Source organism: Neisseria mucosa, assembly GCA_003028315.1.
GTDB classification, from domain to species: Bacteria; Pseudomonadota; Gammaproteobacteria; order Burkholderiales; family Neisseriaceae; genus Neisseria; species Neisseria mucosa.
This window is the reverse complement of record CP028150.1, coordinates 2,126,244-2,182,791: the sequence shown is the minus strand read 5'-3', so window position 1 is coordinate 2,182,791 and position 56,548 is coordinate 2,126,244. Positions and strand designations below refer to the sequence as shown.

General features: G+C 52.8%; 60 protein-coding genes and 3 pseudogenes (2 of these 63 only partly in view). 46 read left to right on the top strand and 17 right to left on the bottom strand.

What is annotated here, in order from left to right; translation table 11 throughout:
* The 23 genes from NM96_11025 to NM96_10915 all read left to right on the top strand — a co-directional run.
* Nucleotides 1-353 carry the 3' portion of an NADH-quinone oxidoreductase subunit C gene (locus tag NM96_11025; protein ID AVR79785.1) on the top strand. It extends 241 nt beyond the left edge of the window, so only the last 353 of its 594 coding nucleotides appear in the window; its start codon lies beyond the left edge, outside the window; it ends in the stop codon at nt 351-353.
* Nucleotides 343-1,599: an NADH dehydrogenase (quinone) subunit D gene (locus tag NM96_11020; GenBank protein AVR79784.1), complete on the top strand. Its 1,257-nt coding sequence runs from the start codon at nt 343-345 to the stop codon at nt 1,597-1,599. Before NM96_11025 ends, NM96_11020 begins: the two co-directional genes overlap by 11 nt.
* Nucleotides 1,599-2,072: an NADH-quinone oxidoreductase subunit NuoE gene (locus NM96_11015; GenBank protein AVR79783.1), complete on the top strand. Its 474-nt coding sequence runs from the start codon at nt 1,599-1,601 to the stop codon at nt 2,070-2,072. The genes NM96_11020 and NM96_11015 overlap by 1 nt, the downstream gene beginning before the upstream one ends.
* Before the next feature lie 314 nt (nt 2,073-2,386).
* On the top strand, nt 2,387-3,682 hold the full coding sequence (locus NM96_11010) for an NADH oxidoreductase (quinone) subunit F (protein AVR79782.1): 1,296 nt from the start codon (nt 2,387-2,389) through the stop codon (nt 3,680-3,682).
* Nucleotides 3,683-3,740: 58 nt separating this feature from the next.
* A complete protein-coding gene (locus NM96_11005) occupies nt 3,741-6,002 on the top strand; it encodes an NADH-quinone oxidoreductase subunit G (GenBank protein AVR79781.1) in 2,262 nt (753 codons plus the stop codon).
* A gap of 2 nt (nt 6,003-6,004) precedes the next feature.
* The gene (locus NM96_11000) at nt 6,005-7,081 is read left to right on the top strand and encodes an NADH-quinone oxidoreductase subunit NuoH (protein ID AVR79780.1); all 1,077 of its coding nucleotides are present in this window, start codon (nt 6,005-6,007) and stop codon (nt 7,079-7,081) included.
* Nucleotides 7,082-7,160: 79 nt separating this feature from the next.
* Entirely contained in the window at nt 7,161-7,640 is a 480-nt protein-coding gene (locus NM96_10995) for an NADH-quinone oxidoreductase subunit I (protein AVR79779.1), read from the top strand.
* Between the two features lie 11 nt (nt 7,641-7,651).
* Nucleotides 7,652-8,323, top strand: a complete 672-nt coding sequence (locus NM96_10990; protein ID AVR79778.1) for an NADH-quinone oxidoreductase subunit J — start codon at nt 7,652-7,654, stop codon at nt 8,321-8,323.
* Nucleotides 8,320-8,625, top strand: a complete 306-nt coding sequence (locus tag NM96_10985) for an NADH-quinone oxidoreductase subunit NuoK (GenBank protein AVR79777.1) — start codon at nt 8,320-8,322, stop codon at nt 8,623-8,625. The genes NM96_10990 and NM96_10985 overlap by 4 nt, the downstream gene beginning before the upstream one ends.
* 2 nt (nt 8,626-8,627) lie before the next feature.
* A complete protein-coding gene (locus NM96_10980) occupies nt 8,628-10,652 on the top strand; it encodes an NADH-quinone oxidoreductase subunit L (GenBank protein AVR79776.1) in 2,025 nt (674 codons plus the stop codon).
* Between the two features lie 68 nt (nt 10,653-10,720).
* Nucleotides 10,721-11,041 (top strand): cupin, encoded by a 321-nt coding sequence (locus tag NM96_10975; GenBank protein ID AVR79775.1) that lies wholly within the window; start codon nt 10,721-10,723, stop codon nt 11,039-11,041.
* 58 nt (nt 11,042-11,099) lie between these two features.
* Complete coding sequence (locus NM96_10970) at nt 11,100-12,263, top strand: hypothetical protein (GenBank protein ID AVR79774.1); 1,164 nt, start codon at nt 11,100-11,102, stop codon at nt 12,261-12,263.
* Between the two features lie 117 nt (nt 12,264-12,380).
* Nucleotides 12,381-13,877: an NADH-quinone oxidoreductase subunit M gene (locus tag NM96_10965; GenBank protein AVR79773.1), complete on the top strand. Its 1,497-nt coding sequence runs from the start codon at nt 12,381-12,383 to the stop codon at nt 13,875-13,877.
* 9 nt (nt 13,878-13,886) lie between these two features.
* The gene (locus NM96_10960) at nt 13,887-15,362 is read left to right on the top strand and encodes an NADH-quinone oxidoreductase subunit NuoN (protein AVR79772.1); all 1,476 of its coding nucleotides are present in this window, start codon (nt 13,887-13,889) and stop codon (nt 15,360-15,362) included.
* Nucleotides 15,363-15,489: 127 nt separating this feature from the next.
* Nucleotides 15,490-15,789: a DUF2818 domain-containing protein gene (locus NM96_10955; GenBank protein ID AVR80328.1), complete on the top strand. Its 300-nt coding sequence runs from the start codon at nt 15,490-15,492 to the stop codon at nt 15,787-15,789.
* Nucleotides 15,790-15,843: 54 nt separating this feature from the next.
* Nucleotides 15,844-16,968 (top strand): glutamate 5-kinase, encoded by a 1,125-nt coding sequence (locus NM96_10950; protein AVR79771.1) that lies wholly within the window; start codon nt 15,844-15,846, stop codon nt 16,966-16,968.
* Nucleotides 16,969-17,504: 536 nt separating this feature from the next.
* The gene (locus NM96_10945) at nt 17,505-18,788 is read left to right on the top strand and encodes a deoxyribodipyrimidine photo-lyase (protein ID AVR80327.1); all 1,284 of its coding nucleotides are present in this window, start codon (nt 17,505-17,507) and stop codon (nt 18,786-18,788) included.
* Nucleotides 18,789-18,911: 123 nt separating this feature from the next.
* Nucleotides 18,912-20,057 (top strand): FUSC family protein, encoded by a 1,146-nt coding sequence (locus NM96_10940; GenBank protein AVR79770.1) that lies wholly within the window; start codon nt 18,912-18,914, stop codon nt 20,055-20,057.
* Between the two features lie 54 nt (nt 20,058-20,111).
* Nucleotides 20,112-20,561, top strand: a complete 450-nt coding sequence (locus tag NM96_10935; protein ID AVR79769.1) for a hypothetical protein — start codon at nt 20,112-20,114, stop codon at nt 20,559-20,561.
* Between the two features lie 80 nt (nt 20,562-20,641).
* Nucleotides 20,642-21,610, top strand: coding sequence for a TerC family protein (locus NM96_10930; protein ID AVR79768.1), 969 nt, complete (start codon nt 20,642-20,644; stop codon nt 21,608-21,610).
* Between the two features lie 255 nt (nt 21,611-21,865).
* Complete coding sequence (locus NM96_10925) at nt 21,866-22,423, top strand: ribosome recycling factor (GenBank protein AVR79767.1); 558 nt, start codon at nt 21,866-21,868, stop codon at nt 22,421-22,423.
* A 57-nt stretch (nt 22,424-22,480) separates the two neighbouring features.
* Entirely contained in the window at nt 22,481-23,227 is a 747-nt protein-coding gene (locus tag NM96_10920; protein ID AVR79766.1) for an isoprenyl transferase, read from the top strand.
* 2 nt (nt 23,228-23,229) lie between these two features.
* Nucleotides 23,230-24,024: a phosphatidate cytidylyltransferase gene (locus tag NM96_10915; GenBank protein ID AVR79765.1), complete on the top strand. Its 795-nt coding sequence runs from the start codon at nt 23,230-23,232 to the stop codon at nt 24,022-24,024.
* A gap of 26 nt (nt 24,025-24,050) precedes the next feature.
* On the opposite strand, the gene NM96_10910 is transcribed toward NM96_10915, so the two are convergent.
* Nucleotides 24,051-24,257 carry a hypothetical protein gene (locus tag NM96_10910; GenBank protein AVR79764.1) on the bottom strand — a complete coding sequence of 69 codons (207 nt, stop codon included), beginning with the start codon at nt 24,255-24,257 and terminating at the stop codon, nt 24,051-24,053.
* Between NM96_10910 and NM96_10905 the strand changes: the two genes are divergently transcribed.
* From NM96_10905 to NM96_10870, 8 genes are all read left to right on the top strand, one after another.
* Nucleotides 24,251-25,435, top strand: a complete 1,185-nt coding sequence (locus NM96_10905) for a 1-deoxy-D-xylulose-5-phosphate reductoisomerase (GenBank protein AVR79763.1) — start codon at nt 24,251-24,253, stop codon at nt 25,433-25,435. The genes NM96_10910 and NM96_10905 overlap by 7 nt on opposite strands.
* Before the next feature lie 211 nt (nt 25,436-25,646).
* On the top strand, nt 25,647-26,987 hold the full coding sequence (rseP, locus tag NM96_10900; GenBank protein AVR79762.1) for an RIP metalloprotease RseP: 1,341 nt from the start codon (nt 25,647-25,649) through the stop codon (nt 26,985-26,987).
* A gap of 4 nt (nt 26,988-26,991) precedes the next feature.
* Nucleotides 26,992-29,391, top strand: a complete 2,400-nt coding sequence (gene bamA, locus NM96_10895) for an outer membrane protein assembly factor BamA (GenBank protein ID AVR79761.1) — start codon at nt 26,992-26,994, stop codon at nt 29,389-29,391.
* Between the two features lie 153 nt (nt 29,392-29,544).
* Nucleotides 29,545-30,057, top strand: a complete 513-nt coding sequence (locus NM96_10890; protein ID AVR79760.1) for an OmpH family outer membrane protein — start codon at nt 29,545-29,547, stop codon at nt 30,055-30,057.
* Nucleotides 30,058-30,253: 196 nt separating this feature from the next.
* Entirely contained in the window at nt 30,254-31,297 is a 1,044-nt protein-coding gene (gene lpxD, locus NM96_10885; protein ID AVR79759.1) for a UDP-3-O-(3-hydroxymyristoyl)glucosamine N-acyltransferase, read from the top strand.
* A gap of 124 nt (nt 31,298-31,421) precedes the next feature.
* On the top strand, nt 31,422-31,871 hold the full coding sequence (fabZ, locus tag NM96_10880; protein AVR79758.1) for a 3-hydroxyacyl-[acyl-carrier-protein] dehydratase FabZ: 450 nt from the start codon (nt 31,422-31,424) through the stop codon (nt 31,869-31,871).
* Nucleotides 31,872-32,077: 206 nt separating this feature from the next.
* Complete coding sequence (locus NM96_10875; GenBank protein AVR79757.1) at nt 32,078-32,758, top strand: abi-like family protein; 681 nt, start codon at nt 32,078-32,080, stop codon at nt 32,756-32,758.
* A gap of 42 nt (nt 32,759-32,800) precedes the next feature.
* Nucleotides 32,801-33,577, top strand: coding sequence for an acyl-[acyl-carrier-protein]--UDP-N-acetylglucosamine O-acyltransferase (locus tag NM96_10870; GenBank protein ID AVR79756.1), 777 nt, complete (start codon nt 32,801-32,803; stop codon nt 33,575-33,577).
* Nucleotides 33,578-33,959: 382 nt separating this feature from the next.
* Here the strand turns inward: NM96_10870 and NM96_10865 are convergent, their stop codons facing one another.
* A complete protein-coding gene (locus tag NM96_10865) occupies nt 33,960-34,154 on the bottom strand; it encodes a hypothetical protein (protein ID AVR79755.1) in 195 nt (64 codons plus the stop codon).
* Nucleotides 34,155-34,322: 168 nt separating this feature from the next.
* Between NM96_10865 and NM96_10860 the strand changes: the two are divergent.
* Both NM96_10860 and pdxA read left to right on the top strand, forming a co-directional pair.
* A pseudogene (locus NM96_10860) lies at nt 34,323-34,430 on the top strand (IS5/IS1182 family transposase).
* 199 nt (nt 34,431-34,629) lie between these two features.
* Nucleotides 34,630-35,640: a 4-hydroxythreonine-4-phosphate dehydrogenase PdxA gene (gene pdxA / locus NM96_10855; GenBank protein AVR79754.1), complete on the top strand. Its 1,011-nt coding sequence runs from the start codon at nt 34,630-34,632 to the stop codon at nt 35,638-35,640.
* A gap of 74 nt (nt 35,641-35,714) precedes the next feature.
* On the opposite strand, the gene NM96_10850 is transcribed toward pdxA, so the two are convergent.
* Nucleotides 35,715-36,026, bottom strand: coding sequence for a hypothetical protein (locus tag NM96_10850; protein AVR79753.1), 312 nt, complete (start codon nt 36,024-36,026; stop codon nt 35,715-35,717).
* A 211-nt stretch (nt 36,027-36,237) separates the two neighbouring features.
* Between NM96_10850 and NM96_10845 the strand changes: the two genes are divergently transcribed.
* On the top strand, nt 36,238-37,008 hold the full coding sequence (locus tag NM96_10845; protein ID AVR79752.1) for a chromosome partitioning protein: 771 nt from the start codon (nt 36,238-36,240) through the stop codon (nt 37,006-37,008).
* Between the two features lie 21 nt (nt 37,009-37,029).
* On the opposite strand, the pseudogene NM96_10840 reads toward NM96_10845, so the two are convergent.
* The 8 genes and pseudogenes from NM96_10840 to NM96_10805 form a co-directional block, all read right to left on the bottom strand.
* A pseudogene (locus NM96_10840) lies at nt 37,030-37,191 on the bottom strand (transposase).
* 10 nt (nt 37,192-37,201) lie between these two features.
* Complete coding sequence (locus tag NM96_10835; GenBank protein ID AVR79751.1) at nt 37,202-37,846, bottom strand: hypothetical protein; 645 nt, start codon at nt 37,844-37,846, stop codon at nt 37,202-37,204.
* Between the two features lie 111 nt (nt 37,847-37,957).
* Nucleotides 37,958-38,371 (bottom strand): annotated as a pseudogene (locus NM96_10830) (transposase).
* Between the two features lie 53 nt (nt 38,372-38,424).
* On the bottom strand, nt 38,425-39,204 hold the full coding sequence (locus tag NM96_10825; protein AVR79750.1) for a type I methionyl aminopeptidase: 780 nt from the start codon (nt 39,202-39,204) through the stop codon (nt 38,425-38,427).
* A gap of 109 nt (nt 39,205-39,313) precedes the next feature.
* On the bottom strand, nt 39,314-39,955 hold the full coding sequence (locus NM96_10820) for a hypothetical protein (protein AVR79749.1): 642 nt from the start codon (nt 39,953-39,955) through the stop codon (nt 39,314-39,316).
* A gap of 69 nt (nt 39,956-40,024) precedes the next feature.
* The gene (locus tag NM96_10815) at nt 40,025-40,636 is read right to left on the bottom strand and encodes a BON domain-containing protein (protein ID AVR79748.1); all 612 of its coding nucleotides are present in this window, start codon (nt 40,634-40,636) and stop codon (nt 40,025-40,027) included.
* Between the two features lie 73 nt (nt 40,637-40,709).
* Nucleotides 40,710-41,303: a phosphoheptose isomerase gene (locus NM96_10810; GenBank protein AVR79747.1), complete on the bottom strand. Its 594-nt coding sequence runs from the start codon at nt 41,301-41,303 to the stop codon at nt 40,710-40,712.
* A 4-nt stretch (nt 41,304-41,307) separates the two neighbouring features.
* Nucleotides 41,308-41,655 (bottom strand): YraN family protein, encoded by a 348-nt coding sequence (locus NM96_10805; protein ID AVR79746.1) that lies wholly within the window; start codon nt 41,653-41,655, stop codon nt 41,308-41,310.
* Nucleotides 41,656-41,710: 55 nt separating this feature from the next.
* Here NM96_10805 and rsmI point away from each other — a divergent pair, with 55 nt between their 5' ends.
* The 9 genes from rsmI to NM96_10760 all read left to right on the top strand — a co-directional run bounded on the left by rsmI (nt 41,711) and on the right by NM96_10760 (nt 50,092).
* A complete protein-coding gene (rsmI, locus tag NM96_10800; GenBank protein ID AVR79745.1) occupies nt 41,711-42,598 on the top strand; it encodes a 16S rRNA (cytidine(1402)-2'-O)-methyltransferase in 888 nt (295 codons plus the stop codon).
* A gap of 68 nt (nt 42,599-42,666) precedes the next feature.
* On the top strand, nt 42,667-43,038 hold the full coding sequence (locus NM96_10795) for a DUF488 domain-containing protein (GenBank protein AVR79744.1): 372 nt from the start codon (nt 42,667-42,669) through the stop codon (nt 43,036-43,038).
* A 96-nt stretch (nt 43,039-43,134) separates the two neighbouring features.
* Nucleotides 43,135-43,914, top strand: a complete 780-nt coding sequence (gene xth / locus NM96_10790; GenBank protein AVR79743.1) for an exodeoxyribonuclease III — start codon at nt 43,135-43,137, stop codon at nt 43,912-43,914.
* Nucleotides 43,901-44,245 carry a hypothetical protein gene (locus NM96_10785; protein ID AVR79742.1) on the top strand — a complete coding sequence of 115 codons (345 nt, stop codon included), beginning with the start codon at nt 43,901-43,903 and terminating at the stop codon, nt 44,243-44,245. Before xth ends, NM96_10785 begins: the two co-directional genes overlap by 14 nt.
* 10 nt (nt 44,246-44,255) lie before the next feature.
* Nucleotides 44,256-44,786 (top strand): serine hydrolase, encoded by a 531-nt coding sequence (locus NM96_10780; GenBank protein ID AVR79741.1) that lies wholly within the window; start codon nt 44,256-44,258, stop codon nt 44,784-44,786.
* Nucleotides 44,787-45,045: 259 nt separating this feature from the next.
* Entirely contained in the window at nt 45,046-45,855 is an 810-nt protein-coding gene (locus tag NM96_10775) for a zinc transporter ZupT (GenBank protein ID AVR79740.1), read from the top strand.
* Nucleotides 45,856-45,931: 76 nt separating this feature from the next.
* Nucleotides 45,932-46,423 (top strand): hypothetical protein, encoded by a 492-nt coding sequence (locus tag NM96_10770; protein AVR79739.1) that lies wholly within the window; start codon nt 45,932-45,934, stop codon nt 46,421-46,423.
* Between the two features lie 402 nt (nt 46,424-46,825).
* On the top strand, nt 46,826-47,119 hold the full coding sequence (locus NM96_10765; GenBank protein ID AVR79738.1) for a transcriptional regulator: 294 nt from the start codon (nt 46,826-46,828) through the stop codon (nt 47,117-47,119).
* Between the two features lie 135 nt (nt 47,120-47,254).
* The gene (locus tag NM96_10760; protein ID AVR79737.1) at nt 47,255-50,092 is read left to right on the top strand and encodes a valine--tRNA ligase; all 2,838 of its coding nucleotides are present in this window, start codon (nt 47,255-47,257) and stop codon (nt 50,090-50,092) included.
* Nucleotides 50,093-50,250: 158 nt separating this feature from the next.
* On the opposite strand, the gene NM96_10755 is transcribed toward NM96_10760, so the two are convergent.
* The 5 genes from NM96_10755 to NM96_10735 form a co-directional block, all read right to left on the bottom strand.
* Entirely contained in the window at nt 50,251-50,592 is a 342-nt protein-coding gene (locus tag NM96_10755) for a hypothetical protein (GenBank protein AVR79736.1), read from the bottom strand.
* Nucleotides 50,593-50,707: 115 nt separating this feature from the next.
* Nucleotides 50,708-51,628 (bottom strand): hydrogen peroxide-inducible genes activator, encoded by a 921-nt coding sequence (locus tag NM96_10750; protein ID AVR79735.1) that lies wholly within the window; start codon nt 51,626-51,628, stop codon nt 50,708-50,710.
* A gap of 3 nt (nt 51,629-51,631) precedes the next feature.
* Complete coding sequence (locus tag NM96_10745; GenBank protein ID AVR79734.1) at nt 51,632-51,907, bottom strand: cell division topological specificity factor MinE; 276 nt, start codon at nt 51,905-51,907, stop codon at nt 51,632-51,634.
* A gap of 3 nt (nt 51,908-51,910) precedes the next feature.
* On the bottom strand, nt 51,911-52,726 hold the full coding sequence (gene minD, locus NM96_10740) for a septum site-determining protein MinD (GenBank protein AVR79733.1): 816 nt from the start codon (nt 52,724-52,726) through the stop codon (nt 51,911-51,913).
* A 27-nt stretch (nt 52,727-52,753) separates the two neighbouring features.
* On the bottom strand, nt 52,754-53,458 hold the full coding sequence (locus tag NM96_10735) for a septum site-determining protein MinC (protein ID AVR79732.1): 705 nt from the start codon (nt 53,456-53,458) through the stop codon (nt 52,754-52,756).
* A gap of 145 nt (nt 53,459-53,603) precedes the next feature.
* On the opposite strand from NM96_10735, the gene NM96_10730 reads away from it, so the two are divergent.
* The 3 genes from NM96_10730 (at nt 53,604) to NM96_10720 (ending at nt 55,675) form a co-directional block, all read left to right on the top strand.
* A complete protein-coding gene (locus NM96_10730; GenBank protein ID AVR79731.1) occupies nt 53,604-54,056 on the top strand; it encodes a transposase in 453 nt (150 codons plus the stop codon).
* A gap of 170 nt (nt 54,057-54,226) precedes the next feature.
* Nucleotides 54,227-54,799 (top strand): hypothetical protein, encoded by a 573-nt coding sequence (locus tag NM96_10725; protein ID AVR79730.1) that lies wholly within the window; start codon nt 54,227-54,229, stop codon nt 54,797-54,799.
* Nucleotides 54,800-54,827: 28 nt separating this feature from the next.
* A protein-coding gene (locus NM96_10720; GenBank protein ID AVR79729.1) for an IS630 family transposase occupies nt 54,828-55,675 on the top strand; the annotation gives its coding sequence in 2 pieces (ribosomal slippage) (nt 54,828-55,143 and nt 55,143-55,675; 849 coding nt in all).
* Between the two features lie 160 nt (nt 55,676-55,835).
* On the opposite strand, the gene lysS is transcribed toward NM96_10720, so the two are convergent.
* Nucleotides 55,836-56,548: the end of a lysine--tRNA ligase gene (gene lysS / locus NM96_10715; GenBank protein ID AVR79728.1), read on the bottom strand. The gene runs 799 nt beyond the window's last position; only the last 713 of its 1,512 coding nucleotides appear in the window; the start codon falls outside the window, past its right edge; it ends in the stop codon at nt 55,836-55,838.

Genomic DNA, 56,548 nt, shown 5'->3' with positions numbered 1-56,548 from the left:
GCCAGCTTCTTTCCGTTAAAAACAATCAGCGCATCCGTGTGCGCGTCTGGGTTTCAGACGACGATTTCCCCGTGATCGAATCCGTGGTTCCCGTTTACAACAGCGCGGATTGGTACGAGCGCGAAGCCTTCGATTTGTACGGCATTATGTTCAACAACCATCCCGACCTGCGCCGCATCCTGACCGATTACGGCTTCGTCGGACATCCGTTCCGCAAAGACTTCCCGATTTCCGGCTATGTGGAAATGCGTTACGACGAAGAACAAAAACGCGTGATTTACCAACCTGTTACCATCGAGCCGCGCGAAATCACGCCGCGTATCGTCCGTGAGGAGAACTACGGTGGCCAATAAATTAAGAAACTACACCATCAACTTCGGCCCGCAACACCCTGCGGCGCACGGCGTATTGCGTATGATTTTGGAGTTGGACGGCGAACAAATCGTCCGTGCCGACCCGCATATCGGCCTCCTGCACCGAGGCACCGAAAAACTGGCGGAAACCAAAACCTACCTGCAAGCCCTGCCTTATATGGACAGGCTGGATTACGTTTCCATGATGGTCAATGAGCAGGCATACTGCTTGGCAGTAGAAAAACTCGCCGGAATTGATGTGCCTATTCGCGCCCAATACATCCGAGTGATGTTCGCCGAAGTAACGCGTATCCTCAATCACCTGATGGGCATCGGTTCGCACGCATTCGACATCGGCGCGATGACCGCCATCCTTTACGCCTTCCGCGACCGCGAAGAGCTGATGGACTTGTACGAAGCCGTTTCCGGCGCGCGTATGCACGCAGCCTACTTCCGTCCCGGCGGCGTTTACCGCGACCTGCCCGACTTTATGCCCAAATACGAGAGCAGCAAATTCCGCAACGCCAAAGTATTGAAGCAGCTCAACGAATCCCGCGAAGGCACCATGCTCGACTTCATCGACGCCTTCTGCGAACGCTTCCCGAAAAACATCGACACACTCGAAACTCTCCTGACCGACAACCGCATCTGGAAACAACGTACCGTCGGCATCGGCGTTGTCTCCCCCGAACGCGCCATGCAGAAAGGCTTTACCGGCGTCATGTTGCGCGGTTCGGGCGTGGAGTGGGACGTGCGTAAGAAACAGCCGTATGAAGTGTACGACCAAATGGATTTCGACATCCCCGTCGGCGTCAACGGCGACTGCTACGACCGCTACCTCTGCCGTATGGAAGAAATGCGCCAATCCGTACGTATTATCAAACAATGTGCCGACTGGCTGCGCGTCAATCCCGGCCCGGTCATCACCACAAACCACAAATTCGCCCCGCCCAAACGCACCGAAATGAAAACAGGCATGGAAGACCTGATTCACCATTTCAAACTCTTCACCGAGGGTATGCACGTTCCCGAGGGCGAGACCTACACCGCTGTCGAACACCCGAAAGGCGAGTTCGGCGTTTACATCATTTCAGACGGCGCAAACAAACCCTACCGCCTGAAAATCCGCGCACCCGGCTTCGCCCACCTGCAAGGCATGGACGAAATGGCAAAAGGCCACATGCTCGCCGACGTTGTTGCCATCATTGGTACGCAGGACATCGTATTCGGGGAGGTTGACCGATAATGTTATCCGCAGAATCCTTAAAACAAATCGACATCGAGTTGGCGAAATATCCCGCCGACCAACGCCGTTCCGCCATCATGGGCGCGTTGCGCATTGCCCAAACCGAAAAAGGCTGGCTCGCTCCCGAAACCATCGCCTTTGTTGCCGACTATATCGGCATCACGCCGGCGCAGGCATACGAAGTCGCCACTTTCTACAATATGTACGACCTCGAGCCTGTCGGCAAATACAAACTGACCGTCTGCACCAACCTGCCCTGCGCCCTCCGTGGCGGCATGGATACCGGCGAATACCTGAAGAAAAAACTCGGTATCGGCTACGGCGAAACCACGCCCGACGGCAAATTCACCCTCGTCGAAGGCGAATGCATGGGCGCATGCGGCGATGCCCCCGTTATGCTGGTAAACAACCACAGCATGTGCAGCTTTATGACTGAAGAGGCGATTGAGAAGAAACTGGCGGAGTTGGAATAGGTCGTCTGAAACGACGATTTAAACGTAGGTCGGATACTTGTATCCGACAGAGTGGGTAAAAAGGCAAAATGTCGGATTCAAGAATCCGACCTACTAAAATACCGAAATGCCGTCATTCCCACCTGCGCGGGAATGACGGCAGACAAGTAAAGTGGTCGAGATCCAACCAAAACGAATAGAAGGTCGTCTGAAAATATCGATTTGATAAACTAGATTTTATTTCAGACGACGTTACAAGCCGATACACAAAGACATCTTAAGGTCGTCTGAAACAGCGGCCGCAACCGATACGAAAACGAACAGGCACACCAAAAATGGCTATTTACCAATCAGGCGTGATTTTTGACCAAGTGGATACCGCCAATCCCGACTGCTGGACATTGGACGAATACGTCAAACGCGGCGGTTACAGCGCGCTGCGTAGAATCCTGTCCGAAAACATCTCGCAAACCGACGTGATTGACGAAGTCAAAACCTCCGGTCTGCGCGGGCGCGGCGGTGCGGGCTTTCCGACCGGCTTGAAATGGAGCTTTATGCCCCGTTCCTTCCCCGGCGAAAAATACGTCGTCTGCAACACAGACGAAGGCGAACCGGGTACGTTCAAAGACCGCGACATCATCATGTTCAACCCCCATGCCCTGATTGAAGGCATGATTATCGCCGGTTACGCGATGGGTGCGAAAGCGGGCTACAACTACATTCACGGCGAAATTTTCGAAGGTTATCAACGCTTTGAAACCGCACTCGCTCAAGCGCGCGCCGCAGGTTTTTTGGGTAAAAATATTTTAGGTTCGGACTTCGAATTCGAACTCTTCGCCCACCACGGCTACGGCGCATACATTTGCGGCGAAGAAACCGCATTGCTCGAATCGCTGGAAGGCAAAAAAGGCCAGCCGCGCTTCAAACCGCCGTTCCCCGCCTCGTTCGGCCTGTACGGCAAGCCGACCACCATCAACAATACCGAAACCTTCGCTTCCGTACCGTTTATCGTCCGCGACGGCGGTCAGGCGTTTGCCGACAAAGGCATTCCGAATGCAGGCGGTACTAAATTGTTCTGTATTTCCGGTCATGTCGAGCGTCCGGGCAACTATGAAGTGCCGCTAGGCACGCCGTTTGCCGAAATCCTGAAAATGGCGGGCGGTATGCGCGGCGGTAAAAAACTCAAGGCCGTCATTCCCGGCGGTTCGTCCGCGCCAGTTTTGCCTGCCGATATCATGATGCAGACCAATATGGACTATGACTCGATTTCCAAAGCCGGCTCGATGCTCGGTTCCGGCGCGATTATCGTGATGGATGAAGACGTGTGCATGGTCAAAGCCCTTGAACGGTTAAGCTACTTCTACTACGACGAATCCTGCGGCCAATGCACCCCCTGCCGCGAAGGCACCGGCTGGCTCTACCGCATCGTCCACCGCATCGTAGAAGGCAAAGGCCGCATGGAAGACTTGGATTTGCTGGATTCCGTCGGCAACCAAATGGCAGGCCGCACCATCTGCGCCCTCGCCGATGCCGCCGTCTTCCCCGTCCGCAGCTTTACCAAGCATTTCCGTGATGAATTTGTGCATTACATTGAACACGGCGGACCGATGAAGCCGAATAAGTGGTGCTAAGTTTTCAGACGGCCTCTAAAAGAATTATTTATCAAATACCCGTAACTAGGAACGAACCATGTTACAAATCGAAATCGACGGCAAACAGGTATCTGTGGAGCAGGGCGCGACGGTGATTGAGGCCGCGCACAAGCTCGGTACTTATATTCCGCATTTCTGTTACCACAAAAAGCTCTCCATCGCCGCCAACTGCCGTATGTGTCTGGTGGATGTGGAAAAGGCCCCCAAACCGCTGCCCGCCTGTGCCACGCCGGTAACGGACGGCATGATTGTGCGCACGCATTCGGCGAAGGCCCGCGAGGCGCAGGAAGGTGTGATGGAGTTCCTGCTCATCAACCATCCGCTCGACTGTCCGACCTGCGACCAAGGCGGCGAATGCCAGTTGCAGGATTTGGCGGTGGGCTACGGTAAAACCACCAGCCGCTACACCGAAGAAAAACGTTCCGTCGTCGGCAAAGACATGGGGCCTTTGGTTTCCGCCGAGGAAATGAGCCGCTGCATCCACTGCACTCGCTGCGTACGTTTCACCGAAGAAATCGCCGGCTTGCAAGAAATTGCGATGGCGAATCGCGGCGAACACTCCGAAATCATGCCCTTTATCGGCAAAGCGGTGGAAACCGAGCTGTCGGGCAACGTCATCGATTTGTGCCCCGTCGGCGCGCTGACCAGCAAACCGTTCCGTTTCAACGCGCGTACTTGGGAGCTGAACCGCCGCAAATCCGTTTCCGCCCATGACGCTTTGGGCAGCAACCTGATTGTACAAACCAAAGACCATACCGTCCGCCGTGTGCTGCCGCTGGAAAACGAAGCGATTAACGAATGCTGGCTGTCCGACCGCGACCGTTTCGCCTACGAAGGCCTGTATCACGAAAGCCGTCTGAAAAACCCGAAAATCAAACAGGGCGGCGAATGGATGGACGTGGATTGGAAAACTGCGTTGGAATATGTCCGCAGCGCAATTGAATGTATCGCCAAAGACGGCAACCAAAACCAAGTCGGCATTTGGGCGAACCCGATGAATACGGTTGAAGAACTGTATCTGGCCAAAAAACTCGCCGACGGTTTGGGCGTTAAAAATTTCGCCACCCGTCTGCGCCAACAGGACAAACGTCTTTCAGACGACCTCAATGGTGCGCAATGGCTGGGACAAAGTATCGAATCGCTGGCGGACAACGAAGCCGTACTGGTGGTCGGTGCGAACCTGCGCAAAGAACAGCCGCTTCTGACCGCCCGCCTACGTCGCGCTGCTAAAGAGCGCATGGCCTTGAGCGTGTTGGCAAGCAGCAAGGAAGAGTTGTTTATGCCGCTTCTGGCTCAGGAAGCGGTGCATCCCGACGAGTGGGCAGGTCGTCTGAAAAACCTGTCTGCCGATGCGGAAAACGCGATTACCGTGAGCCTGAAAAACGCTGAAAAAGCAGCGGTGATTTTGGGCGCGGAAGTGCAAAACCATCCCGATTACGCTGCGATTTACGCCGCCGCACAAGAGCTGGCGGACGCAACCGGCGCGGTGCTGGGTATTTTGCCGCAGGCTGCCAACAGCGTCGGTGCGGACGTATTGGGCGTGAACTCAGGCGAGAGCGTTGCCGAAATGGCAAACGCGCCGAAACAGGCAGTCTTGCTGCTCAACGTCGAACCGGAAATCGATACGGCGGACGGCACAAAAGCCGTAGCCGCGTTGAAACAGGCGAAAAGCGTGATGGCGTTTACGCCGTTTGTCAGCGAAACACTGCTGGACGTGTGCGACGTATTGTTGCCGATTGCGCCGTTTACCGAAACATCGGGCAGCTTCATCAATATGGAAGGCCGTCTGCAATCCTTCCACGGTGTCGTTCAGGGCTTCGGCGACTCGCGTCCGCTGTGGAAAGTGTTGCGCGTATTGGGCAACCTGTTTGACCTGCAAGGCTTTGAATACCACGATACCGCCGCGATTCTGAAAGACGCGTTGGACGCGGAAAGCCTGCCGTCCAAACTGAGCAACCGTGCCGCATCGACTCAAAAAGATTTTCAGACGACCTCAAGCCGCCTCGTGCGCGTGGGCGGAGTCGGTATTTATCACACCGATGCCATCGTGCGCCGTTCCGCGCCGTTGCAAGCGACCAGCCATGCCACCGTGCCTGCCGCGCGCGTGAATCCGAACACTTTGGCGCGTTTAGGCCTGCAAGACGGACAAACCGCTGTCGCCAAACAAAACGGCGCAAGCGTATCGGTTGCAGTCAAAGCCGATGCCGGTTTGCCTGAAAACGTGGTGTATCTGCCGCTGCATACCGAAAATGCCGCGCTGGGTGCGTTGATGGACACTATTGAACTGGCGGGAGCTTGATTATGCAGGAATGGTTCCAAAACCTCTTTGCCGCAACGCTCGGTCTGGGCGATTTGGGCATCACCGTGGGCTTGGTGGTATCCGTCATCGTCAAAATCGTGATTATCCTGATTCCGCTGATTCTGACCGTCGCCTACCTGACGTATTTCGAACGTAAAGTCATCGGCTTTATGCAGCTTCGCGTCGGTCCGAACGTAACTGGCCCGTGGGGTCTGATTCAGCCGTTTGCCGACGTGTTCAAACTCTTGTTTAAAGAAGTTACCCGTCCGAAGCTGTCAAACAAAGCCCTGTTCTACATCGGCCCGATTATGTCGCTCGCCCCGTCTTTCGCGGCGTGGGCAGTGATTCCGTTCAACGAAGAATGGGTGCTGACCAATATCAATATCGGTCTTTTGTATATCCTGATGATTACCTCGCTGTCGGTTTACGGCGTGATTATCGCGGGCTGGGCTTCCAACTCCAAATATTCGTTCCTAGGCGCAATGCGTGCTTCCGCACAAAGCATTTCCTACGAGATTGCCATGAGTGCCGCGCTGGTGTGCGTCGTGATGGTGTCGGGAAGCATGAACTTCTCTGACATTGTCGCCGCGCAGGCAAAAGGCGTCGCGGGCGGTTCCGTGTTCTCGTGGAACTGGCTGCCGCTGTTCCCAATCTTTATCGTCTATCTGATTTCCGCCGTTGCCGAAACCAACCGCGCACCGTTTGACGTGGCGGAGGGCGAATCTGAAATCGTTGCCGGACACCACGTCGAATATTCCGGCTTTGCGTTCGCGCTGTTCTTCCTTGCCGAATACATTTTCATGATCCTGATTGCCGCGCTGACCTCGCTGATGTTCCTCGGCGGCTGGCTGTCCCCCTTCCCGCAAAGCTGGGGCATTATCGGCACGCCTTCCGCATTCTGGATGTTCGTGAAAATGGCGGCGGTGCTGTACTGGTATCTGTGGATTCGTGCAACCTTCCCGCGCTACCGCTACGACCAAATCATGCGCTTGGGCTGGAAAGTGCTGATTCCCATCGGCTTCGCCTATATTGTGATTTTGGGTCTGTGGATGATTTCGCCGCTGAATTTGTGGAAATAAGTTTCAGACGACGTATCAAGGTCGTCTGAAAACGCAGTTTTGAATATTTAACGGAATCCCTGTTTTGAGGGAACAGAATATGGCTAATTTAGTAAAAACTTTCTTGCTCGGCGAACTCGTCAAAGGTATGGGTGTAACGCTCAAAAACTTTTTCGCCCGCAAAGACACGATTTATTTCCCCGAAGAGAAAACGCCGCAATCGGTACGTTTCCGCGGCCTGCACGCGCAGCGGCGGTATCCGAACGGTGAGGAACGCTGCATCGCGTGTAAATTGTGCGAGGCGGTGTGTCCGGCAATGGCGATCAACATCGAATCTGAAGAACGCGAAGACGGCACGCGCCGCACCAAGCGTTACGACATCGACCTGACCAAGTGCATCTTCTGCGGCTTCTGCGAAGAAGCCTGTCCGACCGATGCGATTGTGGAAACCCATATTTTTGAATATCACGGCGAGAAAAAAGGCGACTTGCACATGACCAAGCCGATCCTCTTGGCAATCGGCGACAAATACGAAGCCGAAATCGCCAAGCGCAAAGCCGCCGACGCGCCGTACCGTTAAGGAGCAGACGAATGACTTTTTCCGCGATTCTGTTCTATATCCTTGCCGCCATCGTCTTATACGGCGCGCTGCGTACCGTTACCGCGAAAAACCCTGTCCACGCCGCTTTGCATCTGGTGCTGACCTTCTGCGTGAGCGCGATGATTTGGATGCTGATGCAGGCGGAGTTTTTGGGCGTTACGCTGGTGGTCGTGTATGTCGGCGCCGTGATGGTGCTGTTCCTGTTCGTCGTGATGATGTTGAATATCGACATTGAGGAAATGCGCGCTGGTTTCTGGCGGCACGCGCCTGTTGCCGGTGTGGTCGGTACGCTGTTGGCGGTTGCCCTGATTCTGATTCTGGTCAACCCGAAAACCGACCTTGCCGCATTTGGTTTGATGAAAGACATTCCTGCGGATTACAACAACATCCGCGATTTGGGCAGCCGTATTTATACCGATTATCTGCTGCCGTTCGAACTGGCGGCGGTATTGCTGCTGTTGGGTATGGTAGCGGCGATTGCGCTGGTTCACCGCAAAACCACCAATCCGAAACGTATGGATCCTGCCGACCAAGTTAAAGTGCGCGCCGACCAAGGCCGTATGCGCTTGGTGAAAATGGAAGCCGTGAAACCGCAAACCGAATCTGCGGAAGAAAACGAAGTTTCAGACGACCTCAAGCCGAAAGAGGAGGGCAAAGCATGATTACCTTGACGCATTATCTGGTATTGGGCGCGCTCCTGTTCGGTATCAGCGCGATGGGCATCTTTATGAACCGCAAAAACGTGCTGGTCTTGCTGATGTCGATCGAGCTGATGCTCTTGGCGGTAAACTTCAACTTTATCGCCTTCTCGCAGCATCTGGGCGATACCGCCGGACAGATTTTCGTATTCTTCGTACTGACCGTCGCCGCTGCCGAATCCGCCATCGGTTTGGCGATTATGGTGCTGGTGTACCGTAACCGACAAACGATTAATGTTGCCGATTTGGACGAGTTGAAAGGGTAATCATGAACGATATGACTTTATATTTGACAATTGCCCTTGTTCCGTTGGCAGGCTCGCTGATTGCGGGTTTGTTCGGCAATAAAATCGGACGTGCCGGCGCGCATACGGTTACGATACTCGGCGTGGCGGTGTCCGCCGTGCTGTCGGCTTATGTGCTGTGGGGCTTTATCGACGGCAGCCGCGCTAAGTTTGACGAAAATGTCTATACTTGGCTGACGATGGGCGGTTTGGATTTTTCCGTCGGCTTTTTGGTCGATACGATGACGGCGATGATGATGGTCGTGGTAACGGGCGTGTCGTTGATGGTGCATATCTACACCATCGGCTATATGCACGATGAAAAAGTCGGCTACCAACGCTTCTTCAGCTATATTTCTTTGTTTACATTCAGCATGTTGATGCTGATTATGAGCAACAACTTCGTCCAGCTCTTCTTCGGTTGGGAAGCGGTGGGCTTGGTGTCGTATCTCTTGATCGGTTTCTATTTCAAACGTCCGAGCGCGATTTTTGCCAACCTGAAAGCCTTTTTGATCAACCGCGTCGGCGACTTCGGCTTTTTGCTCGGTATCGGCTTGGTGCTTGCCTATTTCGGCGGCAGCCTGCGTTATCAGGACGTATTCGCCTATCTGCCCAACGTACAAAATGCCACCATCCAGCTTTTCCCCGGTGTGGAATGGTCTTTGATTACCGTAACTTGCCTGCTCCTGTTTGTGGGCGCGATGGGTAAATCGGCGCAGTTTCCGCTGCATGTTTGGCTGCCCGATTCGATGGAGGGTCCGACGCCGATTTCCGCATTGATTCACGCCGCGACGATGGTTACGGCGGGTCTGTTCATGGTGTCGCGTATGTCGCCGATTTACGAAATGAGCAGCACTGCGCTGTCGGTCATTATGGTTATCGGCGCGATTACCGCCCTGTTTATGGGCTTCTTGGGCGTGATTCAAAACGACATCAAGCGCGTGGTTGCGTATTCCACCCTGTCGCAACTGGGCTATATGACCGTGGCTCTGGGCGCGTCCGCCTATTCAGTGGCGATGTTCCACGTCATGACCCACGCCTTTTTTAAAGCCTTGCTGTTCTTGGCGGCGGGTAGCGCCATTATCGGTATGCACCACGACCAAGATATGCGCCACATGGGCAATCTGAAAAAATACATGCCGATTACTTGGCTGACCATGCTGATCGGTAACTTGTCGCTGATCGGTACGCCATTCTTCTCCGGCTTCTACTCCAAAGATTCGATTATCGAAGCGGCGAAATACAGCACCCTGCCGGGCAGCGGCTTTGCCTATTTCGCCGTCCTCGCCAGCGTGTTCGTTACCGCGTTTTACGCGTTCCGCCAATACTTTATGGTGTTCCACGGCGAAGAAAAATGGCGCAGCCTGCCTGAGCATCATGATGATCATCATGGCGAAGAACATCACGGCTTGGGCAAAAACGACAATCCGCACGAAAGCCCGCTGGTCGTTACCCTGCCGCTGATTCTGCTTGCGATTCCGTCCGTCATCATCGGCTACATCGCCATCGAACCCATGCTCTACGGCGATTTCTTCAAAGACGTGATTTTCGTCAACGCCGACGCGCATCCGACCATGCACATCATGAAGGAAGAGTTCCACGGCGCATTGGCGATGGTGTCGCACAGCCTGCATTCGCCCGTCCTTTATCTCGCTATCGCAGGCGTATTGAGCGCATGGCTTTTGTACGTCAAACTGCCGCACCTGCCCGCCAAAATCGCGCAGACGTTCCGTCCGGTTTACGTTTTGTTTGAAAACAAATACTACCTCGACGCCCTGTATTTCAACGTCTTCGCCAAAGGCACGCGCGCATTGGGCAACTTCTTCTGGAAAGTCGGCGATACCGCCATTATCGACAACGGCATCGTCAACGGCTCCGCCAAACTGGTTGGCGCGATTGCCGCTCAGATACGCAAAGTCCAAACCGGCTTTATCTACACCTACGCCGCCGCTATGGTGTTCGGCGTATTGGTCCTGCTCGGCATGACTTTCTGGGGATTGTTCAGATAAAGGCGGGGTTTCAGACGACCTGTTCATAGTTTTGTAGAGGTCGTCTGAAAAAAGAAATGTGAGAAACCATGCCCGACACACAAACCATCCGCTCCGCCGAATTTACCGCTTCCCACGCATGGGGCGCACTCGACATCGCCAATATGAACGGCACCACCGTGCGTTTGCACTGGACGGACCAGCCTTACAAATGGCACGTCAACGACGGAGAGGAAGTGTTTGCCGTGATGGACGGCGAAGTCGATATGCACTACCGAGAAAACGGCGAAGAACACATCGTTCGGTTGAAAAGCGGCGACATCTTCTACGCAGGAATCGGCACGGAACACGTCGCCCATCCGTGCGGCGAAGCGCGGATTTTGGTGATCGAGAAAGAGGGCAGTGTTTGAGGTCGTCTGAAAAGAGGGTTTCAGGCTGCAATGGAATTGTAGGTTGGAGTAAGAAGAGATGACGCAGTTGTTTTTACATTCAGATACATCAAATGATAAGGAACTGATTTCAATATATGAGAAAGCTGTTTCAGAGGCAGTAGAGCTGTATATTTTCTCTGCGTATCTCACTCATTGGGATGTAAAAAATAAGCTCAATAGCAAATTGCAAGAGTTTAAATTTATTTTTGGACAAGATTTCGGATTGTCTAAAAAAGAGGCTATTCGGAAAGTGTTGAAATGGCTTCCGTCCCATTTGAAATTCACATTGATGGTAGCTCAAGGCATTCAGGGTTTTCATCCTAAAGCTGTATTTTGGAAGAATGATAAGAATGAATATTATGCTTTAATCGGTTCTTCAAATTTGACTCATGCTGCGTTTAATAGCAATTATGAAGCAAATATTTTGACTAAAATTTCTGAGCAGGATTTTATAAAAGCCAAATCTTGGGCTGATGAAATTGCGATGAAATCTATCCCAGTATCGGAAGATTGGCTTGAGGAGTATCAGGAAGCTGAAATTAACTATAAGAAATCAACTGTTAGACAATCAGTGATGGATAAGTTATTTATGGAGATGCCAAATTATAATCAAGAATTGATTGCGGCACGGAGAAAGCAGATGAGAAACCATCAAACTGTGTGTAATCAATTAAAAAATCTTATTAAGCAATGTGCAGCAGGAAAAATAGACAATAATGATTTTTATGGGGAATTTAATAAATTATGGTCTTGGAAAAGCGAAAATAAAGGAGAAGGGGTAGGCAATCGTTTTCAAGATAAAACGTGGAAAAGGACGGGTAAGTCTTCAGATTTTAGAAAATTATGCATTGCCATCCAATCAGTTTTTGATGCTCCACTTACTGAGAGAGATAATGTGGTTGCCAAGCAAATTGATTGGCTAAAAGAATGTGGGGTTTCCACTCGTGGTTCAGTTTTTTCTGAAATGCTTTGTCAAGAATATCCAGATAGATATCCTGTTTTAAATGCTCCCATTAAAAAATTTTTAGAAGAAAATAAATTTAAGTCTGCAAAAGGAGCAAGCGAAGGCTCCAAATATATTGATTTAAGTATGAAGTTAAGAGCTTTACTAGCTATGCAGTCAGAAATAAAAGATTTGGCTGAATTAGATGTTTTAGTACAGGCAGAATATCGCAATCGTACAGATATTGATTGGGAGTAAGTAAAGAAGGGGGAGAGTATTCATCCCTTCTTTCAGACGGCCTCTTAAAACGTCAAACGTCGTCTGAAAAACCAACCCACACAACTATATTTTTATTTTAACCACAGGTTAACCACTATGTTTTCCAACTACCTACTCAGCTTGGCAATATGGATACCCATCGCTGCGGGCGTGCTGGTTTTGGCGACGGGGCCGGACAGCCGTGCGCCGCTTGCCCGCGTGCTCGCTTTAATCGGTGCGCTTGCCGGTTTCTTGGTAACGCTGCCCTTGTTTACGGGTTTCGACCGTTTGAGCGGCGGCTATCAGTTTACCGAGTTCCACGAGTGGATTCCGCTTTTGCGGATCAACTACTCGTTGGGGGTGGACGGTATTTCGGTGCTGTTTGTCATTCTGAACGCGTTTATCACGTTGATGGTGGTGCTGGCGGGTTGGGAAGTGATTCAGAAGCGTCCGGCGCAGTATATGGCGGCGTTTTTAATCATGTCGGGCCTGATTAACGGCGCGTTCTCAGCGCGGGATGCCCTGCTGTTTTATGTGTTCTTCGAGGGTATGCTGATTCCGCTGTACCTGATTATCGGCGTGTGGGGCGGTCCGCGCCGCGTGTATGCGTCGGTGAAGCTGTTTCTCTATACGCTGATGGGTTCGTTGCTGATGCTGGTGGCGATTGTGTATCTGTCTTACCAAGTCGGCGGCTTTGCGATTGAGGATTTCCAAAACATCAAACAGATTCCGCTGGGCGTACAACAGCTTTTGTTTGTGGCGTTTTTCCTGTCGTTTGCGGTGAAAGTGCCGATGTTCCCCGTGCACACTTGGTTGCCGGATGCCCACGTTGAGGCGCCGACCGGCGGTTCGATAGTATTGGCGGCGATCACGCTGAAATTGGGCGCATACGGCTTTTTGCGCTTCATCCTGCCGATTCTGCCCGACGCGTCGCGCTATTTCGCGCCGGTCATCATCGTGTTGAGTCTGATTGCGGTGGTGTATATCGGTATGGTCGCGCTGGTGCAGACCGATATGAAAAAACTGGTGGCGTATTCGTCCATCAGCCATATGGGTTTCGTTACCTTGGGGATGTTCTTGTTCATTAACGGACAGTTGAACGACTGGGCGTTGAAAGGCGCGGTCATTCAGATGATTTCGCACGGTTTCGTGTCGGCGGCGATGTTTATGTGTATCGGCGTGATGTACGACCGCCTGCACACGCGCAATATCGCCGATTACGGCGGCGTGGTGAACGTGATGCCCAAGTTTGCGGCGTTTATGATGCTGTTTGCGATGGCAAACGCGGGTCTGCCGGCGACTTCGGGCTTCGTGGGCGAGTTTATGGTGATTATGGGCTCGGTCAAAGTGAATTTCTGGGTGGGCGCGCTGGCGGCGCTGACGCTGATTTACGGTGCGTCTTACACGCTGTGGATGTATAAGCGCGTGATTTTCGGCGCGGTCGGTAATCCGCACGTTGCCGATATGAAAGACATCAACTGCCGCGAATTTGCGATTCTGGCGATTTTGGCGGTTGCGGTATTGGGTATGGGCCTGTATCCGCAGGCGTTTATCGAAGTGGTGCATCAGGCGGCAAACGATTTGATTGCCCATGTGGCGCAAAGCAAGATTTGAGGTGTGCGAATGAACTTGATTGATTTGAACTTAATGCCTGCCATGCCCGAAATCGTGCTGTTTGCGCTCTTGATTGCTGTATTGCTGGCAGATTTGTGGATTAGCGATAAAAACCGCTATCTGACCCATCTGATGAGCTTGGGAACCGTTATTATCGTAGCGGTTACGCAGCTGGCAGTGTGGGAGCAGGGCAGTACGCTGGCGTTTCACGGGATGTATATCGCCGACGGTATGTCGCGCCTGTCCAAGCTGGTGTTGTACGGGCTGACCTTCGGGCTGTTTATTTACAGCAAACCCTATAATCAGGCGCGCGGTATTTTTAAAGGCGAGTTTTATACTTTATCGCTGTTTGCCCTGTTAGGCATGAGCGTGATGGTGAGCGCGGCGCATTTCCTGACCGCCTATATCGGTTTGGAACTTTTGTCGCTGTCGCTTTATGCCATGATTGCGTTGCGCCGCGATTCCGGCCGCTCCGCCGAGGCCGCACTCAAATATTTCGTCTTGGGCGCGCTGGCTTCCGGTCTGTTGCTCTACGGTATTTCGATGGTGTACGGCGCGACGGGTTCGCTGGAATTCGCCACTGTTTTGGCGTCGTCGTACAGCGAGCTTGCCAACGAATGGCTGTTGAAACTGGGGCTGGTGTTTATCGTTGTGGCGGTAGCGTTCAAACTGGGCGCGGTGCCGTTTCATATGTGGGTGCCCGACGTGTACCACGGCGCGCCGACATCCGTCGCCGCGTTTGTCGGTACGGCGCCGAAAATTGCCGCCGTCGTCTTTGCCTTCCGCATCTTGGTTACCGGTTTGGGAACGGTGCATCACGACTGGTCGCAGATGTTCGCCGTGTTGGCGGTGGCATCGCTGTTGATCGGTAACCTTGCCGCCATCATGCAGGCCAACATCAAACGTATGCTTGCCTATTCCACCATATCGCATATGGGTTTCATCCTGCTGGCGTTTATGGCGGGGGCGGTCGGTTTCGCGGCGGGTTTGTATTACGCCATTACTTATGCGCTGATGGCGGCGGTCGGTTTCGGCGTATTGATGGTATTGTCCACCGACAATATCGAGTGTGAAGAAATCAAAGATTTGGCAGGTTTGAACCAACGCCATGCCTGGTTTGCCTTCCTGATGCTGCTGGCGATGTTCTCGATGGCGGGTATTCCGCCGCTGATGGGCTTTTACGCCAAATTCGGCGTGATTAAGGCTTTGTTGAGCGCATCGACCGCCCAAAACGCCGCCATGGCGGGCAGTACATACATCGTACTTGCCGTGTTCGCCGTAGTGATGTCGTTAATCGGCGCGTTCTACTACCTGCGCGTAGTCAAGGTCATGTATTTCGACGAATCTGCCCATGACCAGCCCGTTGGCAGCAACTATGTCGCCAAATTCTTCCTAAGCGTCAACGCGTTCCTGCTGATTTTGTGGGGCATCATGCCACAAACGGTGATTGACTGGTGCGCTAGGGCTTTGGAAAACACCTTGTAAAGTGATGAACCGAAACGGCAGCCGTGTCAGAGGCTGCCGTTTTTGTTAAGATACGCAGCTCAAGATTGTTTTTTCAGACGGCCTTTTGAATCAAAAAGGCCGTCTGAAAACAGAAAGACACACCATCATGACCGCATCCATGTACATCCTTTTGGTATTGGCACTCATCTTCGCCAACGCCCCCTTCGTTACCACCAAATTTTTCGGTGTATTCCAGCTCAAGCGCAAACATATCGGGCATCACCTCGTCGAATTGGCGGTAGGCTTCATCCTGACCGCCGTCCTCGCCTACATTCTCGAATCCCGCGCCGGCGCGGTTCAGCATCAAGACTGGGAATTTTACGCCACCGTAGTCTGCCTCTACCTGATATTCGCCTTCCCTTGTTTCGTATGGCGTTATTTCTGGCACGCGCGCAACCGCGAATAAGCTTTTCAGACGACCTCCCGCCTATCCCGCCACCCCGAACAAACGAGAAAAACCATGTCCCTGCAAAACCTCTCCAACATCCGCACCCTCGTCGTCAAAGTCGGCTCCAGCCTCGTTACCGCGGGCGGCAAAGGCATAGACCAAGCCGCACTCGACCGCTGGGCGGCGCAAATCGCCGAATTGGGCAAACAAGGCGTACAAACCGTCCTCGTTTCCAGCGGCGCCATCGCCGAAGGCATCAAGCGACTGGGCTGGAGCAAACGCCCCACCGCCATCAACGAACTGCAAGCCGCCGCCGCTGTCGGGCAAACCGGCATTGCCCAAGCCTACGAAACCGCGTTTGGACCGCACGGCATCCGCACCGCCCAAATCCTACTCACCCACGACGATCTGAGCAACCGCACCCGCTACCTCAACGCCCGCAGCACCCTGCAAACCCTGTTGTCCAAAGGCATCGTTCCCGTCATCAACGAAAACGACACTGTTACCACCGACGAAATCAAACTCGGCGACAACGACACCCTCGGCGCGCTCGTGACCAACCTCATCGAAGCCGACGCCCTCGTCCTTTTGACCGACCAAAAAGGCCTGTACGACAGCGACCCGCGCAAAAATCCGCAAGCCAAACTGATTCCGACCATCGCAGCCGACCATCCCGACCTCGAAAGCATGGCGGGCGGCGCAGGCAGCAGTGTCGGCACAGGCGGCATGTACACCAAAGTCACCGCCGCCAAACGCGCCGCACTCAGCGGAGCCGCCACCGTCGTCGCATGGGGCGGCGAACCCGACGTCCTCGTCCGCCTCAAACAAGGCGAAAGCATAGGCACGCTCTTTACCAGCGCGCACAGCCGCGTCGCCGCCCGCAAACAATGGCTGCTCGGACACGTCCAAACTGCCGGCAGCCTGACCGTCGATAGCGGCGCGGCAAAAGCCCTGACCGAACAGCACGCCAGCCTGCTGCCCGTCGGCTGCATCCGCGCGGACGGACATTTCCACCGCGGCGAACTCGTCGCCATCCTCGATACCGACGGCAAAGAAATCGCCCGCGGCCTCACCAATTACAGCAGCGGCGAAACCGTCAAAATCCTGCAAACCCCGTCCGAGCGCATCGCCGAAAAATTAGGCTACGCCCACGAAGACGAACTCATCCACCGCGACAATATGGCGTCGCATTGGTAGGGAAGGGGAAAAGTAAATATATAAGGTCGTCTGAAACTCAAAAATGCGGTTTCAGACGACCTTTGGTTTGTTTGGGCAGACAAATTCAGATTGCAGGCCGGATATCCGTATTCGGTGGAGAGGTTGAGGTTTTCCCTGCTTCTTCACGACGATGAAATGTCGGCTTTGGAAATTCGATTTGCCGCTTCGAACCCGGTTAAAACGATAGTGGATGAACATTTAGCTAAATGACTTTATTTTCGATACGCAAATTATCGGTTTTCGTCATTCCCGCGCAGGCGAGAATCCATTTTTGAAACCCAGAAACTGTTTTTCAAATCAAGGTTTCTCAAGTTTCACGATGGATTCCCGCCTGCACGGGAATGACAGAATTTGATGATATGCCGGATTTAAAGTTAAGTATGTTTGCTATAGCTGCGTTATTCCGAATCCACTTTATCTGTTATCTGCCTAAAGGCCGTCTGAAAACCGTCCGCCTTGTCCTCGCAAAATTTCTGCTAAAATCAAACGCCTTATCCCTTTCAGACGACATCGCCATGCAAGCACATACATTGGTCTGGTTCCGCCGCAACCTGCGCATACGCGACAACGCCGCGTTGTCCGCCGCCGTGAAGCGGGGATTGCCTGTGGCAGGCGTGTGGGTGGCGCAGGGGTCGTCTGAAATCTCTAATCCGCGTCAGGATTGGTTTCATTATCAGGCGGCGGCGGCTTTGCATGGCTCGCTGGCGGCGCGCGGCGTGGCTTTGTATGCGGTGAACCGTGTGGAAGAATTGCCTGCTTTGGCGACGCGGTTGAATGTTCAGACCGTAATTGCAGACGAAGCCTATACGTCGTCTGAAATCGGGCAAGATAACCGCATTTGGCGGATTTTGGATGAACAAGGCGTTGCGTTCGAGCGCGTTAACGACCGTGCCATATTCGCCAAGGCAGAAATCATGGGCAGTCACGGCGCGCCTTACACCGACTTCCCGCATTATAAAGAAGCGTGGCTGGCTTTGTTTCGGCAGCGGTTCGGCGGACAGGATGTGGGAGGCGGATGCGTTGAAATTTTTCAGACGACCTCTGTTGAAATGCCGTCATTTCCTGCGTGGAACGGGCAGCAGGACATGGTTTCCGCACAACGTGGCGGCGAAGATGAAGCAGGCAAACAATGGCGGAAGTTCAAAGAAAATATCGGGTTTTATCCGATTATGAATGATTTTCCCGCCAGAAAAGGTACCAGCCGCTTGGGTGCGTATTTGAGTGCAGGCTGCATTTCGCCGCGCGTGTTAGCAGCCGAAGCCGCAGGGCAGGGTGCAGATGCTTGGTTGGACAACTTGATTCGGCGCGATTTCTATCAACAGCTTGCTTACCACCGCGCCCGAATCGAGCCTGAATCTGCTGCCGAATCTGCGCCGTTTTCAGACGACCTGACGGAACGCTGGCGGCAGGGGGAAACAGGTTTCCCGCTTATCGATGCCGCCATGCGCAGCCTGAAATCGAGCGGCTGGCTGCATCCCGCCCTGCGCTCCATGGCGGCGGAATTTTTGTGTGGCGTCCTGCATCAGCCGTCCGAACACGGCATCGTTTGGTTCGCCGCACAGCAAACCGATTTTGACCCCGCGTTGAACGAGGGCAACTGGCAAACCGCCGCCCGCAATGCTCACCGGCGCTCCATCGATATTATCCAAACCGCCCGCCGGCTTGATCCCGACGGCACATTCGTCCGCCGCCACATCCCCGAGTTGGCACATCTACCCGTTAATCTCGTCCATACCCCGTGGCTCGCCTCGTCTGAAATTGACGCACACGGCTATCCGCTGCCCGTCGTCGCGCCTTAAAGGTCGTCTAAAAGCAGTATTGGGGGTTTCAGACGACCTTGCCTTCCATCCTGTCCGTATTGCCTGATTCCCGTTACAATACCGCCCGATAAACCCAAAAATCTCAACAAGATAGCCCCAATCATGAACGCCTCACAACGCGAACGCTTCGTCAAACGCTGGCTCAATTCCTACGAACGCTACCGCTACCGCCGTCTCATACACGCCGTCCGGCTCGGACTTGCCGTACTGTTTGCCACCCTGCTCGCCAAACTCCTCCACCTCCAACACGGCGAATGGATAGGCATGACCGTGTTCGTCGTACTCGGCATGCTCCAATTTCAAGGCGCGATTTACTCCAAAGCCGTCGAACGCATGCTCGGTACCGTCATCGGTTTGGGCGCAGGCCTGACCCTGTTGTGGCTCAACCAGCACTACTTCCACGGCGGCATTCTCTTTTACCTGACCGTCGGCACCGCCAGCGCAGCCGCAGGTTGGGCGGCGGTCGGCAAAAACGGCTACGTCCCCATGCTTGCCGGACTGACCATGTGCATGCTCATCGGCGACAACAGCAACAACTGGCTCGACAGCGGGCTTATGCGCGCCATGAACGTCCTGATCGGCGCCGCCATCGCCATTGTCGCCGCCAAACTCCTTCCCCTGCGCTCCACGCTCATGTGGCGGTTTATGCTTGCCGACAACCTGACCGAATGCGGCAAAATGATTGCCGAAATCAGCAACGGCAAACGCATGACCCGCGAGCGGCTGGAGCAAAACATGGTCAAAATGCGCCAAATCAACGCCCGCATGGTCAAAAGCCGCAGCCACCTCGCTGCTACATCAGGCGAAAGCCACATCAGCCCCGCCATGATGGAAGCCATGCAGCACGCCCACCGCAAAATCGTCAACACCACCGAGCTGCTCCTCACCACCGCCGCCAAGCTGCAAGCCCCTACCCTCAACGAACACGAAATCCGCCTGCTCGACCGCCATTTCAACCGCCTCCAACGCGACCTGCGCCTGACCGTCCGCCTCATCAAAGGCCACTACGCCCGCCGCATCCGCATCGACACCTCCATCAATCCCGAGCTGGGCAAACTCGCTGCCCGCCTCCATTACGAATGGCAAGGCTTCCTCTGGCTCAGCACCAATATGCGCAACGAAATCTCCGCACTCGTCATCCTCCTGCAACGCAGCCGCCGCAAGTGGCTGGACAAACACGAACTCCAACGCCTGCGTGAACACCTGCGCGAAACCCGCGAAGGCGATTTGGAAGAAGAGGTCGTCTGAAAACGTCCGACTGATGATACAATTTCACCCGAATATCCCACTTGGAACACGGTCATGAGTCTCTACGCCATCGCCCACATCATCCACCTCTATTGCGCCATCGCCTTTGTCGGCGGCGTATTTTTCGAAATGCTGGTTTTGTCCGTCATGCACACCGGCCGCGTCTCACGCGAATCGCGCCGAGAAGTCGAACGCGCCATGTCCTACCGCGCCGTCCGCGTTATGCCGCCCGTCGTCATTACGCTTTTCATCAGCGGCATCGTCATGGTATTCAACCGATACCTGCCCTTTTTGAGCCAACCCTTCGCCACCTCATTCGGTACGCTCCTTACCCTCAAAATCCTGTTGGCAGTCAGCGTCCTCGTCCATTTCGCTATCGCCGTCGTCAAAATGGCACGGCACACCCTGACCGTCGGCTGGTCCAAATACATCCACGCCGTCGTATTTTCCCATATGCTGTTTATCGTATTTTTCGCTAAAGCCATGTTTTACTTGTCTTGGTAAGCTGTTTTCAGACGACCTTTCCCCGACGGGTCGTCTGAAAAGCCGCCATCCAACCACCTCATCACAAGGAATCCGAATACATGACCGAACACCCTTCCGTCGGCTCCCCCCTTTTCTACGGCGTGTTCTTCGCCGCTGTTTTCATCATGATCATCATCGACATGCTCTCGCTTAAAAAAAGCGGCGCGCATAAAGTCAGTGTCAAAGAAGCCGTCGCCTGGAGTTGCGTCTGGATCGCCGTATCCTGTGCCTTCGCAGGCTGGCTCTATTTCGAGCTGGCAGGCAACCCCCTTTACGGCGCCGTCGTTGCCAAAGAAAAGACCCTCGAATTTTTCACCGGCTACATCCTCGAAAAATCCCTTGCCGTTGACAACATCTTTGTTTTCCTGATGATTTTCGGTTACTTCAAAGTTTCCCCGAAATACCAGCACCGCGTCCTCCTTTACGGCGTGTTCGGCGCCATCGTCCTGCGCGCCCTCATGATTTTTATCGGCGCGGCACTGGTGCAGCGGTTCGAATGGATTCTCTACATTTTTGGCGCATTCCTCGTCTATACCGGCATCCATATGATGAAACCGGAATCCGAAGAAGAGGACCTCTCGCAAAACAAGATTTTGGGCTGGCTTAAAAAAGTCATCCCCGTCAGCCATCAGTTTGAAGGCGAAAAATTCTTTACTGTCGAAAACGGCAAGCGCATCGCCACCCCGCTTTTGCTCGTCCTCATCATGGTAGAGTTGAGCGATGTCATCTTCGCCGTGGACAGCATTCCCGCCGTCTTCGCCGTAACCACCGACCCCTTCATCGTCCTCACCTCCAACATCTTCGCCATACTCGGGCTGCGTGCCATGTATTTCCTGCTTGCCGATGTTGCCGACCGTTTCATCTTCCTCAAATACGGCCTCGCCTTCGTCTTGAGCTTCATCGGCATCAAAATGCTGATTATGCACTGGGTGCACATCCCCATCTCCATTTCCCTCTCCGTCGTCTTCGGCGCACTGGGCGCATCCATCCTTACATCGCTGGTGTACACGCGTCAGCAGCAGAAATAAGTTTGGCGGATAAAGGAAGGTCGTCTGAAAGCGGAAAAACCGTTTTCAGACGACCTTTTTTGCTGATGCAGCCCTCTATACATCCCATTTGTAACGGCATTTAAATATCAGTTAAGAAACAAGGCCCAAAACCGCCCCTGCCTTGTCGGAATCGCCGAATGACGGTACTATGCGCAGTTAACAGCTTGATTGCCGTTCGGATGGTCATGCGTCCGGGCGAGGTTTTAAATTCAGTATCTTATTTGAAAGCATAAAATGATTAACGATATTCAAAAAACAGCGGAAAGCAAAATGCAGCGCTCGGTAGAAGTGCTGAAAGAGAATTTGGCGAAAGTGCGTACCGGCCGTGCGCATACCGGTCTGTTGGACCAAGTGGAAGTTGAATACTGGGGCAGCATGGTTCCGGTCAGCCAAGTGGCCAACGTGACGCTTTTGGACGCGCGCACCATCGGCGTGAAACCTTTTGAAAGCAATATGGCGGCCAAAGTCGAGAAAGCCATCCGCGATTCAAACTTGGGTCTGAACCCGGCAGCCGTCGGCGATTTGATCCGCGTGCCTATGCCTATGTTGACCGAAGAGCGCCGTAAAGATTTGATTAAAGTCGTACGCAGCGAAGCGGAAGAAGGACGCGTGTCCATCCGCAACGTGCGTCGCGATGCAAACGATCACATCAAAAAACTCTTGAAAGACAAAGAAATTTCCGAAGACGAAGCACGTCGCGGCGAAGAAGCGGTTCAAAAACTGACCGACAAATACATCGCCGAAGCCGACAAAACGCTGGCTGCCAAAGAAGAAGATTTGATGGCGATTTAAACCCTTGTCCGCGGCGTTTCAGACGACCTTTGAACCGCTGCGCTGCGAAAGGCAGAGATGAAGAGCAGCACGCAGACCATTTTGGAACATACTTCAGTTCCGAAGCATATCGCCGTGATTATGGACGGCAACGGCCGTTGGGCGAAAAAGCGTTTCCTTCCCCGCGTGATGGGGCACAAACGCGGCTTGGACGCGTTGGAAAATATGGTGAAGCATTGCGCCAAACTGGGTGTGCAATATCTGACCGTGTTTGCCTTTTCGACTGAAAACTGGCGCCGCCCTGAAGACGAAGTGTCGTTCCTGATGGGGCTGTTTTTGCAGGCTTTGCAAAAGCAGGTGCGCCGTCTGCACGAAAACAATATGCGCCTGAAGGTGTTGGGCAGCCGCGAACGCTTCAACCGGCAGATTCTGCAAGGCATCGAAGAGGCGGAAGCGTTGACGGCGAACAATACCGGCCTGACCCTGAGCATTGCCGCGGATTACGGCGGCCGCTGGGATATTTTGCAGGCGGCAAACAAACTGATTGCCGAAGGCGTATCCGAGATTACGGAAGACGCGCTGGCGAAACACTTGATGCTGGGCGATGCGCCGGAACCGGATTTGTTCATCCGCACCGGCGGCGAAACGCGCATCAGCAATTTCCTGCTTTGGCAGATGGCGTATGCCGAACTTTATTTTACCGATACCCTGTGGCCCGATTTTGACAGCAAAGCCTTGGACGATGCTGTCGCCTCGTTCCAAAAACGCGAACGGCGCTTCGGACGCACTTCGGAACAGCTGCCGGTAGAGCAGCAAAGGGGTTAAAAATGTTGAAACAACGGATTATCACGGCGCTGTGGATGCTGCCGTTGATGCTCGGTATGCTGTTTTACGCGCCGCAATGGCTGTGGGCGGCATTTTGCGGATTGATTTCCCTGGTTACGCTGTGGGAATACGCCCGCATGAGCGGATTGGAAAAACTGAAAACCAATCATTATCTTGCCGCGACGCTGGTGTTCGGTGTCATCGCCTACGCAGGCGGTTGGACGCTGCCGGATATCGTCTGGTACGCCGTTTTGGCGTTTTGGCTGGTTGTTATGCCTTTGTGGCTGAAATTCAAATGGAAATTGAACGGCGGCTGGCAGGCTTATACCGTCGGTTGGCTTTTGGTCATGCCGTTTTGGTTCGCACTCATGTCCCTGCGTCCTCATCCCGATTACGCCTTGTCGCTGCTTGCCGTGATGGGTTTGGTGTGGGTTGCCGATGTTTGCGCGTATTTCAGCGGCAAAGCGTTCGGCAAACACAAAATCGCACCGACCGTCAGCCCCGGCAAGAGCTGGGAAGGCGCAATCGGCGGCGCGATTTGCGTGGCAGTGTACATGACTGTGGTGTGGTGGGCTGGTTGGCTCACGTTTGACGCAGGCTGGTTCAATACCGTGTTAATCGGTTTGGTGTTGACCGTTGTCAGCGTATGCGGCGACCTGTTGGAAAGCTGGCTCAAACGCGCGGCGGGCATCAAAGACAGCAGCAATCTGCTGCCCGGACACGGCGGCGTGTTTGACCGCGTGGACAGCCTGATTGCCGTCATCAGCGTCTATGCCGCCTTTGAAAGCTTGTTCTGAAGCGGTTATAGTGGATTAAATTTAAATCAGGACAAGGCGACGAAGCCGCAGACAGTACAGATAGTACGACAAGGCGAGGCAACGCCGTACTGGTTTAAAGTTAATCCACTATAAAAATCGTTGGAACACATCAAACACAATATCGAATAAGCGTTTTCAGACGACCTTTCCGACCTCAAGCCCAAAGGTCGTCTGAAATCCGAAAGCAGTACATAAAGAACACACCATGACACCACAAGTCCTGACCATATTAGGCAGTACCGGCAGCATAGGCGAAAGCACGCTCGACGTTGTTTCCCGCCACCCCGAAAAATTCCGCGTATTCGCGCTGGCGGGGCATAAGCAGGTTGAGAAACTGGCGGTTCAATGCCGGACGTTCAGCCCCGAATATGCCGTTGTTGCCGATGCCGAACACGCCGCCCGGCTTGACGCACTGTTGAAACGCGACGGCGCGGCGACGCAGGTTTTACACGGCGCGCAGGCATTGGTTGATGTGGCGTCTGCCGACGAAGTCAGCGGTGTCATGTGCGCCATCGTCGGTGCGGCGGGGCTGCCTTCCGCGCTGGCGGCGGCGCAAAAAGGCAAAACCATTTATCTGGCGAACAAAGAGACGCTGGTGGTTTCCGGCGCGTTGTTTATGGAAACCGCCCGCGCAAACGGCGCGGCAGTGTTGCCCATCGACAGCGAACACAACGCCATTTTCCAAGTTTTGCCGCGCGATTACACAGGTCGTCTGAACGAACACGGCATCCGCTCGATTATCCTGACCGCTTCCGGCGGCCCGTTTCTGACGGCCGATTTAGGCACGTTCGACAGCATTACGCCCGCGCAAGCGGTCAAACACCCCAATTGGAGCATGGGGCGCAAAATCTCCGTCGATTCCGCCACCATGATGAACAAAGGTTTGGAGCTGATTGAAGCACATTGGCTGTTCAACTGCCCGCCTGATAAACTTGAAGTCGTCATCCATCCGCAGTCCGTGATACACAGCATGGTGCGCTACCGCGACGGCTCCGTGCTGGCGCAACTGGGCAATCCCGATATGCGTACGCCCATCGCTTATTGTTTGGGCTTGCCCGAGCGCATCGATTCGGGTGTCGGCGATCTGGATTTCGACGCATTGTCTGCGTTGACCTTCCAAAAGCCCGACTTTGACCGCTTCCCCTGCCTGAAGCTTGCCTATGAAGCCATGAACGCGGGCGGAGCCGCGCCCTGTGTTTTGAACGCCGCCAACGAAGCCGCCGTCGCCGCCTTCTTAGACGGGCAGATTAAGTTTACCGACATTGTCAAAACCGTCGCCCACTGTCTCGCACAAGACTTTTCAGACGACCTCGGCAACATCGAAAACCTGCTGGCGCAAGACGCCGTTACCCGCAGGCAGGCGCAGGAATTTATCGCCGCATTGGGATAAACCGTGCCGCAACGATAAAAAATGACAGGTCGTCTGAAAACCCGCCCACCCGTCATGTGTGGCGGACAAAACGGCAGACTGACTTTATAATCGGCAAAATAACGCCAATAATATTTTCTACACATTGCGAATGCTTTTCAGACGACCCCTGCCTTGATACGTCGTCTGAAACATCGATAACGTCAACCCATACCCAACCAGAGAGATTCTTTTGCAAACCCTTCTAGCTTTTATTTTCGCCATCCTGATTTTGGTCAGCCTGCACGAGTTCGGACACTACATCGTCGCCAGATTGTGCGGCGTCAAAGTCGTCCGCTTTTCCGTCGGCTTCGGCAAACCGTTTTTCAGCAAAAAGCGCGGCGATACCGAATGGTGTTTGGCACCCATCCCATTGGGTGGTTACGTCAAAATGGTCGATACGCGCGAGGGGGAAGTGGCGCAGGCAGACCTGCCTTACGCCTTCGACAAACAGCATCCCGCCAAACGCATCGCCATCGTTGCCGCAGGCCCGCTGACTAATCTCGCGCTGGCGGTTCTGCTTTACGGCTTGAGTTTTTCCTTCGGCGTTACCGAAATCCGCCCTTATGTCGGCATGGTCGAGCAAAATACTATTGCCTCAAAAGCAGGTTTTCAGCCCGGAGACAAAATTATTTCGGTTAACGGCGTTAACGTCGGCGAGTGGGAAAAAGCCCAGCAAGAAATCGTGTTGAACATCGAGTCAGGCAAGGTAAATGTTGCCGTTCAGACGAGCTCGGGGCAAAAAACCATGCGGATTATCGATGCCGCCGGCACGCCCGAAGCAGGTAAAATTGCGAAAAACCAAGGCTATATCGGGTTGTCGCCTTTTAAAATCACCACCAGTGTTGGCGAAGTGACAGAAAACAGCCCGGCTGAAAAAGCCGGTTTGAAAAAAGGCGACAAGCTGATCAGCGCCGACGGCAGGGACATTGAGTCTTGGCAGCAATGGGTGGAAATCGTACGCCAAAGCCCGGGTAAGAAAATCGAATTGATTTATGAGCGCGACGGTAAAACCGTTCAGACGACCATCCGCCCCGACAGTATCCAGCAACCCGACAGAACGCTGGTCGGCAGGGTAGGCTTCGGTCCTCAGGGCGACGAAGCGTGGACAAAAGAAATCAAGCGCGAATATAAACCGTCTGTCGCAGAAGCATTTGCGATGGGCTGGGACAAAACCGTCAACAATGCTTGGATGACGGTAAAATTCTTCGGAAAACTGATTACAGGCAATGCCTCCCTGAACCATATTTCAGGCCCGCTGACCATTGCCGACGTCGCCGGGAAAACGGCACAGCTGGGATTTCAAAGCTATTTGGAATTCCTCGCTTTGGTCAGCATTAGTTTAGGCGTGTTGAACCTGTTGCCCATCCCCGTATTGGACGGCGGGCATTTGGTGTTCTACACTGCCGAATGGATACGCGGAAAGCCCTTGAGCGAGCGCATACAGGCAATCGGCCTGCGCCTCGGACTGGCTGCCATGCTGTTCATGATGGCACTGGCTTTCTTTAATGACATCAACCGTTTGTTTGGATAATTTTATGAAATTGAAACAGATTGCTTCTGCTTTGATGGTATTGGGAATGTCGCCTTTGGCGTTTGCCGACTTCACCATTCAAGACATCCGCGTCGAAGGTTTGCAGCGCACCGAACCGAGTACGGTCTTCAACTACCTGCCCGTCAAAGTCGGCGACCAATTCAGCGACGCACGCAGCGAAGAAATCATCAAAAGTCTGTATGCGACCGGTTTTTTTGACGATGTCCGCGTAGAGACCATGGGCAATCAGGTCTTGCTGACCGTTATCGAACGCCCGACCATCAGCACGCTGAACATCACCGGCGCGAAAATGCTGCAAAACGATGTAATCAAGAAAAACCTTGAATCCTTCGGTTTGGCGCAATCCCAATATTTCAATCCGGCCACGCTGAGCCAGTCTGTCGCCAGCCTGAAGGAAGAATACAAAAGCCGCGGCAAACAGTCTGTCCAAATCACGCCGACCGTCACCAAACTCGCGCGTAACCGCGTTTCCATCGACATCGCCATCGATGAGGGTAAAACCACCAAGATTACCGACATCGAATTTGAAGGCAACAAAGTCTATTCCGACCGCAAGCTCATGAAACAAATGTCTTTGAGCGAAGGCGGCATGTGGACTTGGCTGACCAAGAGCAACCAGTTTAATGAGCAGAAATTCTCGCAAGACATGGAGCGCGTCAGCGAGTTCTACCAAAACAACGGCTATTTCAATTTCCGCATTCTGGATACCGACATCCAGACCAACGAAGACAAAACCAAGCAAACCATCAAAATCACGGTTGACGAGGGTGAACGCTTCCGTTGGGGCGACGTGCGCATAGAAGGCGACACCCGCGAAGTGCCGAAAGAAGAGCTGCAAAAACTTCTGACCATGAAAAAGGGCAAATGGTACGAACGCGCCCAAATGGTCAAATCGCTCGAAGCCATTCAAAACCGCATGGGTACGGCAGGCTACGCGTTCAGCGAAGTCAACGTTCAGCCAGTGCCCAATGCCGAGACCCAAACTGTCGATTTCGTCCTGAATGTCGAACCCGGCCGCAAAATCTATGTGAACGAAATCAACATCACCGGCAACAACAAAACCCGTGACGAAGTCGTACGCCGCGAATTGCGTCAGATGGAATCCGCGCCTTACGACACTTCCAAGCTGCAACGTTCCAAAGAGCGTGTCGAGCTGCTGGGCTACTTCGACAACGTACAATTCGATGCCGTACCGGTTGCCAATACGCCCGACCAAGTCGATTTGAACATGAGCGTGAACGAGCGTTCTACCGGTTCGCTGGATATGAGCGCGGGCTGGGTTCAGGATACCGGCTTGGTCATGTCTGTGGGCGTTTCCCAAGACAACCTGTTCGGTACGGGTAAATCCGTTTCCCTGCGTGCTTCACGAAGCAAAACCACGCTGAACGGCTCGCTGTCGTTTACCGATCCGTATTTCACACCCGACGGCGTGAGCCTCGGTTACGATATTTACGGCAAGTCTTACGACCCGCGTAAAGCCTCTTCCAGCGCGAAACAATATAAAACCACCACCGCAGGCGGCGGCGTGCGCATGGGTATCCCCGTTACCGAATACGACCGCGTCAATTTGGGTCTGGCGGCGGAACACCTGACCGTGAATACCTACAAAGGCGCGCCTAAACGTTATGCCGACTTTATCAACCAATACGGTAAAGGCACGGGCGGCGTGGGCAGCTTCAAAGGCTGGCTGTACAAAGGTACGATCGGTTGGGGACGCAATAAAACCGACAGCGCCTTGTGGCCGACCCGCGGTTACATGACCGGCATCAACGGTGAAATCGCCCTGCCGGGCAGCGACCTGCAATACTACACACTGACCCACAACCAAACCTGGTTCTTCCCGCTGACCAAAGACTTCACCCTGATGCTCGGCGGCGAAGTCGGCGTCGGCAACGGCTACGGCAAAACGAAAACCATGCCGTTCTTTGAAAACTTCTACGGCGGCGGCTTAGGCTCCGTACGCGGTTACGAGAGCGGTACGCTTGGTCCGAAAGTTTATGACGAATACGGCGAGAAAATCAGCTACGGCGGCAACAAAAAAGCCAACGTTTCCGCCGAGTTGCTGTTCCCGATGCCGGGCATCAAAGATTCCCGCTCCGTCCGTCTGAGTCTGTTTGCCGACGCGGGCAGCGTATGGGACGGCAAAACTTATAACGACAGCAGTAGCAATACCTACTACACCAACAATGCCGCTCAAAACCCATACGGCTTAGGCAAGACCCACAAATCGACCTTCAAGGAAGAGTTGCGCTACTCTGCCGGTGCGGCAGTAACTTGGCTCTCGCCGTTGGGTCCGATGAAGTTCAGCTACGCTTACCCGATCAAGAAAAAAGACAGCGACGAAATCCAACGCTTCCAGTTCCAATTGGGTACCACATTCTGACGTAGGCAGAAAAAGGTCGTCTGAAAACTGACATCCCTATGCGGTCAAACGTTTTCAGACGACCTGAAGGAAAAGGGGCAGGGCGTCCTGCCTCTTTTTTAAAACAAACCGTCATCCCGCTGATGGGCGGGATACAAAATCAAGGAAATCCAGATGAACATCATTGCCAACGCCTTCCGCCTCGGCGGCGCGGCTTTATTGGGCTTCGGGTTGATGAACCAAGCTGCGGCGGCGGAAGCCGTACAGAAAATCGGCTTTATCAATACCGAGCGCGTTTATCTTGAGTCCAAGCAGGCGCAACGCATTCAGACGACCTTGGAAAAAGAATTCCGCAGCCGTCAGGACGCTTTGCAGAAATTGCAGCAAGAAGGTGAGAAGCTCGAAAAATCCCTGTCCGAAGGCAAATTGCAGGGCAAAGAGCGTGAAGCTGCGGCAAAACGCTGGGGCGAGCTGGTTCAGCAGTTCCGCAAGAAACAGGCGGAGCTGGCAGAAGACTACAATCTGCGCCGCAACGAAGAATTTGCCGCCCTCCAGCAAAACGCCAACCGCATTATCGTCGATCTTGCCAAACGCGAAGGCTACGATGTGATTTTGCAGGACGTGATTTACGTCAACGCGCGTTACGACATTACCGACAGCGTGATTAAAGCCCTGAATACACGTTAATCGGAAGGCTGAACGAGATACAGCAAACCTGTTTTCAGACGACCTCTTTCACTCGAAGGGTCGTCTGAAAATCCAATAAACGATATAATTACTTGTCTTATCACTCCTGCCGGCATACGTTTTAGGCAAACCGTTCTGTCCGACTGCTCCCGCCGTCCCTTTTCAGACGACCTCATCTCAAAGCTTACGAAACATCATGACTTCAAAAACCTACACCCTGTCCCAAATCACAGCGCAGCTTGGCGGCGAATGGTGCGGCAAGGACATTTCCGTCGCCGCCGTGCGCCCGCTCGCAGACGCGCAGGCGGAACACATCAGCTTCCTCGCCAATCCGAAATACAAAGCCGAAGTCCACGACAGCAGCGCGGGTGCGGTCATCGTTTCTGCCAAAGCAGTGGACGAATTTGAAGGGCGCAACCTGATTGTCGCCGACGACCCCTATCTCTATTTCGCCAAAGTCGCCCGCCTGTTTTCACCCATCGTCAAAGCGCGCGGTGGCATCCATCCGACTGCCGTCGTCGAAGAGGGCGCGACCGTTCCTGCAAGCTGCGAAATCGGCGCAAATGCCTACATCGGCGCGAACACCGTGCTTGGTGAAGGCTGCCGCATCTTGGCAAACGCCGTTGTCCAACACGATTGCAAACTGGGCGACGAAGTCGTCCTGCATCCCAACACCGTCGTTTATTATGGCTGCACACTGGGCAACCGCGTCGAAATCCACAGCGGCGCAGTCATCGGCGCGGACGGTTTCGGACTCGCCTTCGCCGGCGATTCATGGTTTAAAATCCCGCAAACCGGCGCAGTTACGCTGGGCGACGACGTAGAAATCGGCTCGAACACCAACATCGACCGCGGCGCGATGAGCGACACCACCGTCGGCAACGGCACCAAAATCGACAACCAAGTCCAAATCGGACACAACTGCAAAATCGGTTCGCACACCGTCATCGCCGCCAAAACCGGCATATCAGGCAGCGTTACCATCGGCAGCTACTGCATCATCGGCGGCGGCGTCGGTACGGTCGGACACATCGAAATCGCCGACAAAACCACCATCGGCGGCGGCACGTCCGTGACCCACAGCATTACCGAAAGCGGCAAACACCTCGCCGGCATCTTCCCGATGTCCACCCATAAAGAATGGGCGCGCAACGCCGTTTACATCCACCGCTTAAGCGAAATGAACAAACGCCTCAAAACATTGGAAAACCGTCTGAGCGACAGCGAAAAAGACGAATAATCCCACAATCGGTTTACATGGCGGATGCGCTTTAAATCCCAACAAAGCGGCAAAGCCTATCGTTTTAAAGCCTCCGCGATGAAACCGCCCAGCCAACCCCGAAATACCAAGGAATACGACGAACATGGACGTACAACTCCCCATCGAAGCCAAAGACATCCAAAAACTCATTCCCCACCGCTATCCGTTTTTGCAACTCGACCGCATCACCGCCTTCGAGTCCATGAAAACCCTGACCGCGATTAAAAACGTCACCATGAACGAGCCGCAGTTCCAAGGCCATTTCCCCGACCTGCCCGTCATGCCCGGCGTACTCATCATCGAAGCCATGGCGCAAGCCTGCGGCACACTCGCCATCCTCAGCGAAGGCGGCCGCAAAGAAAACGAATTCTTCTTCTTCGCCGGCATAGACGAAGCCCGCTTCAAACGCCAAGTCATCCCCGGCGACCAGCTTGTTTTCGAAGTCGAGCTGCTGACCAACAAACGCGGCATCGGCAAATTCAGCGCCGTCGCCAAAGTGGACGGACAAGTCGCCGTCGAAGCCATCATCATGTGTGCCAAACGCGTGGTTTGAGTGTTCAGAAAAAGGTCGTCTGAAAGTTTCAGACGACCTAATAAAAAGAAAACCCACCGGTTTAGGTTTGTTCAAACCCAGGGACACGGTGGGGATTAGTTTTACCTAACTGTATCAAATATAGTTTGAAACGTCAATTTAAAAATAAAGAATCAGGTGTTAGCGTGAATTATAAGGAATGCTGTAGTATTTTTTCTGATTTCAGAATGGAACGGTATAAAAATGCCGTTGGGGAAGACAAAGCAGCTGAATTGTATTTATTGAATTTATCTTTATCAAGAGAACTTTTTCATGTTGTTTCAATATTTGAGATTGTTTTAAGAAACAAAATTGACATTTGCCTTCAGCAGGAGTTTAAAGACAGAAACTGGTTATATGATAGCATACAGCCACAGACGAATCCCGCATTGAAATTTCAAGGTTGCTTTTTAAGAAATGGTACGAAAGAATCTGCTGAATTAATCAAGGTTGCATTATCTAAAATACGAAATAATAGCGGGGGAAAGTTTGACCACAACCAATTGGTTGCAGGACTAGGATTCGGTTTTTGGCGGTATCTGTTTGCAGGAGGGAAAGATGCTCAATTTGATGCTACAGGGAAAGTATTGATGAAAGTTTTTCCAAAAAAGCCCAAATCTACACCAAGTGTGCAATATAACCAAAAATGGATTTTTCAAGAACTTTCCAATATTAACAAATTCCGTAATCGTTTGGCACATCACGAGCCGATTTGTTTTAAAGGTGCAATAAAAGATACTAACTACGCTAGAAATATCCACCGATCTATTTTTGAACTGCTTAATTATATGGATGTAGATACTGCTTCAGTATTCAGCCATTTTAGCGATCAAGTGATTGCGGTCTGCGATGAAATCGACAAACTGTAATTTTCTATTATTTGTCTAAACAAGCAGCGGAGTATTAAAAACATGACCCTCATCCACCCGACCGCCGTCATTGACCCCAAAGCCGAACTCGACTCAAGCGTCAAAGTCGGCGCGTATACCATCATCGGTCCCAACGTCCAAATCGGTGCGAACACCGAAATCGGACCGCATACCGTCATCAACGGCCACACCACCATCGGCGAAAACAACCGCATTTTCCAATTTGCCAGCCTCGGCGAAATCCCGCAGGACAAAAAATACCGCGACGAGCCGACCAAGCTGATTATCGGCAACGGCAACACCATCCGCGAATTCACCACCTTCAACCTCGGCACGGTAACCGGCATCGGCGAAACCCGCGTCGGAGACGACAACTGGATTATGGCGTACTGCCATCTCGCGCACGACTGCGTCATCGGCAACCACACCATCTTCGCCAACAACGCCTCGCTTGCCGGACACGTTACCATCGGTGACTACGTCGTCTTGGGCGGCTACACGCTGGTGTTCCAGTTCTGCCAAATCGGCGACTACGCCATGACCGCCTTCGCCGCAGGCGTACACAAAGACGTACCGCCTTATTTCATGGCGGCAGGCTACCGCGCCGAACCCGCAGGCATCAACAGCGAAGGCATGCGCCGCAACGGCTTCACCGCCGAGCAGATCGCCGCCGTCAAAGATGTGTATAAAACCATCTACCACCGCGGCATCCCGTTTGAAGAAGCCAAAGCCGACATCCTCCGCCGCGCCGAAACGCAGGCCGAGTTGGCGGTGTTTAAAGACTTCTTTGCCCAATCCACGCGCGGGATTATCCGCTGAAGACGGAATCTGCCTGAAGGTCGTCTGAAAACCTGACCGCTTTAACGACGGTTTTTTGATCCGACAAACCTTACCAAGGTCGTCTGAAAAGTTTGCAGGTTTGCCGTTTCAGACGACGTTGTTTTCGTAACATTTGCCTTGTCCTTTCCACGTTTGGCGTGGGAATGGCGGTGGCGCAAGATTCTGTCTTCCATCTAATCGAAAAGGTCGTCTGAAAACTGGGAAACCAAGTTTCAGACGACCTTTTGATTTGTTGGCACGATGTTGATCATGCGTATTTTAGGAACAGATGATTTTGGGCGCGGCATTTTTTAAATGAACCAAATGCCTGCTGTTCCGCCCGCTTTAGTGAACGTGGCTGCTTTCTACGCCGCCTTTGATTTCACCATAGACTTGTGCAGAGCTGCCTTGTCCGGATTGGGCGGCGCAGGCGTTGAGGAGCAGGAGGGCGGTGGTGAGGAAGAAGAATTTTTTCATGCGGGTTTCCTTTGGTTGGATGGGAGGGGAGGTCGTCTGAAACCCAATAATATAGTGGGAGACCTTTGCAAAAATAGTCTATTAACGAAATTTTACGCATAAAAATGCGCCAAAAAAATTTTCAATTGACTAAAACCTTCCTAATATTGAGCAAAAAGTAGGAAAAATCCGAAAGGTTTTGAATTTTGAAAATGAGATTGAGCATAAAATTTTAGTAACCTATGTTATTGCAAAGGTCTCAGTGGATTAACTTTAAACCAGTACGGCGTTGCCTCGCCTTAGCTCAAAGAGAACGATTCTCTAAGGTGCTGAAGCACCAAGTGAATCGGTTCCGTACTATCTGTACTGTCTGCGGCTTCGTCGCCTTGTCCTGATTTAAATTTAATCCACTATACAATAGGGTTGATCCACTCGTTTTTTGATACGGACACTGCCGTCATTCCCGTGCGTGGGTATGACGGGATGGCGGGGTCTTATTGGAATCCGCCCTACATTGCAAAGATGAAAACAAAGGTCGTCTGAAATCCCCATCAACCACTTTCAGACGACCTTTATCCAGATTAAGGAATCGCATCATGTCCCTTCCCGTATTAGCAGTTACCTCCGGCGAGCCTGCCGGTATCGGTCCCGATATTTGTTTGGATTTGGCGTTTGCCGAGTTGCCGTGCCGCCCCGTTGTTTTGGGCGACAAAGACCTATTGGTGCAGCGGGCGGAGATGTTGGGCAAAAACGTTGTCTTGCGGAATTTTGTCCCTAGTGATGCCGATAAAGCCCCGTTGTGTCATGGGGAATTGGAAGTTTTGCATATTCCGCTTGACGCGCCTTGCGAAGCCGGCATGCTCAATCGCGCCAATGCGCGCTATGTCTTGCAACTGCTGGATACGGCATATCAAGGCATTACCGAAGGCATATTCGACGGCATGGTAACCGCGCCGCTACACAAAGGCATCATTAACGATGCAGGTGCGGGTGGCGGATTCTTTAGCGGACATACCGAATACCTCGCCGAAAAAAGTCAGACGGAACAAGTCGTCATGATGTTGGCAGGCGACGGGCTGCGCGTCGCTTTGGTTACGACCCATTTACCGCTGCGCGCGGTCGCCGATGCCGTAACACAGCCGCTCGTCGAGTCTGTCGTCCGTATTTTGAACGCCGATTTACGCGACAAATTCGGCATTGCCCAACCGCATATCCTGGTTACCGGATTGAATCCGCATGCAGGCGAGGGCGGACATTTGGGACACGAAGAAGCCGAAATCATCACCCCTGCGCTGACCCGCCTCAAAAGAGAAGGCATACACGTCAGCGGCCCTTATCCGGCAGACACGGTGTTTCAGCCGTTTTTGCTGAAAGATGCCGATGCCGTTTTGGCGATGTATCACGATCAAGGTCTGCCGACGCTGAAATATGCCGGTTTCGGACAAGGCGTCAACATTACGCTCGGACTGCCGTTTATCCGTACTTCCGTTGACCACGGTACCGCGCTGGATTTGGCGGGAACAGGCAAAGCTGCCTCCGGCAGCCTGATTGAAGCTGTCCGCACCGCTTTGGAAATGGCGGCAGAAATCCGCAAAAAACAGCGTTAAACAAGACGGAATGCCGTTAAAAAGGTCGTCTGAAACCCGATTCCGTTTCAGACGACCTTGTTATTCAAATCCCGTTATTCGTATTTTTCGCAATGGATAGCAGAGTCTTCGCAGAACATCGCCGAAGTTTCCGCATTGCAGGCACGGCGGACAGCACGACGCGCTTCCCATTCGTTTTTCCCCGAAGCCTCAAACAATTTCTGAAACGGCTTGACGCTGCACACATAAACCCGATTCGGGTTGCGCGAACCCGATAAGATAATGCGTTCCAAGCTGGCGACGCGGGCTTCTAAAACTTCAATTCTCTCCTTCAATTCGGCAACCGAAGCCGCATTGGCCGCAGGCAAAACAACGGCAAGCAACAGGGCAAAGAAAGATTTTTTCATGGTATATCTCTAGGGCAGTTAAAAAAACGGCATATTGTATAGCAAGTTCACTTTAAATCGGCGCAGCATTACCTTGTTTTGTCTTGATTTAAAGAAAATTCGCTATAAAACGTCCCTGCCCGCCACCGCCTCCTTTTCAGACGACCTTATACCCATTTCAAGCAAAAAACGTTAAAATTCCGCCATTAATCCATCCGACAGCAGCAAAAACATGAGCGCACAAATCCTCGCCGTTGCCAACCAAAAAGGCGGCGTCGGCAAAACCACCACCACCGTCAACCTCGCGGCATCGCTCGCCTCCAAAGGCAAACGCGTCCTCGTCATCGACCTCGACCCGCAAGGCAACGCCACCACAGGCAGTGGCATAGACAAAGCCCGCCTCGAAGAAGGCGTGTACCAAGTCGTATTGGCCGATACCGACATCAAAACCGCCGTCGTCCGCAGCGGGGACGGCAGCTACGACGTACTCGGCGCCAACCGTGCGCTTGCCGGTGCCGAAATTGAGCTGGTGCAAGAAATCGCCCGCGAAATCCGCCTCAAAAACGCCCTGCAAACCGTCGAAAACGACTACGACTTCGTCCTCATCGACTGCCCCCCTTCGCTGACCCTGCTCACGCTCAACGGACTCGTCGCCGCCAACGGCGTCATCGTCCCCATGTTGTGCGAATACTATGCCCTCGAAGGTATCTCCGACCTTATCGCCACCGTGCGCAAAATCCGTCAGGCAATCAACCCGCGCCTCGACATCACTGGCATCGTCCGCACCCTCTACGACAGCCGCAGCCGCCTCGTCGTCGAAGTTAGCGAACAACTTTTCCAACATTTCGGCAACTTGATGTTCCAAACCGTCATCCCCCGCAACGTCCGCCTCGCCGAAGCCCCCAGCCACGGCATGCCCGCACTCGCCTACGACGCCAACGCCAAAGGCACCAAAGCCTACCTCGCCTTGGCGGAAGAACTGTTGGAACGTACTAAAGGTTGAGTTAGCCTGAAAGATAAAGTCTGGAAGATATAGTGGATTAACTTTAAACCAGTACGGCGTTGCCTCGCCTTGCCGTACTATCTGTACTGTCTGCGGCTTCGTCGCCTTGTCCTGATTTAAAGTTAATCCACTATAAAAAGGTCGTCTGAAAACTGAACTGGCCTCCAAATCTTGGATACTCATAAAAGCCTATTCAGGCGCTCTGTGCAAGCTGGGTTCTGTATGCGACAGGACTCAGCTTTTTCAATTTCAAACTGCAACGCTCCCGGTTGTAGTAATCCATATAGTCATCTATCTGCTTCATCAATTCATCTACCGTCAATTCACCTGCGTTATAGAAACACTCCGTCTTCAACACCGCAAAGAAGCTTTCCATCGGCGCATTGTCCCAACAGTTCGCCTTTCGCGACATGCTTTGAACCATGGAATGCTCCGCAAGCAATTCCCTATACCCCGCCGTACGGTACAGCACACCTTGGTCCGAATGCAGCATCGTTCCTTTATCAGTCAGATGGGGTGCGGCTTTTTCGAGCATTTCCTTCACCATTTCGCTGTTGGCTCTGCGGCTCATGGCGTAGGCGACGATTTCCCTGTTGAACAAGTCCAAGATTGGCGAGAGGTACAGTTTGCCGTCCTTCCCTTTGAGTTCGGTAACGTCGGTCAGCCATTTTTCGTTGGGCTTTCGGGCTTTGAACCGGCGTTTGAGGAGGTGTTCCGATATCTCGCCCATGGCGGGATGGTAGTAGGCTTTTTTCGCCCGTATGAGGGCTTTCAGTTCCAACTGCTTCAATGCGCCTTTGTCCGTAGCGTCCTTTATGCCGCCGGTAGGTTTCGACAAGGAGGGCTTTGTCGGCTGCGTCGGGGTCGGGTCGGTCTTGGTGATGGTAGTAAAAGCTGCTTTTGGGCAGGTTTGCGATGTGCAGCAGGTATTTGAGCGGGTGTTGCGCCCTCAGTGTTTGGACGGTTTGGCTTTGTCCTTTTCGGTCTGCTTTTGGCTGAGGGCTTTTAACTCCTTTAGGTAGGCGACCTCTGCGCGCATATAGCACAGTTCTTCAATAAGCTCTGCCTGTGTTTTTTTGTTGTCGGATTTGTCGGCGATGAAGGGGTTTTTGCGGTGGTGGGGCATGATTTTGGATTGGGGATGTTCGAGTGCGCCGATACCGCCTTCTTGATAGGCGGTTATCCATCGTCTCAGGTGGGTTCGGGAAATGCCGTAGTGGTCTGCGGTACGCTGTTGGCTGCGTATATGCAGGTAGTGGAGTACGGCTTGGTATTTGAAGTGTAATGTATATTTGCTCATAAAAAAACTGCACCTTGTGAGTTGGAGGGGATGTCCAACTTTTGGGGTGCAGTTCAAACTTGATTTCCAAGTTTCCAGACGACCTTTTTGCTTTGAAAGCGGGATGGTTTGACAGATTAGGGTTTGCCGGTGGTAGGGCTGATGGTTAGGATTTCGTAGCCGGTTTCTGTCACTAAAACTTCATGTTCCCATTGGGCGGAGAGGGAGCGGTCTTTGGTTACGACCGTCCAGCCGTCGTTTAGGATGCGCAGGTGGCGTTTGCCCTGGTTGATCATCGGCTCGATGGTGAAAATCATGCCGGGCTTCAGGACGACGCCTTGTCCTTTCCTGCCGTAGTGCAGAACTTGCGGGGCTTCGTGGAAACCGCGTCCGATGCCGTGGCCGCAAAATTCTTGTACGACGGAGTAGCCTGCGTTTTCGGCAACTTGTTGGCAGGCATAGCCGATGTCGCCCAAGGTCGCGCCGGGTTTGACGGCGGCGATGCCCGCCATCATGGATTCGTGGGTGATGTCGATCAGGCGCTGGGCGATGGGGGAGACTTTGCCGACGGTAAACATACGGCTTGAGTCGCCGTGGAAGCCGTCTTTTTTGATGGTCAGGTCGATGTTGATGATGTCGCCTTCTTTGAGCGGCTTGTCGTCGGGAATGCCGTGGCAGATGACGTGGTTGACGGAGGTGCAGCAGGATTTGGGGTAGGGCGGGTTGCCGTAGTGCAAAGGAGCGGGATAGCCGCCTTGGACGTTGACGTGGTAGTCGTAAACGAGTTTGTCGATTTCGTTGGTGGTTACGCCGGGTTTGACGAATTGTCCGATGTAGTCGAGGGCTTCGGCGACGAGTTTGCCTAGTTCGCGCATTTTCTCGATTTCTTCGGGGGTTTTGATGATGATTTCGTTCATGTTGTTTCCTTGATGGTTTCAGACGACCTTGTTGCGGCACAAAGGTCGTCTGAAAGGGAAGAGGATGCAGATTACGGATAAGGCGGCCGCAGGCCGGCGGGTTGTCTGGTTAAAACAGATTGTCCATGACATCTTTGGATTGAGGTTTGGGCTGAACCGGTTTAGGTTGAGCGGGTTTAGGCTGAGCCGGCTTGGGAGCGGGTTTAGGCTGAGCCGGCTTGGGAGCGGGTTGCGGTGCGGGTTTGGATTCGCCCTTCGTTTCGTGAACTTCGGTTTTGGCAGGCTGGGCAGGGGCTTGGGCCTGTGGCTGATCCGCAGGGGTACTTTGGGCAGGTTTGGCTTTGGTTTCCGCTGTTTCTGTCTGCGCGGGCGGTATTTGGTCGTGCTGGTCGTTGTTTTTATCTTTATTTTTCTTATTGTCAGGCTGTGCTTTGGCACGACGGTTTTCGGATTGGTTTTGTGGCGGAATAACGGGGTTTTGAGAAGCGGTTTTTTCTTGTTCGTTTGTTTCGTCTTCAGAGCCTACTATGATTTTTTTCGGTTCGACGGTGCCGTTCGGACGCCAAACTTCCACACCTTCGTCTTTGGGCGCGGTTTGGGCGGATTGGGTGTTGCTGGTGTCGGGTTTGGTATTGAGCGTACCGATAACGCCAACAATCAGTGCGCCGACGGCAATGATGGAAATGACGAAAGCGGCGCGGATAAGGTGTTTAGGTTTGAGTTGGAAAGATTCGTTTTGTTTTTTGGACATAGATCGATGTGTGAAAAGGTGGATGGGGACGGGCGGGATGTTGTTCCCGCCCTTTGGATTAGGGCTGCGTTATTCGGGTTGGGTGTAGTTTTGATACAGGGTAACGACTTTTTGTACGCCGACGGTGGTGCTGACGCGGCGGGTTACCTGCTCTTGCTCTTCGGGTGTCAGTACGCCCATGACGTAAGTAACGTTGCCGTAAGTTACGATTTTGACACGAGCCTGTGTAGCGGGTTTGAGGCCTAAAAGGGCGGTGCGGACTTTGGATGTACCCCATGTGTCGTTGGTTATGTCGCCGATGGTGCGTTCTTGGGAGGCAACGGTGATGTAGTTGTACACGCCTTCGGCGGCTTGTTCGGCGCGGGCGATTTGTTCGACGAATTGTTTTTCGCCTTCAGTGGCGACTTGTCCGAGCAGCAGCAGTTGGCGGTTGTAGCCGACAACGTTGATTTTGGGGGTGTAACCCTGCGCTTGGTTGTTTTGGCGCAGGTAGGAGCGGGCAGTGGTTTCGACGCGCACGGCCATTACGTTGTCGTCGGTTTGCGCGCCTGTGGTGCGGCGGTCGACGGCGGATTTGGTGCCGACTGCCGCGCCGCCGAGGAGTACGCCGACACAGCCGCTGAGTGTCAGGCTGAGGAGGAGGGCGGTCAGAACGGGTGCGGTATGACGTTTGATGTTCATATTTTTTCCTTGATGATGGGTTCGGCGGATATGTTTCAGACGACCTTTAAAAGAGGGTCGTCTGAAAAAAGGCTTACATTCCTTCAAGCAACATGGAGTCGATGCAGTCGCACATGGCGTGTATCAGCAGGATATGGTTTTCCTGAATGCGGGCGGTGCGCGGGTAGGGGACGTTGAGCAGTACGTCGGTGTCTTTGAGCATGGCGGCGATTTTGCCGCCGTCGCGGCCGGTCATGGCGATGACGTGCATATCGCGTTCGTGTGCCGCTTTGATGGCTTCGATGACGTTGGCGGAGTTGCCGGAGGTAGAGATGCCGACCAAAACGTCGCCGGCACGTCCGAGCGCGCGCACTTGCTTGCTGAACACATGGTCAAAACCGTAGTCGTTGCCGATGGCGGTCAGCGCGGAAGTGTCCGTCGTCAGCGCGACGGCGGCAAGTTCCATGCGCTCTTTTTCAAAGCGTCCGGTCATTTCGGCGGCGAAGTGCTGCGCGTCGGCAGCCGAACCGCCGTTGCCGCAGGCTAAAATTTTGCCGTCGTTCATCAGGCATTGCAGCATCAATTCCGCCGCTTGAGCGGTCGGCTCAATCAACACTTTTTCGGCTTCCTGCTTGGCAAGGATGCTTTCGGCGAAATGGGCGGCAACGCGCTCTTGTAAAGTCGTCATATCGTCAACCTGTAATATTCTTTATCCATTCGGGCGGGCGGTTTCCTTCTATCAGCACCGCATCGATGCGGCACGCGCTATCCGTCATGCCGTTTTGTTGCAGATAATACTCCGCAGACCGTTGCAGTTTCAATAACTTAGACGGCGAAATACTGTATGCGGCACCGCCGAAACCCTGATTTTTGCGGTATTTTACTTCAACAAACAGAATCATGTTACCGTTTTTGACAATCAAATCGATTTCACCGTAAGCGCAGTGCCAGTTGCGCGCCACGAGTTTGCAGCCTTGCGAAAGAAGAAACGCCAGCGCGGCATCTTCGCCCGCCACCCCTTGTTTGTGGTTCAGACGCATGGAAGTTTACCCCGTATAATATCGTTATATTGTTTTCAGACGACCTGATAAAGCCATGTTTCAAAAACACCTTCAAAAAGCCGCCGACAGTATTGAAAAACGGACATTATACGTTGTCGCCACGCCCATCGGCAATTTGGCGGATATCACCCTGCGCGCACTCGCCGTCCTGCAAAAAGCCGACATTATCTGCGCCGAAGATACGCGCGTTACCGCACAGCTTCTGAGCGCATACGGCATACAGGGCAAACTCGTCAGCGTGCGCGAGCATAACGAACAGCAAATGGCGGACAAAATCATCAACCATCTTTCAGACGACCTCACTGTCGCACAAGTTTCCGACGCAGGTACGCCCGCCGTCTGCGATCCCGGTGCGAAACTCGCCCGCCGCGTGCGTGAGGCTGGGTTCAAGGTCGTCCCCGTTGTCGGCGCGAGCGCGGTCATGGGGGCATTGAGCGTCGCAGGCGTTACCGAACCCAATTTCTACTTCAACGGTTTCCTACCGCCGAAATCCGGCGAACGGCAGAAGCTGCTTGCCAAATGGGCGCAGGCTGATTTCCCCGTTGTGATGTTTGAAACCCCGCACCGCATCGAAGCCACCCTTGCCGACATGGCGGCCCTCTTCCCCGAACGCAGCCTGACCCTTGCCCGAGAAATCACCAAAACCTTTGAAACCTTCCTCAGCGGCACGGTTACTGAAATTCAGACGACCCTGAAAAACGACGGCAATCAGGTGCGCGGCGAAATGGTGCTCATCCTCCATCCTGCGCCCCGTGAAAAACACGGTACCTTGCCCGATACCGCCCAAAACGTTATGAAAATCCTCGCTGCCGAACTGCCCACCAAGCAGGCCGCCGAACTTGCCGCCAAAATTACCGGCGAAGGCAAAAAAGCCTTGTACGATTTGGCATTGGAATGGAAACGGGTTTCAGACGACGTTTGAAGGTGAAAGGTCGTCTGAAAGGACTCGGTGCCGTTTGATTGAACCCAAGATATAGGAGCAGAAAAACGATGTTTACCGTACAACGCATTTATCGTTACCTCCCCGCAGACGGACAAACCGCCGTCTTTATCGACCGCCTTTATCCGCGTGGGGTGACGAAGGAAAAGTTCGCCTCCGTCCTCTGGCTCAAAGACATTACGCCGAGTGCCGCCCTGCGCCGTTGGTATCATGAAAACCCGGAGCAGAATTTCGACGGCTTCGTTACGCGCTATCACGAAGAATTGCAGGGCGAGGTGCAACAGCGCGCCGTAGCCCGCCTGCTTGAGTTGGAGAAGCAAAACGGCAGGGTATGGCTGCTGACCGCCGTCAAGAATCCGCAGCGTTCCCATGTTTCGGCGTTGGCCCAGTTTTTAGGTGCGGCGTTTGAGTATCGGGAATAGGATGGATTTGTCCGAACCTGTTTTTCAGACGACCTTTGCCGCTATCGGTTACAATCCGTTTTTTCTCCTCAAACCAATATTCCAAAGCACAAAATTATGCTGAAAATCATCTCTGCCAACGTCAATGGCATCCGCTCCGCCTACAAAAAAGGGTTTTACGAATACATCGCCGCATCGGGTGCGGACATTGTCTGCGTGCAGGAACTCAAAGCGCAGGAAGCCGATTTGTCCGACGAAATGAAGAATCCGCACGGGATGCACGGCCATTGGCATTGCGCCGAAAAACGCGGTTACAGCGGCGTAGCGGTGTACAGCAAACGCGCACCTGACCATGTGCAAATCGGTATGGGCATTGAAGAATTCGACAGGGAAGGGCGGTTTGTGCGCTGTGATTTCGGAAAGTTGTCGGTGATTTCGCTTTATCTGCCCAGCGGCACCAGCGCGCCGGAGCGGCAGGAATTGAAATACCGCTTTTTAGACGCGTTCTATCCCATGCTTGAAGCCATGAAGGCGGAGGGACGCGACATTGTTGTCTGCGGCGACTGGAACATCGCCCACCAAAACATCGACCTGAAAAACTGGAAAGGCAATCAGAAAAACTCAGGCTTCCTGCCCGAGGAGCGCGAATGGATAGGCAAAGTCATCCATACGCTCGGCTGGACGGATATATGGCGCACGCTCTATCCCGACAATCCCGGCTATACTTGGTGGAGCAACCGCGGACAGGCGTATGTGAAAGATGTCGGGTGGCGCATCGACTATCAGATGGTTACGCCCGAGCTCGCCGCCAAAGCGGTGTCCGCGCATGTTTATAAAGACGAGAAATTTTCCGACCATGCCCCTTTGGTCGTGGAGTACGACTATGCTGCCCAATAAAGTTTTCGGCAAATACGATTGGAATGTGAACGGTAAAACCGGCATAGGTGCGGCATGGGTGGTCGCCGCGTTTGTACTGCCTATGCTGGTGTGGACGATATTCATGCTGGCGCGGATGTCCGGCTGGGTTGAAATGACCCGCGCCAATCCGCTTTGGGCGGGGGTGTGGCTGCTGTTTTCGCTGCCCTGCCTCATGATTGCCGCCAAGTGTTTCGGCTGGAAAGGCTGGCGGTTGATTGCCAACATCCTGATCTGCCTCGCCACCTGCGCCGTTTTAAGTGTCCCAGCCGCGCTCTTGATTACCTTTACGCTCAACGATTTGCTCAAATAGGTCGTCTGAAATGCGAACTTTCGAACTCGAAGACCTGACGCTTTTCTTGATACGCGACGCGGACGAGGCGGAAATGTGGATAGACCGCTGGGCGGTCAGCTATCCCGTCGTCCAAACCGCCGCTGCTTCCGCCGGCCAAAGCATCGCCCAATGGCAGGCAAACCTTCAGACGGCGTTTGCAGGCATCAGCGGCGAACACATCGCTGTCGTCGCCCATGGCGCAGGCGTATCCGCCTTTTTGGCTTGGCTCTACCAAACCGACATTCTGACACAGAAAAAAATCGTCAACATCATCCTCGTCTCGCCGCGCCCCGAAGCATTCCCCGACGATGAAATACACACCCTCCGGCGCGTCCGTTGCCCCTGCCGCACCGCGCTTGTCATCGCCGAACAAAACGGTACGCCGCGCAACTGGGCGGAAGAGCGGGCAAACCTGTGGAACGCCCGCCTCCTCCTGTCGCCGCACTCCGGCACGCTCAACGGCGCACTCGGCGGCTGGCAATGGGGCATGAAGCTGATACAGGAAATGCTCTTGAGTTGAGTAAAACGCTTGTAAGGATTAAAGAAGAAAAGGTCGTCTGAAACCGGAAATCAGGTTTCAGACGACCTTTTTGTTACGTTAAAGTGAAATGAAAAGTCTGTGCCGTCATGCCTGCGCAGCCGCCTTTGCGTAAGCGGGTAGGGAATGACAGTTTCAATATTTTCCATCTTAATCTTTATTTATGAAAATAATAACTATTCTCTTTTGTGGAAATATGTGTTAGCCTGATGGCATTACATTCACTGAAGAACCGATTTTCATGCTTGATATTGCCTTGCCCAACCTTATCACCGCCTTCGGCATCGCCCTTGCCGCCGGATTGTTTACCGTATTGGGCAGCGGGTTGGTGATGTTTTCCAAAACGCCCAACCCGCGCGTATTGTCGTTCGGATTGGCGTTCGCGGGCGGGGCGATGGTGTATGTGTCGCTGACGGAGATTTTCAACAAATCCAGCGAAGCCTTCGGGCAGGTTTACGACAAAGACAAAGCCTTCGCCGCCGCGACGCTGGCTTTTCTGGCAGGCATGGGCTCGATTGCGCTGATTGACCGCCTTGTGCCGAACCCGCATGAAACGCTCGATCCGCACGACCCCGCTTTTCAGGAAAACAAACGCCGCCACATCGCCCGAGTCGGCATGATGGCGGCGTTTGCGATTACCGCGCACAATTTTCCCGAAGGTTTGGCAACGTTTTTCGCCACGCTGGAAAATCCCGCCGTCGGGATGCCGCTGGCGCTCGCGATTGCGATACACAATATTCCCGAAGGCATTTCCATTGCCGCGCCCGTTTATTTCGCCACCCGCAACCGCAAAAAAACCGTCCTCGCCTGTCTCGCTTCAGGACTGGCCGAACCCTTGGGCGCGGTTTTGGGCTACACCATGCTCAAGCCGTTTTTATCGCCTTTCGTGTTCGGTGCAGTGTTTGGCGTGATTGCGGGCGTGATGGTGTTTCTTGCGTTGGACGAATTGCTGCCCGCCGCCAAGCGTTATTCCGACGGACACGAAACCGTTTACGGGTTGACGTCCGGCATGGCGGTGATTGCCTTGAGCTTGGTGTTGTTTCATTTTTGATCTGATTCCGCTTCAGGCTGATACCGCAAAGCGATTGTTCTATAATTGCCGTTGTTTTCGATTTTGGAACGGCATGATGTATCTCGAACAGGAAAAACCTTATCGGCCTTTGCTGACGGCATTGATTTTTGCCGCATTGCCGCTGGCGTTATTGATTCATGATGTGTTTGCCATGATGGCGGGTGGCGGCGGATTGCTGTTTAGCCGGCAGGGTGGCGGATGGTCTGTGGCGAAAGGTTGGAACGATTCGGCAGTGTGGCTGGTTGCAGGCGTGTTTTTCTTTTTCAATCTGTTGATTGCTGCCGTTTTGGTCAAAGCGGCTTTGAAAAAAATGTTGCGCAGATATGCCCGCCATGCGCTGTTTCTTGCCGGCATGGCAGCTTGTGCGGCTGCCGCCGTTTGCTTGATGCTGGAGGCAGTTTTAGGCAGTACTGCATTGGGAGGGATGCGTAACGGCGGGATATTGTGTTACACGGTGGGCGTGTGGATGATTGCAATGATGACCTTGCCGAAACAGCTGACACGCTCCATCGTCCAGCCGATTACCTTTTATCCGAGAAAGCGCTAGGCAGCGTTTTGAGGCCGAATAGCTGAAAATACGCATTGGAATACGGTTCTATTGCGTATTTTTTGCGCAAAATATTATGATGAATTAATAATTGCGAATGAAATATTCCTGTTTGAATTGTTTATTTTTGTAAAATATTACTGATGCTTAAAATATATATTTTTGATTTATAATAATAATTTTATTGAAATTATTTGACTTGGAAATATTTTTGCAAATTATCAAGAATCTGACAAAACTTCTTTCGAATATACTGTCTAAACATTCAGTATAGATAGTTTTCTATCGCGCAGCCGATTGTCATTTGTGTAACAATTCAGGCTGTATCGAAAGCTTCCGCATCCCGTTGCAGAGAAGCAGAATTGCTTATCAACAAACAATACAGAAGAAAAAGGAATTTTCATGAAGTCGTTTGAGAAAATTGACAACATCCGCGATATCCGCAAAAAACTCGGTTTGAACCAAATGGACTTTTGGAGCCGTATCGGCGTAACTCAGTCCGGTGGTTCACGTTACGAATCCGGCCGCAATATGCCCAAACCTGTACGCGAGCTGCTGCGCTTGGTACACATCGAACGCGTTGACTTGGCAAAAGTAAACCGCGACGATTTGGCGATTGCCTCCCTGCTGAAAAACCGCGATCCTGAGTTGTACGCTTCCCTGAAGAAAGAAGCCAAATCCGATAAAGGCAAATAAGCCCGTTTCGATTTGTTTCAAAAAGGTCGTCTGAAACGATATTCCGTTTCAGACGACCTTTTTGCGCTATAATCCGCAATTATTTTTTAAACAGACGTTTGCCCGCAAACCCTTTTACAGACAGCATTTTTTACCATGTTAGATAAATACAATCCCGCCGAAATCGAATCCAAACACTATCAAAACTGGGAAACCCAAGGTTATTTCCAGCCCGATATGGATTTGACCAAACCGTCTTTTTCCATCCAACTGCCGCCGCCCAACGTAACCGGTACGCTGCACATGGGCCATGCCTTCAACCAAACCATTATGGACGGTCTGACCCGCTACTACCGCATGAAAGGCTGCAACACCGCCTGGATTCCGGGCACCGACCACGCGGGCATTGCCACGCAAATCGTAGTCGAGCGTCAGCTTGCCGCGCAAAATGTGTCCCGTCATGACTTGGGCCGCGAAAAATTCTTGGAAAAAGTGTGGGAATGGAAAGAAGTGTCCGGCGGCACGATTACGCAGCAGATGCGTCGCGTGGGCTGTTCTGCCGACTGGACGCGCGAGTATTTCACGATGGACGACATGCGTGCCGAAACCGTAACCGAAGTGTTCGTGCGCCTGTATGAGCAAGACTTGATTTACCGCGGCAAACGCTTGGTGAACTGGGACCCTGTATTGGGTACGGCGGTATCGGATTTGGAAGTGGAAAGCGTGGAAGAACAAGGCTCTATGTGGCACATCCGCTATCCGCTGGCGGACAATCCCGCCGAAGCCGTTATCGTAGCGACCACCCGCCCTGAAACGCTGCTGGGCGACGTGGCCGTTGCCGTCAATCCTGAAGACGAACGTTATACCCATTTGATCGGCAAAGAATTGATCCTGCCGCTGACCGGCCGCACCATCCCCGTGATTGCCGACGAATACGTTGAAAAAGACTTTGGCACCGGCTGCGTGAAAATCACGCCTGCGCACGACTTCAACGACTACGAAGTCGGCAAACGCCACGACACACGCCTGATTAACGTGTTCGATTTGGAAGCCAAGGTGCTGGCTAACGCCGAAGTGTTCAACTTCAAAGGCGAAGCGCAACAAGGCTTTGCCCTGCCTGAAAAATACGCAGGCTTGGACCGCTTTGCCGCGCGTAAACAAATGGTTGCCGATTTGCAGGAACAAGGCTTGTTGGTCGAAATCAAAGCACACACGCTGATGACGCCGAAAGGCGACCGCACCGGTTCAGTGATTGAGCCGATGCTGACCAGCCAATGGTTTGTCGCCATGTCCGCCACACCAAACGGCGGCGAGCCTGACAGCGAATTCAAAGGCTTAAGCCTCGCCGACAAAGCCAAAAAAGCCGTCGACAGCGGCGCGGTACGCTTCATCCCCGAAAACTGGGTCAATACCTACAACCAATGGATGAACAACATCCAAGACTGGTGCATCTCACGCCAACTGTGGTGGGGGCATCAGATTCCCGCGTGGTACGACGAAGCAGGCAATGTTTACGTCGCCCGCAATCAGGCGGAAGCCGAAAAACAAGCCGGCAAAACAGGCTTGACCCGCGACGAAGACGTATTGGATACATGGTTCTCCTCCGCGCTCGTGCCGTTCTCCACGCTCGGCTGGCCGTCTGAAACCGACGAACTCAAAGCCTTCCTGCCGTCCAACGTCTTGGTCACCGGCTACGAAATCATCTTCTTCTGGGTGGCGCGCATGATTATGATGACCACCCACTTCACCGGCAAAGTGCCGTTTAAAGACGTGTACATCCACGGCATCGTGCGCGACTATGACGGCAAAAAAATGGCCAAATCCGAAGGCAACGTCATCGACCCCGTCGATTTGATCGACGGTATCGGTTTGGACAAGCTGCTGGTGAAACGTACGACCGGTCTGCGCAAACCCGAAACCGCGCCGAAAGTGGAAGAAGCCACGAAAAAACTCTTCCCAGAAGGCATCCCCAGCATGGGCGCGGACGCATTGCGCTTCACCATGGCGAGTTACGCCAGCTTGGGCCGCAGCGTGAACTTCGACTTCAAACGCGCCGAAGGCTACCGCAACTTCTGCAACAAAATCTGGAACGCCACCAACTTCGTCTTGATGAACACCGAAAACCAAGACTGCGGCTACGGCGCAACCGCCACCGAGCCGCGTGGCTATTCCTTCCCCGATATGTGGATCATAGGTCGTCTGAATCAGACCATCGAACAAGTAACGCAAGCCTACGAAACCTACCGTTTTGATTTGGCGGCGGAAACCCTGTACAGCTTCGTATGGAATGACTATTGCGACTGGTATCTGGAACTTGCCAAAGTACAGCTCCAAACCGGCTGCGCCAGCCGCCAACGTGCCACACGCCATACCTTATTGCGCGTACTCGAGGCCGCCCTGCGCCTGCTGCATCCGATTATCCCGTTCATCACCGAAGAATTGTGGCAAACCGTCGCCCCCATGTGCGACGTCAAAACCGCCGACAGCATCATGCTCGCCCGTTTCCCAGAAGCCGACCGCGAACAAATCGTTCAGACGACCTTCGAGCAAATGACCGTGTTGCAGGATTTGATTGGCGCTGTCCGCAACCTGCGCGGCGAAATGGGCATCCAGCCCAACGTGAAAGCCCCGCTGTTTGTCGAAAGCGCGGACGACCTAGCGGACTACCTCAAATACCTGCCGATGATGACCCGCCTGACCGAAGCACAGCAAGTCGCCGCCCTGCCCGAAAGCGAAGACGCCCCCGTTGCCGTCTGCAACGGCGCGCGCCTGATGCTGAAAGTCGAAATCGACAAAGCCGCTGAAACCGCCCGTTTGGGCAAAGAAGCCGAGAAGCTGCAAAAAGCCTTGGACAAACTCAACGCCAAACTCTCCAAACCCGGCTACACCGAAAAAGCCCCCGCGCATCTGGTGGAAAAAGACAAAGCCGATTTGGCGGAATTGGAAGACAAAATGGCGAAAGTTCAAAATCAGTTGGCGAAGTTGAAAGACTGATTGTTGGTTGAACAATTACAGAGGTCGTCTGAAAACCTTGGTTTCAGGTTTTCAGACGACCTCTTTTTGATTATTTACAGCATTTAACTCTCCGCGAAATAAATAATCACAAAGAATATCTAACGCATATTCCTAATATGGTGGATATTTTTCTGATGCTATTCCGCGCAAGATTTTAAAGCCAATGCTTTTCTGACAGCTTCCTTCTCTCCTTTCACATTAGCAAGCTCTGTGGCTTTAACTCCGTCACCTTGTCCATATCCGAACCATGTCGCCTGCTTCTCACTGTTTTTTACGCGTTGCTCTTGGGCAACAACTAAAACTGATTCTCGTCGTGATATGGAATCAAGCTCGGTTTGCAGTTGATGGCAATCAAATAAACTGTACTTCGCACTTGAGATATAAGCTGGCGCAATCTGTGATGATGGTGTAGCCATGTTTGGATAAACGCAGCCCGAAACAAGCAATAAAATCAATACCGACAATGCAATCTTATTCATTGAAAATTCATCCTTTTGTTTTGACTATACAAGGTTGTAATCAGGATTAATCTTGTTTGATAAAATGTCAGGTGGTATTAATCAGTCTCCATCTAAATTTTATAACAACGCCCTTTTATTCCTTCACAAAACTTACGCCGTGAAGATGGGAATTGAGGATGGCAGTCCGCAAGGCAGTCAATGCTTTGGGGCGAACGAAGTTCCGACGGTATGCCAAAACGACGCGACGGTGCGGTACGGAGCCTGAAAACGGGATGATGCTGAACAGCAAATGGTCGTTTTCGGTCAATGCTGTAGCGGGCATGACGCTGATAGCGAGACCGCTGGCAACCATGTGGCGGATAGTGTTGATGGAGCTGCCTTGCAGGGTGTTGGTCAGACCTTGGATTTTCTGCTTGGCGGCCAGCTCGGAACAGCTTGATAAAACTTGGTCGCGCATACAGTTGCCTTCCGTCAGCAACAAGACCTGCTCTTCGCCCAACATCTGCGGGGTAACGGCATCGAGTTCTTCGAAATGGTGTCCTTTGGGGACGATGACGAAGAAAGGCTCGTCATACAAAGGCTCGGTGACGATACCCGGCTCTTGGAAGGGTTCTGCGACTACGATGGCATCGACGTCGCCGCGTTTGAGCGATTCGGTCAGGATGTGCGTGTAGTTTTCTTCGAGCATCAGGGGCATTTTCGGCGCGGTTTCGCGCAGGGAAATGATGAGCTTGGGCAGAAGGTAGGGGGCGACGGTAAAAATCAGACCGAGTTTGAATGCGCCTTCCAATTCGTTTTGCTCTTCGCTGGCAAGGTGCTTGATCAGCTCGGCTTCTTCCAACACGCGACGGGCTTGGGCAATGATGCGCTCGCCCGCTTCGGTGGTGATGATGTCGTTGCTGCTGCGGTCAAACAGGGATACCGACAGCTCTTCTTCCAGCTTTTTGATGGCGATGGAAAGGGTGGGCTGGCTGACAAAGCAGCGGCGCGCGGCACGTCCGAAATGACGCTCCTGCGCGACGGCTACGATGTAACGCAATTCGGTCAAGGTCATGTGTTAAGCCTTTTTCTGTTCCGTTTTTTGTTCAGGCAGGGTGATGTTCAATTCGAGAACGTCCATACCGTCCTGCTTTTCTTGGGAAATGCGGATGTCGTCCAGGGAAACGTTGACGTATTTGGACAATACTTCCAGTAATTCTTTGCGCAGGGTCGGCAGGTAGTCGGGAGCCTTTCCTTCTTGAGCGCGTTCTTGGGCAATGATGATTTGCAGGCGGTCGCGCGCGACGGCGGCGGTTTTCGGCTTTCTGCCAAACAACATATCTATTAATGACATGGCTTAGCCTCCGAACAGTCGTTTGAAGAAGCCTTTTTTCTCAGCTTCAAGGAAACGCATTTCGCGGTTTTCACCCAAGAGGCGCGCGATGACGTCTTTGTAGGCTTCGGCAGCGGAAACGCTGTTTTGGTGGATGACGGGTTCGCCGGCATTGGATGCTTGCAGGACGTTTTGCGATTCGGGAATGACACCGATGAGCGGGATGCGCAGGATGTCGCAAATATCTTGTACGGACAGCATTTCGCCTTTGTTGACGCGTTCGGGAGAATAGCGGGTAATCAGCAGGTGTTCTTTAACTGTGCCGCCTTGTTCGGCTTTGCGGGATTTGCTTTGCAGGATGCCCAAGATACGGTCGGAGTCACGGACGCTGGATACTTCGGGGTTGGTTGTAACGATGGCTTCGTCGGCGAAGTAGAGTGCCATCAATGCGCCCTGTTCAATACCGGCGGGAGAGTCGCAGATGATGTATTCGAATCCCATTTTGTCACTGCTCAATTCCTGCATGACTTTCTCAACGCCTTCACGGGTCAGTGCGTCTTTGTCGCGGGTTTGCGATGCAGGCAGAATGAAGAGGTTTTCGCAGTTTTTGTCTTTAATCAGTGCCTGGGTGAGCGTGGCTTCACCCTGGATGACGTTAATCAGGTCATACACAACGCGTCGTTCGCAACCCATAATCAGATCGAGGTTACGCAAACCGACGTCAAAGTCGATAACGGCAGTCTTGTGGCCTCGCAATGCCAATCCGGCTGCAATACTGGCGCTGGTCGTGGTTTTACCTACGCCGCCTTTACCTGATGTTACTACGATGATTTTTGTCACGATATTTCCTTTCAAATTTTGGAACGGTTAATCTGTGTCGATTGCGCTGATAACCAAACGGTTGTCTTGCAATGAAACCTGTACGGCTTTTTTGTGCAGGTGGTCGGGCAGGTCTTGTTCGAAATTGCGGTAGATGCCCGCTACGGAGACCAGCTCCGCCTGCATGGAGTGAATAAAGATGCGCGCGTTGGTGTTGCCTTTCGCGCCTGCCAGCGCCCTGCCGCGCATGGGTGCATAGACGTGAATGTTTCCGTCAGCAATGAGTTCCGCACCTTCACTGACGATGCCGGTTACGATAAGGTCGCCGTTTTCCGCATAAACCTGCTGTCCGGTGCGGACGGGGGTACTGATGAGGACGGTCGGGTTATTGATGACGGTTGCCTGAACGGGGGCAGGCTCTTGGTTGATTTTGGGTTGTTGCGGCTCGGATTTGTCGCTGCGGCTGAAAACCAAATGATAACGTGCAGCAAAAGACGACCAACTTTCACTTTCATGGCGCAGCCCTAAAATCTGCATGCCATAACGGGCAAAAAGGGTCAGCATAGCTCCGATGTCCAATGACTCGGGATGATCGAAATCCTGTACGTCTAAAACAAAAGGAACAATATCCAATTCTTGATACTGACCGGCGCGCTGGCGCAAAAATTCTTCCAGTTCGGTCAAGTCTGCGGTATGCAGGTGAATAGCCAGTACGTCAAGCCGGGCTGACTTTATGTCGAAGGCGGGTTTCATAGTGAGTAAATCATAAAATTTTTTAATTGTATAAGTTTACCGTGTAAATCTTGGCTATTCAATCCGTTTGGGTCGTCTGAAGTGAAATTTCCCATTCTCTTCCGAATTTCATGAGAAATCGATATAGGTTAATCAAAGTTACAAAGTGGTACAAAAACGACAAAGGTTGTCTGAAAACCAATTTTCCGGTTTGAACTGCCCCCCAAAAGTTGGACATCCCCTCCAACTCACAAGGTGCAGTTTTTTTATGAGCAAATATACATTACACTTCAAATACCAAGCCGTACTCCACTACCTGCATATACGCAGCCAACAGCGTACCGCAGACCACTACGGCATTTCCAGAACCCACCTGCGGCGATGGATACGCGCCTATCAAGAAGGCGGCATCGGCGCACTCGAACATCCCCAATCCAAAACCATGCCCCAACACCGCAAAAACCCCTTCATCGCAGATAAACCCGACCAAGAAAAAACACAGGCGGAGCTTATTGAAGAGTTGTGCTATATGCGCGCAGAGGTCGCCTACCTAAAGGAGTTAAAAGCCCTCAGCCAAAAGCAGACCGCAAAGGACAAAGCCAAACCGTCCAAACACTGAGGGCGCAACACCCGCTCAAATACCTGCTGCACATCGCAAACCTGCCCAAAAGCAGCTTTTACTACCATCACCAAGACCGACCCGACCCCGACGCAGCCGACAAAGCCCTCCTTGTCGAAACCTACCGGCGGCATAAAGGACGCTACGGACAAAGGCGCATTGCCGCAGCATTGGGTTGGAACCGCAAAAAAGCGGCGCGGTTGATGAAGCAGTTGGAACTGAAAGCCCTCATACGGGCGAAAAAAGCCTACCGCCATCCCGCTATGGGCGAAATATCGGAAAACCTCCTCAAACGCCGGTTCAAAGCCCGAAAGCCCAACGAAAAATGGCTGACCGACGTTACCGAACTCAAAGGAAAAGACGGCAAATTGTACCTCTCGCCAATCTTGGACTTGTTCAACCGCGAGATCGTCGCCTACGCCATGAGCCGCAGAGCCGACAGCGAAATGGTGAAGGAAATGCTCGAAAAAGCCGCCCCCCGTCTGACTGCTAAAGGAACGATGCTGCATTCGGACCAAGGTGTGCTGTACCGTACGGCGGGGTATAGGGAATTGCTTGCGGAGCATTCCATGGTTCAAAGCATGTCGCGTAAGGCGAACTGCTGGGACAATGCGCCGATGGAAAGCTTCTTTGCGGTGTTGAAGACGGAGTGTTTCTATAACGCAGGAGAATTGACGGTGGACGAATTGATGAAACAGATAGATGATTATATGGATTACTATAGTCAATTAAAAACAAAATAGTACAATACTCAACTTTGAAGGTCTAACCATGGCATACTCTGCGGACTTAAGAAACAAAGCTTTAAACTATTACGAACAATGCAAAAACATCAGCCAAACCGCAGCAACGTTTAACTTGTCAAGAAACACGCTTTACCTGTGGATTCGCCTTAAAAAACAAACAGGCAGCCTAAAACATCAAGTCACCGGTCTAAATGCCGTCAAATTGGATAGGCAAAAACTGGCTCAATATGTTGAGCAACACCAGGATGCCTATCTACATGAAATCGCCAAACATTTTGATTGTACGCCAGCCGCCGTTTGCTATGCACTCAAACAGATGGGGATGACGCGCAAAAAAAGACCACCACTTACAAAGAACAAGACCCGGCCAAAGTAACGCATTATTTGACACAGCTGGCCGAATTTTCCGACTACCAACGTGTTTATTTGGATGAAACAGGATTTGACCGCTACCTGTTCCGTCCCTATGCCCGCAGCCCGAAAGGGCAAATAGTGAAAGCGCAGATAAGTGGAAAAAGATACCGACGCTTATCTCTGGTGTCCGCACAAGTCGGCAACCGGCTGATTGCTCCGATGGTTTATCAAAATACGATGACCGGAGTCTTTTTTGAAGCGTGGTTTCAGCAATGCCTACTGCCCGCATTGACTCAAAAATCGGTGATTATTTTAGATAATGCACGATTTCACCGTATGGGTGTCTTACAGGAAATGGCGGAAAAATTGGGACATAAGGTATTGCCTCTTGCACCTTATTCACCTGAGCTCAACCCGATTGAGAAGGTGTGGGCAAATATTAAGCGGTATCTGCGAACCGTATTGTCTGATTACGCCCGATTTGACGATGCGTTATTGTCCTATTTTGATTTTAATTGACTATACAACCGTGAGCGTTGCAGTTTGAAATTGAAAAAGCTGAGTCCTGTCGCATACAGAACCCAGCTTGCACAGAGCGCCTGAATAGGCTTTTATGAGTGTCCAAGATTTGGGGGCCAGTTCAGTTTTCAGACGACCTTTTCTTTATTATCTGCCTACCTTATTCGGGACGCATCTGCGGGAACAGAATCACGTCGCGGATGGTTTGAGAATCGGTCAACAGCATCACCAAGCGGTCGATGCCGATGCCGCAACCGCCTGTCGGCGGCAGACCGAATTCCATCGCGCGGATGTAGTCGGCATCGTAGTGCATGGCTTCGTCGTCGCCCGCGTCTTTTTGCGCCACTTGCGCTTTGAAGCGTTCGGCTTGATCTTCGGGGTCGTTCAACTCGGAATAGCCGTTTGCCAGTTCGCGGCCGACAACGAACAATTCGAAACGCTCGGTCAGTCCTTGTTTCGTATCCGAAGCGCGTGCCAACGGGGAAACTTCGACCGGATAATCGACGATGAAGGTCGGGTTCCACAGTTTGCCCTCGGCGCAACCTTCAAACAGGGCAAGTTGCAGGCTGCCGATGCCGGGGGACGGTGGCAGGCTTTCGCCGTGTTTGACGATTTCTTTTTTCAGCCACTCCGCATCGTTCAACTGCTCGTCGGTGTAGTGCGGATTGTATTTTTTGATGGCTTCGAGAATGGTCAGGCGTTCAAACGGGCTTTCCAAATCGACTTCTTTACCGTTGTAGCTGATTTTCGCCGTACCGTTTACCGTGCGCGATGCGTTGCGGATGATGTCTTCCGCCATCTGCATCATGCGTTCGTAGTCGGAGAAGGCTTCGTAGAATTCGATCATGGTGAATTCGGGGTTGTGGCGCACGG

What these genes read in the sequence shown, in the direction of transcription:
- NM96_10745 (AVR79734.1), bottom strand. Translation starts at nt 51,907, where the DNA reads ATGTCATTAATAGATATGTTGTTTGGCAGAAAGCCGAAAACCGCCGCC.
- NM96_10925 (AVR79767.1), top strand. Translation starts at nt 21,866, where the DNA reads ATGATTAACGATATTCAAAAAACAGCGGAAAGCAAAATGCAGCGCTCG.
- NM96_10760 (AVR79737.1), top strand. Translation starts at nt 47,255, where the DNA reads ATGTTAGATAAATACAATCCCGCCGAAATCGAATCCAAACACTATCAA.
- rsmI (AVR79745.1), top strand. Translation starts at nt 41,711, where the DNA reads ATGTTTCAAAAACACCTTCAAAAAGCCGCCGACAGTATTGAAAAACGG.
- NM96_10995 (AVR79779.1), top strand. Translation starts at nt 7,161, where the DNA reads ATGGCTAATTTAGTAAAAACTTTCTTGCTCGGCGAACTCGTCAAAGGT.
- NM96_10770 (AVR79739.1), top strand. Translation starts at nt 45,932, where the DNA reads ATGTATCTCGAACAGGAAAAACCTTATCGGCCTTTGCTGACGGCATTG.
- NM96_10990 (AVR79778.1), top strand. Translation starts at nt 7,652, where the DNA reads ATGACTTTTTCCGCGATTCTGTTCTATATCCTTGCCGCCATCGTCTTA.
- NM96_10915 (AVR79765.1), top strand. Translation starts at nt 23,230, where the DNA reads ATGTTGAAACAACGGATTATCACGGCGCTGTGGATGCTGCCGTTGATG.
- NM96_10865 (AVR79755.1), bottom strand. Translation starts at nt 34,154, where the DNA reads ATGCGTAAAATTTCGTTAATAGACTATTTTTGCAAAGGTCTCCCACTA.
- NM96_10875 (AVR79757.1), top strand. Translation starts at nt 32,078, where the DNA reads ATGGAACGGTATAAAAATGCCGTTGGGGAAGACAAAGCAGCTGAATTG.
- NM96_10815 (AVR79748.1), bottom strand. Translation starts at nt 40,636, where the DNA reads ATGAACATCAAACGTCATACCGCACCCGTTCTGACCGCCCTCCTCCTC.
- NM96_11010 (AVR79782.1), top strand. Translation starts at nt 2,387, where the DNA reads ATGGCTATTTACCAATCAGGCGTGATTTTTGACCAAGTGGATACCGCC.
- xth (AVR79743.1), top strand. Translation starts at nt 43,135, where the DNA reads ATGCTGAAAATCATCTCTGCCAACGTCAATGGCATCCGCTCCGCCTAC.
- NM96_10890 (AVR79760.1), top strand. Translation starts at nt 29,545, where the DNA reads ATGAACATCATTGCCAACGCCTTCCGCCTCGGCGGCGCGGCTTTATTG.
- NM96_10980 (AVR79776.1), top strand. Translation starts at nt 8,628, where the DNA reads ATGAACGATATGACTTTATATTTGACAATTGCCCTTGTTCCGTTGGCA.
- NM96_11005 (AVR79781.1), top strand. Translation starts at nt 3,741, where the DNA reads ATGTTACAAATCGAAATCGACGGCAAACAGGTATCTGTGGAGCAGGGC.
- NM96_10960 (AVR79772.1), top strand. Translation starts at nt 13,887, where the DNA reads ATGAACTTGATTGATTTGAACTTAATGCCTGCCATGCCCGAAATCGTG.
- bamA (AVR79761.1), top strand. Translation starts at nt 26,992, where the DNA reads ATGAAATTGAAACAGATTGCTTCTGCTTTGATGGTATTGGGAATGTCG.
- pdxA (AVR79754.1), top strand. Translation starts at nt 34,630, where the DNA reads ATGTCCCTTCCCGTATTAGCAGTTACCTCCGGCGAGCCTGCCGGTATC.
- NM96_10950 (AVR79771.1), top strand. Translation starts at nt 15,844, where the DNA reads ATGTCCCTGCAAAACCTCTCCAACATCCGCACCCTCGTCGTCAAAGTC.
- NM96_10785 (AVR79742.1), top strand. Translation starts at nt 43,901, where the DNA reads ATGCTGCCCAATAAAGTTTTCGGCAAATACGATTGGAATGTGAACGGT.
- NM96_11000 (AVR79780.1), top strand. Translation starts at nt 6,005, where the DNA reads ATGCAGGAATGGTTCCAAAACCTCTTTGCCGCAACGCTCGGTCTGGGC.
- NM96_10810 (AVR79747.1), bottom strand. Translation starts at nt 41,303, where the DNA reads ATGACGACTTTACAAGAGCGCGTTGCCGCCCATTTCGCCGAAAGCATC.
- NM96_10775 (AVR79740.1), top strand. Translation starts at nt 45,046, where the DNA reads ATGCTTGATATTGCCTTGCCCAACCTTATCACCGCCTTCGGCATCGCC.
- NM96_10780 (AVR79741.1), top strand. Translation starts at nt 44,256, where the DNA reads ATGCGAACTTTCGAACTCGAAGACCTGACGCTTTTCTTGATACGCGAC.
- NM96_10820 (AVR79749.1), bottom strand. Translation starts at nt 39,955, where the DNA reads ATGTCCAAAAAACAAAACGAATCTTTCCAACTCAAACCTAAACACCTT.
- NM96_10735 (AVR79732.1), bottom strand. Translation starts at nt 53,458, where the DNA reads ATGAAACCCGCCTTCGACATAAAGTCAGCCCGGCTTGACGTACTGGCT.
- NM96_10805 (AVR79746.1), bottom strand. Translation starts at nt 41,655, where the DNA reads ATGCGTCTGAACCACAAACAAGGGGTGGCGGGCGAAGATGCCGCGCTG.
- NM96_10845 (AVR79752.1), top strand. Translation starts at nt 36,238, where the DNA reads ATGAGCGCACAAATCCTCGCCGTTGCCAACCAAAAAGGCGGCGTCGGC.
- NM96_10870 (AVR79756.1), top strand. Translation starts at nt 32,801, where the DNA reads ATGACCCTCATCCACCCGACCGCCGTCATTGACCCCAAAGCCGAACTC.
- NM96_10965 (AVR79773.1), top strand. Translation starts at nt 12,381, where the DNA reads ATGTTTTCCAACTACCTACTCAGCTTGGCAATATGGATACCCATCGCT.
- NM96_10905 (AVR79763.1), top strand. Translation starts at nt 24,251, where the DNA reads ATGACACCACAAGTCCTGACCATATTAGGCAGTACCGGCAGCATAGGC.
- NM96_11015 (AVR79783.1), top strand. Translation starts at nt 1,599, where the DNA reads ATGTTATCCGCAGAATCCTTAAAACAAATCGACATCGAGTTGGCGAAA.
- NM96_10765 (AVR79738.1), top strand. Translation starts at nt 46,826, where the DNA reads ATGAAGTCGTTTGAGAAAATTGACAACATCCGCGATATCCGCAAAAAA.
- NM96_10955 (AVR80328.1), top strand. Translation starts at nt 15,490, where the DNA reads ATGACCGCATCCATGTACATCCTTTTGGTATTGGCACTCATCTTCGCC.
- NM96_10930 (AVR79768.1), top strand. Translation starts at nt 20,642, where the DNA reads ATGACCGAACACCCTTCCGTCGGCTCCCCCCTTTTCTACGGCGTGTTC.
- NM96_10755 (AVR79736.1), bottom strand. Translation starts at nt 50,592, where the DNA reads ATGAATAAGATTGCATTGTCGGTATTGATTTTATTGCTTGTTTCGGGC.
- NM96_10825 (AVR79750.1), bottom strand. Translation starts at nt 39,204, where the DNA reads ATGAACGAAATCATCATCAAAACCCCCGAAGAAATCGAGAAAATGCGC.
- NM96_10795 (AVR79744.1), top strand. Translation starts at nt 42,667, where the DNA reads ATGTTTACCGTACAACGCATTTATCGTTACCTCCCCGCAGACGGACAA.
- NM96_10975 (AVR79775.1), top strand. Translation starts at nt 10,721, where the DNA reads ATGCCCGACACACAAACCATCCGCTCCGCCGAATTTACCGCTTCCCAC.
- NM96_10945 (AVR80327.1), top strand. Translation starts at nt 17,505, where the DNA reads ATGCAAGCACATACATTGGTCTGGTTCCGCCGCAACCTGCGCATACGC.
- NM96_10985 (AVR79777.1), top strand. Translation starts at nt 8,320, where the DNA reads ATGATTACCTTGACGCATTATCTGGTATTGGGCGCGCTCCTGTTCGGT.
- NM96_10940 (AVR79770.1), top strand. Translation starts at nt 18,912, where the DNA reads ATGAACGCCTCACAACGCGAACGCTTCGTCAAACGCTGGCTCAATTCC.
- NM96_10970 (AVR79774.1), top strand. Translation starts at nt 11,100, where the DNA reads ATGACGCAGTTGTTTTTACATTCAGATACATCAAATGATAAGGAACTG.
- NM96_10920 (AVR79766.1), top strand. Translation starts at nt 22,481, where the DNA reads ATGAAGAGCAGCACGCAGACCATTTTGGAACATACTTCAGTTCCGAAG.
- fabZ (AVR79758.1), top strand. Translation starts at nt 31,422, where the DNA reads ATGGACGTACAACTCCCCATCGAAGCCAAAGACATCCAAAAACTCATT.
- NM96_10850 (AVR79753.1), bottom strand. Translation starts at nt 36,026, where the DNA reads ATGAAAAAATCTTTCTTTGCCCTGTTGCTTGCCGTTGTTTTGCCTGCG.
- lpxD (AVR79759.1), top strand. Translation starts at nt 30,254, where the DNA reads ATGACTTCAAAAACCTACACCCTGTCCCAAATCACAGCGCAGCTTGGC.
- NM96_10750 (AVR79735.1), bottom strand. Translation starts at nt 51,628, where the DNA reads ATGACCTTGACCGAATTGCGTTACATCGTAGCCGTCGCGCAGGAGCGT.
- NM96_10935 (AVR79769.1), top strand. Translation starts at nt 20,112, where the DNA reads ATGAGTCTCTACGCCATCGCCCACATCATCCACCTCTATTGCGCCATC.